The 57,671-nt window shown below is 70.8% G+C and carries 38 protein-coding genes and 3 pseudogenes (1 of these 41 running past the window's edge); 21 read left to right on the top strand and 20 right to left on the bottom strand.

What is annotated here, in order from left to right; genetic code table 11:
• Nucleotides 1-819: the 5' portion of a carbohydrate ABC transporter permease gene (locus GPJ59_RS00640; RefSeq protein ID WP_219664145.1), read on the bottom strand. Its footprint begins 171 nt before the window's first position; the window shows 819 of its 990 coding nt (coding positions 1-819); it begins with the start codon at nt 817-819; its stop codon lies off the left edge, out of view.
• Nucleotides 812-2,104 (bottom strand): extracellular solute-binding protein, encoded by a 1,293-nt coding sequence (locus tag GPJ59_RS00635; protein WP_219664144.1) that lies wholly within the window; start codon nt 2,102-2,104, stop codon nt 812-814. The genes GPJ59_RS00640 and GPJ59_RS00635 overlap by 8 nt, the downstream gene beginning before the upstream one ends.
• Nucleotides 2,105-2,343: 239 nt before the next feature.
• On the opposite strand from GPJ59_RS00635, the gene GPJ59_RS00630 reads away from it, so the two are divergent.
• Genes GPJ59_RS00630 through GPJ59_RS00620 form a run of 3 tightly spaced genes read left to right on the top strand, consistent with a single transcriptional unit; the run spans nt 2,344 to nt 7,070 of the window.
• Nucleotides 2,344-3,357: a LacI family DNA-binding transcriptional regulator gene (locus tag GPJ59_RS00630; RefSeq protein WP_219664143.1), complete on the top strand. Its 1,014-nt coding sequence runs from the start codon at nt 2,344-2,346 to the stop codon at nt 3,355-3,357.
• Nucleotides 3,358-3,366: 9 nt separating this feature from the next.
• Nucleotides 3,367-5,586, top strand: coding sequence for a glycoside hydrolase family 3 N-terminal domain-containing protein (locus GPJ59_RS00625; RefSeq protein ID WP_219664142.1), 2,220 nt, complete (start codon nt 3,367-3,369; stop codon nt 5,584-5,586).
• Nucleotides 5,587-5,591: 5 nt separating this feature from the next.
• Complete coding sequence (locus GPJ59_RS00620) at nt 5,592-7,070, top strand: glycoside hydrolase family 43 protein (protein ID WP_258023646.1); 1,479 nt, start codon at nt 5,592-5,594, stop codon at nt 7,068-7,070.
• 31 nt (nt 7,071-7,101) lie between these two features.
• Here the strand turns inward: GPJ59_RS00620 and GPJ59_RS00615 are convergent, their stop codons facing one another.
• Nucleotides 7,102-8,133 (bottom strand): LacI family DNA-binding transcriptional regulator, encoded by a 1,032-nt coding sequence (locus tag GPJ59_RS00615; protein WP_219664140.1) that lies wholly within the window; start codon nt 8,131-8,133, stop codon nt 7,102-7,104.
• A gap of 272 nt (nt 8,134-8,405) precedes the next feature.
• Here GPJ59_RS00615 and GPJ59_RS00610 point away from each other — a divergent pair, with 272 nt between their 5' ends.
• Nucleotides 8,406-9,380, top strand: a complete 975-nt coding sequence (locus GPJ59_RS00610; protein ID WP_219664139.1) for a glycoside hydrolase family 6 protein — start codon at nt 8,406-8,408, stop codon at nt 9,378-9,380.
• Nucleotides 9,381-9,701: 321 nt separating this feature from the next.
• Nucleotides 9,702-11,144 carry an endo-1,4-beta-xylanase gene (locus tag GPJ59_RS00605; protein WP_219664138.1) on the top strand — a complete coding sequence of 481 codons (1,443 nt, stop codon included), beginning with the start codon at nt 9,702-9,704 and terminating at the stop codon, nt 11,142-11,144.
• Nucleotides 11,145-11,260: 116 nt separating this feature from the next.
• Here the strand turns inward: GPJ59_RS00605 and GPJ59_RS00600 are convergent, their stop codons facing one another.
• Nucleotides 11,261-13,732, bottom strand: a complete 2,472-nt coding sequence (locus tag GPJ59_RS00600) for a glycoside hydrolase family 9 protein (RefSeq protein ID WP_219664137.1) — start codon at nt 13,730-13,732, stop codon at nt 11,261-11,263.
• Nucleotides 13,733-14,181: 449 nt separating this feature from the next.
• Nucleotides 14,182-14,955, bottom strand: coding sequence for an L-ribulose-5-phosphate 4-epimerase AraD (gene araD / locus GPJ59_RS00595; protein ID WP_374200758.1), 774 nt, complete (start codon nt 14,953-14,955; stop codon nt 14,182-14,184).
• Nucleotides 14,956-15,176: 221 nt separating this feature from the next.
• Between araD and GPJ59_RS00590 the strand changes: the two genes are divergently transcribed.
• On the top strand, nt 15,177-16,253 hold the full coding sequence (locus tag GPJ59_RS00590) for a LacI family DNA-binding transcriptional regulator (RefSeq protein ID WP_374200757.1): 1,077 nt from the start codon (nt 15,177-15,179) through the stop codon (nt 16,251-16,253).
• Between the two features lie 229 nt (nt 16,254-16,482).
• Here the strand turns inward: GPJ59_RS00590 and yjfF are convergent, their stop codons facing one another.
• The 4 genes from yjfF to GPJ59_RS00570 form a co-directional block, all read right to left on the bottom strand.
• Nucleotides 16,483-17,505, bottom strand: coding sequence for a galactofuranose ABC transporter, permease protein YjfF (gene yjfF / locus GPJ59_RS00585; RefSeq protein ID WP_219664134.1), 1,023 nt, complete (start codon nt 17,503-17,505; stop codon nt 16,483-16,485).
• On the bottom strand, nt 17,502-18,602 hold the full coding sequence (locus GPJ59_RS00580; protein ID WP_219664133.1) for an ABC transporter permease: 1,101 nt from the start codon (nt 18,600-18,602) through the stop codon (nt 17,502-17,504). Before GPJ59_RS00580 ends, yjfF begins: the two co-directional genes overlap by 4 nt.
• Entirely contained in the window at nt 18,599-20,158 is a 1,560-nt protein-coding gene (locus tag GPJ59_RS00575; RefSeq protein WP_219664132.1) for a sugar ABC transporter ATP-binding protein, read from the bottom strand. Before GPJ59_RS00575 ends, GPJ59_RS00580 begins: the two co-directional genes overlap by 4 nt.
• A gap of 95 nt (nt 20,159-20,253) precedes the next feature.
• Entirely contained in the window at nt 20,254-21,255 is a 1,002-nt protein-coding gene (locus tag GPJ59_RS00570; RefSeq protein WP_219664131.1) for an ABC transporter substrate-binding protein, read from the bottom strand.
• A 444-nt stretch (nt 21,256-21,699) separates the two neighbouring features.
• On the opposite strand from GPJ59_RS00570, the gene araB reads away from it, so the two are divergent.
• Together araB and araA are read left to right on the top strand one after the other, a co-directional pair.
• Nucleotides 21,700-23,394 (top strand): ribulokinase, encoded by a 1,695-nt coding sequence (araB, locus tag GPJ59_RS00565; RefSeq protein ID WP_219664130.1) that lies wholly within the window; start codon nt 21,700-21,702, stop codon nt 23,392-23,394.
• A gap of 81 nt (nt 23,395-23,475) precedes the next feature.
• Nucleotides 23,476-24,987: an L-arabinose isomerase gene (araA, locus tag GPJ59_RS00560; RefSeq protein ID WP_219664129.1), complete on the top strand. Its 1,512-nt coding sequence runs from the start codon at nt 23,476-23,478 to the stop codon at nt 24,985-24,987.
• An 80-nt stretch (nt 24,988-25,067) separates the two neighbouring features.
• On the opposite strand, the gene GPJ59_RS00555 is transcribed toward araA, so the two are convergent.
• The gene (locus GPJ59_RS00555) at nt 25,068-27,992 is read right to left on the bottom strand and encodes a glycoside hydrolase family 48 protein (protein WP_219664128.1); all 2,925 of its coding nucleotides are present in this window, start codon (nt 27,990-27,992) and stop codon (nt 25,068-25,070) included.
• Between the two features lie 537 nt (nt 27,993-28,529).
• Here GPJ59_RS00555 and GPJ59_RS00550 point away from each other — a divergent pair.
• Entirely contained in the window at nt 28,530-30,266 is a 1,737-nt protein-coding gene (locus GPJ59_RS00550) for a glycoside hydrolase family 6 protein (protein ID WP_219664127.1), read from the top strand.
• Nucleotides 30,267-30,382: 116 nt separating this feature from the next.
• On the opposite strand, the gene GPJ59_RS00545 is transcribed toward GPJ59_RS00550, so the two are convergent.
• Nucleotides 30,383-31,447: a LacI family DNA-binding transcriptional regulator gene (locus GPJ59_RS00545; RefSeq protein WP_219664168.1), complete on the bottom strand. Its 1,065-nt coding sequence runs from the start codon at nt 31,445-31,447 to the stop codon at nt 30,383-30,385.
• A gap of 403 nt (nt 31,448-31,850) precedes the next feature.
• On the opposite strand from GPJ59_RS00545, the gene GPJ59_RS00540 reads away from it, so the two are divergent.
• The 4 genes from GPJ59_RS00540 (at nt 31,851) to GPJ59_RS00525 (ending at nt 36,878) form a co-directional block, all read left to right on the top strand.
• Nucleotides 31,851-33,212, top strand: a complete 1,362-nt coding sequence (locus tag GPJ59_RS00540; RefSeq protein WP_219664126.1) for an ABC transporter substrate-binding protein — start codon at nt 31,851-31,853, stop codon at nt 33,210-33,212.
• Between the two features lie 111 nt (nt 33,213-33,323).
• Nucleotides 33,324-34,376 carry a carbohydrate ABC transporter permease gene (locus GPJ59_RS00535; protein ID WP_219664125.1) on the top strand — a complete coding sequence of 351 codons (1,053 nt, stop codon included), beginning with the start codon at nt 33,324-33,326 and terminating at the stop codon, nt 34,374-34,376.
• Nucleotides 34,377-34,380: 4 nt separating this feature from the next.
• Nucleotides 34,381-35,277: a carbohydrate ABC transporter permease gene (locus GPJ59_RS00530; RefSeq protein ID WP_219664124.1), complete on the top strand. Its 897-nt coding sequence runs from the start codon at nt 34,381-34,383 to the stop codon at nt 35,275-35,277.
• 158 nt (nt 35,278-35,435) lie between these two features.
• Nucleotides 35,436-36,878, top strand: a complete 1,443-nt coding sequence (locus GPJ59_RS00525) for a GH1 family beta-glucosidase (protein WP_219664123.1) — start codon at nt 35,436-35,438, stop codon at nt 36,876-36,878.
• 218 nt (nt 36,879-37,096) lie between these two features.
• Here GPJ59_RS00525 and GPJ59_RS00520 read toward each other — a convergent pair whose 3' ends face one another.
• Nucleotides 37,097-38,317: an ROK family protein gene (locus GPJ59_RS00520; protein WP_219664122.1), complete on the bottom strand. Its 1,221-nt coding sequence runs from the start codon at nt 38,315-38,317 to the stop codon at nt 37,097-37,099.
• Between the two features lie 13 nt (nt 38,318-38,330).
• Nucleotides 38,331-39,761 carry a xylulokinase gene (gene xylB, locus GPJ59_RS00515; RefSeq protein WP_219664121.1) on the bottom strand — a complete coding sequence of 477 codons (1,431 nt, stop codon included), beginning with the start codon at nt 39,759-39,761 and terminating at the stop codon, nt 38,331-38,333.
• 91 nt (nt 39,762-39,852) lie between these two features.
• On the opposite strand from xylB, the gene xylA reads away from it, so the two are divergent.
• Nucleotides 39,853-41,025: a xylose isomerase gene (xylA, locus tag GPJ59_RS00510; RefSeq protein WP_219664120.1), complete on the top strand. Its 1,173-nt coding sequence runs from the start codon at nt 39,853-39,855 to the stop codon at nt 41,023-41,025.
• A 404-nt stretch (nt 41,026-41,429) separates the two neighbouring features.
• Here the strand turns inward: xylA and GPJ59_RS00505 are convergent, their stop codons facing one another.
• The 4 genes from GPJ59_RS00505 to GPJ59_RS00490 all read right to left on the bottom strand — a co-directional run bounded on the left by GPJ59_RS00505 (nt 41,430) and on the right by GPJ59_RS00490 (nt 46,558).
• On the bottom strand, nt 41,430-42,578 hold the full coding sequence (locus GPJ59_RS00505; protein WP_258023644.1) for an RNA-guided endonuclease InsQ/TnpB family protein: 1,149 nt from the start codon (nt 42,576-42,578) through the stop codon (nt 41,430-41,432).
• Nucleotides 42,579-42,654: 76 nt separating this feature from the next.
• Entirely contained in the window at nt 42,655-43,638 is a 984-nt protein-coding gene (locus GPJ59_RS00500; protein WP_219664118.1) for an acetylxylan esterase, read from the bottom strand.
• A 250-nt stretch (nt 43,639-43,888) separates the two neighbouring features.
• Complete coding sequence (locus GPJ59_RS00495; protein ID WP_219664117.1) at nt 43,889-44,968, bottom strand: aldose epimerase family protein; 1,080 nt, start codon at nt 44,966-44,968, stop codon at nt 43,889-43,891.
• Between the two features lie 600 nt (nt 44,969-45,568).
• Nucleotides 45,569-46,558: a LacI family DNA-binding transcriptional regulator gene (locus GPJ59_RS00490; protein ID WP_219664167.1), complete on the bottom strand. Its 990-nt coding sequence runs from the start codon at nt 46,556-46,558 to the stop codon at nt 45,569-45,571.
• Nucleotides 46,559-47,050: 492 nt separating this feature from the next.
• Between GPJ59_RS00490 and chvE the strand changes: the two genes are divergently transcribed.
• The 6 genes from chvE to GPJ59_RS00460 all read left to right on the top strand — a co-directional run bounded on the left by chvE (nt 47,051) and on the right by GPJ59_RS00460 (nt 53,614).
• Nucleotides 47,051-48,145 (top strand): multiple monosaccharide ABC transporter substrate-binding protein, encoded by a 1,095-nt coding sequence (gene chvE, locus GPJ59_RS00485; protein WP_219664116.1) that lies wholly within the window; start codon nt 47,051-47,053, stop codon nt 48,143-48,145.
• A gap of 111 nt (nt 48,146-48,256) precedes the next feature.
• The gene (mmsA, locus tag GPJ59_RS00480) at nt 48,257-49,804 is read left to right on the top strand and encodes a multiple monosaccharide ABC transporter ATP-binding protein (RefSeq protein WP_219664115.1); all 1,548 of its coding nucleotides are present in this window, start codon (nt 48,257-48,259) and stop codon (nt 49,802-49,804) included.
• 3 nt (nt 49,805-49,807) lie between these two features.
• Complete coding sequence (gene mmsB / locus GPJ59_RS00475) at nt 49,808-51,043, top strand: multiple monosaccharide ABC transporter permease (protein WP_258023643.1); 1,236 nt, start codon at nt 49,808-49,810, stop codon at nt 51,041-51,043.
• A gap of 270 nt (nt 51,044-51,313) precedes the next feature.
• Nucleotides 51,314-52,219: an expansin EXLX1 family cellulose-binding protein gene (locus tag GPJ59_RS00470; RefSeq protein WP_258023642.1), complete on the top strand. Its 906-nt coding sequence runs from the start codon at nt 51,314-51,316 to the stop codon at nt 52,217-52,219.
• Nucleotides 52,220-52,247: 28 nt separating this feature from the next.
• Nucleotides 52,248-52,820 carry a SigE family RNA polymerase sigma factor gene (locus tag GPJ59_RS00465; RefSeq protein ID WP_219664113.1) on the top strand — a complete coding sequence of 191 codons (573 nt, stop codon included), beginning with the start codon at nt 52,248-52,250 and terminating at the stop codon, nt 52,818-52,820.
• A complete protein-coding gene (locus tag GPJ59_RS00460) occupies nt 52,817-53,614 on the top strand; it encodes a hypothetical protein (protein ID WP_219664112.1) in 798 nt (265 codons plus the stop codon). Before GPJ59_RS00465 ends, GPJ59_RS00460 begins: the two co-directional genes overlap by 4 nt.
• 78 nt (nt 53,615-53,692) lie before the next feature.
• Here GPJ59_RS00460 and GPJ59_RS00455 read toward each other — a convergent pair.
• A pseudogene (locus GPJ59_RS00455) lies at nt 53,693-54,514 on the bottom strand (sensor histidine kinase); the annotation flags it as partial.
• Between GPJ59_RS00455 and GPJ59_RS00450 the strand changes: the two are divergent.
• Nucleotides 54,502-54,852: pseudogene (locus GPJ59_RS00450) on the top strand (DUF418 domain-containing protein); the annotation flags it as partial. The pseudogenes GPJ59_RS00455 and GPJ59_RS00450 overlap by 13 nt on opposite strands.
• 190 nt (nt 54,853-55,042) lie before the next feature.
• On the opposite strand, the gene GPJ59_RS00445 reads toward GPJ59_RS00450, so the two are convergent.
• Both GPJ59_RS00445 and GPJ59_RS00440 read right to left on the bottom strand, forming a co-directional pair.
• Nucleotides 55,043-55,408: a hypothetical protein gene (locus GPJ59_RS00445; RefSeq protein ID WP_219664111.1), complete on the bottom strand. Its 366-nt coding sequence runs from the start codon at nt 55,406-55,408 to the stop codon at nt 55,043-55,045.
• A gap of 120 nt (nt 55,409-55,528) precedes the next feature.
• Nucleotides 55,529-57,671: pseudogene (locus tag GPJ59_RS00440) on the bottom strand (ALF repeat-containing protein); the annotation flags it as partial.

The raw sequence follows: 57,671 nt of genomic DNA, 5'->3' as shown, positions 1-57,671 counted from the left end.
CTCGGAGGAGTGGTTGGGCCCGCCCGCGGTCATGACCCAGACGAGGTCGAAGAGCTGGATGGCCCCGATGACCGAAAGGAAGACACTGATCCTGATCGTCGGGCCGAGCAGCGGCAGCGTCACGTGCCGGAAGCGCTGCCAGACGCCGGCGCCGTCGATGGAGGCGGCCTCGAGGAGCTCGCCGGGGATGCTCTGCAGTCCGGCGAGGAAGAGCATCATGTGGAAGCCGAAGTACTTCCAGGTCATGACCACGAACAGGGTCGGCATGACCGTCGAGGGATCGGAGAGCCACTTCCCCCGCAGCCCCTCCAGGCCGAGGGCGCCGGCGAGATGGTCGGCCATGCCGGCACCAGGAAGGAAGATCATCGTGAAGAGGACCGCCGTGACCACCTCGGACAGGATGTACGGCGCGAAGAACAGCATCCGGTAGACGGCCCGGCCGCGCAGCCTCTGGTTGAGCAGGACCGCGGTGAACAGCGCGAACGGCAACTGCACGGTGATCGACAGGGTGATCAGGTACAGCCCGTGCCCCAGATCGCCGAGGAAGACCTGATCGTCGAACAGCTTGGTGTAGTTCTCGATGCCCACGAAGTCGTCCATGGGGCCGGTCCCGCTCCACTTGAAGAAGCCGGTGTAGACGGCGACGGCGATCGGGGCGAGGACGAAGACGAGGAAGAGGACCAGAGCCGGGACGAGGAACCAGGCGACCGACGCCCAGCTGCGCAACCCGCGCAGCAGCGAGCGTGCCGGGGCGGGCGGAGCCACCGGCAGGGCGTCCTGCGTCCGCTCCTCGGTCAGCGTGGACACGGAGCTAGGCACCCTTCGCAGCCTCGGTGATCGACTTGGTGACCTGCTCGGGCGTCTTCTTGCCGGCGATGAGGTCGGCGACGCTGTCGTTGATCTCCTGGCCGACCGCCGGCGGGTAGGCCTGGTCGAGGTAGAGCTGGAAGCCCGTCGCCTTGACCAGGCTGTCGGCCACCGCCTTCCTGTTGGCGTCGGTGAGCTGGCTCTCCGCGCCCTTGACCACCGGCAGGTAGCCGTTGGAGGCCAGCAGCTTGGACTCGTTCTCCAGGACGAAGAACTTCAGGAACTCCAGCGCCTCCTTCGGCGCGCCCTTGCGCAGCGCGAAGCCACCGCCACCGCCGAACACGTCGGTGGCCCGGCCGACGCCGCCGTCGACCGTCGGGAAGGGGAAGAAGCCCAGGTCCGCTCCGAGGTCGGCGCCCGCGTCCTTCTGGACCGAGGGCCCCCACTGCCCCATCAGCTCCATGGCGGCCTTGCCGTTGCCCATGGTCGCGGCCTGGCCGCCGGGGGTGGCGTAGCCGGCACCGAGGAAGCCCGTCTGGAACGGCTGGAGGTCGACCAGCTCCTTGAGGTGGGTGCCCGCCTGGACGAAGCCGGCGCCGGTGAAGTCCTTGGTGGTCGCGGCCTGCTGCAGCGCGGGGAGGCCTGCGACGCGCATCGCGAGGTAGGCCCAGTAGTAGTGGCCCGGCCATTTCTCCTTGCCGGCGAGGGCGATCGGAGTGACGCCCGCCGCCTTGAGCTTCTTGACGTCTTCGAGGAGCTCGGCCCAGGTGGCCGGCGGAGCGGTGATTCCTGCCTCGGCGAAGAGCTTCTTGTTGTACCAGAAGCCGACCATGCCGACGTCGTAGGGCACCCCGTAGGTCCGGCCCTCGAACTGATAGGCCTGCAGCGAGACCGGGGTGAGGTCGGAGGACCAGCCGAACGCGTCCGTGAGGTCCTCGACCAGCCCCGCGTCGACCTGCTGCCGCAGCACGCCGCCGCCCCAGGTCTGGAAGACGTCGGGGAGCTTGCCCGACGAAGTGGTGGCCGTCAGCTTGGACTTGAACGCCTCGTTCTCCAACGAGGTCGTCTTGATCGTGATGTTCGGGTGGGCGGCCGTGAACGCCGAGGAGATCTGCGGGAAGAGGGACTTGCCCGGTTCCGTCGTGGCGATGTTCCACCACGCGAAGGTCACCTCGCCGTCGGCCGCCGGCCCCTGGCCGGAGTCCCCGCTGCCGCAGGCCGCGGTCAGCGAGAGGGACAGAGCGGTCAGGCCCGAGAGCGCCAGGAAGCTTCGTCGACTCGGGGGTGTGCTGGCCATGGGACCTCCGGGGTGGGGAATACCGGTTCGACTTCGAAAATGTTTCGTAACATTCTCGAATTCGTGCTGCCACAAACTAGGAACATGGGGCCCACCGGTCAAGCCTTCTCACCGAATTTCCGTCGGCAGCAGCCCTGTTGGAGGCTTGACAACCAGGTCACACCGACCGGAAACTCTTCGAAAGTTTGCGATATGTGTCGCCAGCCGCCGGCCCAAGGCGTCCGCGCAGAGGAGCGAAGTTGAGCGAGCAGCGTCCGACCCTGGCCGTCATCGCCGCGGAGGCAGGGGTCTCCCAGGCCACCGTGTCCAAGGTGATCAACGGTCGCTCCGATGTCGCACCCGCGACACGCGAACGGATCGAGACCCTGCTGCGATCTCACAACTACCTGCGCCCCGGCCGGCAGGGCAGGGCCCGCAGGTCGGGCCTGGTCGACTTGATCATCGGCGGTCTGGACAGCGCGTGGGCGGTGGAGATACTGCGCGGCGTCGAGGCCGAGTGCGCCCGGCGGAGCGTCGGCACCGTCGTGTCGCTCGTCCCGCCGGGCGAGGCCACGCCGTCGAGCTGGGCCGCACTGCCGGTCCTGCACCACAGCGACGGCGTCATCCTCGTCACCGCCTCGGTCACCCAGGCCCAGCGCGCCCAGGTCGAACAGGCCGGCGTGGCGCTGGTCGTCATCGACCCGATCGACCTGCCGGGCAACGGTGTGCCGAGCATCGGCGCGACCAACTGGGCGGGCGGCCTCGCCGCCACCGAGCACCTGCTGGAGCTGGGGCACCGCCGGATCGCCACGATCGGCGGGCGCAAGGAGATGCTCTGCAGCCAGGCCCGCATCGACGGGTACCGGGCCGCGCTGGAGCGGGCCGGGATCGAGGTCGACCGCGACCTGATCCGGTTCGGCGACTTCCAGCACGAGGGCGGCTTCCGGCGCGCCCGGGAACTGCTCGCCCTCCCCGAGCCGCCGACCGCCGTCTTCGCCGGTAGCGACCAGCAGGCGATGGGCGTCTACGAAGCCGCCCGGCAGGGCGGGCTGAGCATCCCGCACGACCTCAGCGTGGTCGGTTTCGACGACCTGCCGATGTGCGAATGGCTGTCACCGCCGCTGACCACCGTGCGCCAGCCGCTGGAGGAGATGGGCCGGCTCGCCGCCCGCACGCTCTTCCAGCTCCTGGACGGCCAGCCCCTGGTCAGCCCCCGGATGGAGCTCTCGACCGAGCTCAAGGTCCGGCTCTCCACCGCCCCGCCCCGTCTCTAGGAGAACTCCTTGACCGAGCCCTGGCGTGACCCCCTCCTGCCCGTGTCCACACGGGTCGCCGATCTGCTGGAACGGATGACGCTGGACGAGAAGGCGGGTCAGCTCGCCGGCTTCTGGGCGCTGCCCTCGGATCCGGGGACACCGGTCGCGCCGATGGAGGACGATTCCGGCGAGTCCGCGCCCGGCCTCGACGACATCGTCGCCCACGGGCTCGGCCAGCTCACCCGGGTGTTCGGCACCGCTCCGATCACCGCGGAAGCCGGGATGGAGCGGCTCGCCTCGCTCCAGCGGCAGGTGACCGGATCCGGCCGGTTCGGGATCCCGGCGGTCGCTCACGAGGAGTGCCTGACCGGGTTCATGACGTCGGGGGCGACGGTCTTCCCCGGGCCGCTGGCCTGGGGCGCGTCCTTCGATCCCGGGCTCGTGCGCCGCATGGCCGCCGCCATCGGCACGGGGATGCGGCGGGTCGGCGTCCACCAAGGGCTGGCTCCGGTGCTCGACGTGGTCCGCGACTACCGGTGGGGCCGGACCGAGGAATGCATCGGCGAGGATCCCTACCTCGTCGGAGCGATCGGCACCGCCTACGTGCAGGGCTTGGAGGGCGCCGGGATCGTGGCGACGCTCAAGCACTTCGCCGGGTACTCGGCCTCACGCGGCGGCCGGAACATGGCCCCCGTCTCCTCGGGGCCGCGCGAATTCAGGGACGTGCTGGTCGAGCCTTTCGTACGGGCACTGCGCGAGGGAGGCGCCCGGTCGGTGATGAACAGTTACACCGACGTGGACGGCGTCCCGGTGGCAGCCGACGAACGGCTGCTGACCGAACTGCTCAGGGGTGAGCTCGGTTTCGGCGGTGTGGTCGTCGCCGACTACTACGCCGTCTCCTTCCTTCAGACCCGGCACGGGGTCACCGGATCGCGCGGCGCGGCCGGCGCCCTGGCGCTGACCGCCGGAATCGATGTCGAGCTGCCCACGGCCCGCTGCTACGGCGAGCCGCTGACCGAACTCGTGCGGTCGGGAAGCCTGTCCGAGGAGTTCATCGACCGGGCCGCGGAACGGGTCCTGCTGCAGAAGGCCGAGCTCGGCCTGCTCGACCCCGGCTGGGAACCCGTCGAGCCCGGGCCGGTCGACCTCGACCCGCCGGAGAACCGGGCACTGGCCAGGCTCCTGGCCGAACGGTCCACCGTGCTGCTCGCCAACGACGGCACCCTGCCGCTGCGGCCGTGCCGTGTCGCGATCAGCGGGCCGTACGCCGACGACCCCCGGTCCTTCCTCGGCTGCTATTCCTTCCCCAACCACGTCGCGCTGCCCGGCGACCTCGGGCTGGAGATCCCGACGCTCGGCGAGGCGCTCACCGCTGCCGGGTTCACGGTCACCGAGGACGATCCGGACGTGAACGTGCTGGTGCTCGGGGACCGGGCCGGCATGTTCGGCCGGGGCACCTCCGGGGAGGGCTGCGACGCCGAGACCCTCGACCTGCCCGGCGACCAGGCCTCACTCGCCTCCGCCGTTCTGGACTCCGGGGTGCCGACCGTCCTGGTCCTCGTCTCCGGACGGCCCTACGCGCTCGGCACGCTGGCCGAACGCGCATCGGCCGTGGTGCAGGTGTTCTTCCCCGGCGAGGAGGGCGGGACGGCGCTGGCCCGGATCATCAGCGGGGCCGCCGAACCGTCCGGGCGGCTGCCCGTCTCCATCCCCCGCCAGGTCGGCGGACAGCCAGGCACCTACCTGCACGCCAGGCTCGGCGGGCACACCGACTGGAGCTCGGCGGACCCGACCCCGCTGTTCCCCTTCGGACACGGGCTGAGCTGGACCAGCTTCACCTGCTCGGAGCTCTCGGTGGATCCCGTCGCCGCGACGGACGGGGCCGTCGCCGTTTCGGTCACCGTACGCAACGTCGGCGAGGTGGCCGGGACCGAGGTGGTCCAGCTGTACCTCTCCGACCCCGTGGCGTCCGTCGTCCGGCCGCAGCGGTGGCTCGCCGGATTCGCCAGGGTCGAACTGCGGCCGGGAGCGGCCGCCCGGATCACTTTCGCCGTCCATGCCGACCGGACCTCCTTCACCGGGCTCGACCTGCGCAGGAGAGTGGAGCCCGGGGAGATCGGCGTGGCCGTCGGACGGTCCAGCGGCGATCTTCCGCTCCAGGGCTCCTTCACCCTGGAGGGCCCCGTACGTCACCCGGGGGCCGACCGGGTGCTGTCCGTGCCGGTCGAGATCGTCCCGGTTCCATGACCACGTTGTTCGATGATCCCGTCTTCGGTGATCCCGTGCTGCCCGGGTTCCGGCCCGACCCGTCCGTCTGCCGAGTGGGCGCGGACTACTACCTGGTGACGTCCAGCTTCGAATGGTTCCCGGGCCTTCCCGTGTTCCACAGCCGCGATCTCGTGAACTGGCGGCGCATCGGCTCCGCCCTCGACCGGCCGTCCCAGCTCGACCTCGACGGGTGCGAGCCCTCACGGGGGCTGTTCGCACCGACGATCCGGCACCATGACGGGGTCTTCCATCTCGTCTGCACGCTGATGGACGGCCCCGGCCATTTCGTCGTCACGGCGACCGACCCGGCGGGGCCGTGGTCGGAGCCGCACTGGCTGGACGGCGAGGGCTTCGACCCGTCGCTGTTCTTCGACGACGGGCCGGACGACAGCGGCGACGGCGACGGCCGGGCCTGGTTCACCGCCGCCCGCGTGGTGGACGAGGACGCCGGCCTCACCGAGATCTGGATGCGCGAGTACCTTCCCCGCGAACGACGGCTCACGGGACCGGAGCACGTCCTGTGGTCGGGGAGCCACCCCGGCGCCCGATGGTCGGAAGCCCCGCACCTCTACAAGATCGACGGCACCTATCTTCTGCTCACCGCCGAGGGTGGCACCGATGTGGACCACACCGTGGTGGCCGCCCGCGCCGACCACGTGACCGGCCCGTACGTGGGCGCCCCCGGCAACCCGGTGCTGCCACCCGCCAAGGGCCCGGTCACCTGCACCGGTCACGCCGACCTCGTCCAGACCCCGTACGGCGACTGGCGGGCCGTCCTCCTGGGCGTCCGCCCGGGCTCCGCCCTCGGCCGCGAGACCTTCCTCAGCCGGATCACCTGGGACGAGGGCTGGCCGGTCTTCTCCCCCGTCGTCCACACCGACCTTCGCCGCCCCCTCCACGACGGCTTCACCACCCTCTCCGCCGACTGGAGCACCCTGCGCACCCCACCCGCGCGGTTCTGGACCACCGGCGACGGACTGCGCCTCCAGCTCCGCCCCGAACGCCTCGGTGAACGCACCACCCCGTCCCTCCTGGCCCGCCCCCAGGAACAGCCCGACTGCGACGTCTCCACCGAACTGCACTTCACCCCCGCCGCACCGCACGAACAGGCCGGCCTCGCCGTGGTCCTCGACGACGACACCCATCTCCTCTTCCTCCGTACGACGGAAGGACTCAGCCTCCGCCGCGGGCCCGAGGTCCTGGCCGGCATTCCCCTCCCCCCGGGCCCCGTTCGCCTGGGGGTTCGCATCCGGGGCTTCAGCCACACCTTCGCCCACGCGGCACCCGACGGCACGTGGAAGGATCTGCCCACCGTAGAAGCCACCTTCCTGACCCCGCTGTTCACCAGCATCCAGCTCGGCCTCTACGCCACCTCCAACGGCCGCCCCTCCGCCGGCCAAGCGCACTTCACGTGGTTCGCCGTCACGTACCCGAGCCGACGGGAACCGCCGGGACGCCGGTGATCCCGCGAACGTCCCGGGTCCCGCCCGCCGATCAGGCCTGCACGGGCAGATCGGGGGCGGACTCGCGCACGGTCAGGCGGGTCGGGAGGATCAGCGGGCTGGGGCGGTGTCCTTCGATGGCACCGACCAGCATCCGGGCCATCTCCTGCCCCAGCGCCCGCACCGGCTGATGGACCGTGGTCAGCGGCGGGCTGGTGTGCCGGGCGCTCGCCAGGTCGTCGAAGCCGATCACCGCGACGTCCTCGGGCACCCGGAGCCCCCGTTCCCGCAAGGTGCGCAGAGCGCCGATGGCCATCGCGTCGGAGGCCGCGAACACCGCATCGGGGTCGGGGTGCGCCCGGAGCAGTCGCTCCATCGCTGCGGCGCCGCCGTCCTCGGTGAACTGTCCGGGCTCGACCCCGAGCAGCGGCAGGCCGGACAGGGTCAGACCGTCGGTGAACCCCTGCTCCCGCGCGACGGAGGCCCTGGCATCCACCTGTCCGGTGATCATGACGGGCCGTCGGCGGCCCGTGCGCGCGAAGTGCTCGGCGGCCAGCCGGGCACCGCCCCGGTTGTCGGCGTCCACGTACCATGTGGGCTCCCCGGTGAGCGGGAGTCCGCCGAAGACGACGGGGAGGCCGGCCTCCTGGCACAGGCGTCCCAGGAGATCGTCGCCGCGCAGCGCCATCAGCATGACGCCGTCGGCCCGGCGGGAGCGCAGCAACCGCTCGAACCTCTCCCGGCCGCGCGGGGTGTTGGCCAGCAGCAGGATCAGTTCGAGGTCGGTCTGCTCCAGCGCGGCGCTGACGCCGACGACGACCTCCGCGAAGAACGGGTCGGCGAACAGGCCCGGCTCGTCGCTGGAGACTGCCAGCACCACCGCTCCGACCTTGCGGGTCGCCAGGGCCTGCGCGGCCGGATTGGGCACGAAACCCAGCTCGCGCACGGCCCGTTGGACCGCCTCCCGCTTGGCGCGGCTTACGTGCGGGGCGTTGTTGATCACACGGGAGGCCGCCGTGCGCGACACACCGGCTCGTGCGGCCACCTCGTCGAGAGTCGGCATGCGCTTGGGCGACGGCTCCATGCGAGAACTGCTCCTCGTGCTCACGCGGACGGCGGAACAGCGGCCATGATTCCACGCACGGCACCGACTTCGGACCTGCGCACGGGTGTCGTCCTTGGTCTCGATTCGGTAGCGCTTCCAACCTGTCGCGCCATAACGGCGACGACGGCAGTTTCGCGTTCAACCTCTTGACACGCCCTGGCGACGAACCCAATCATCCCATCAGCGCGGTCCGACCCGTCCCAGAACTGGAAGCGCTTCCAACAACTTCCCCACCTCTCGGAGGAAGAATCATGCGCAAGTCCGTCCGAGCCGCATCGGCCCTGCTGGCCGGTGTCCTCACCACCGGCCTCGCCCTGATCGACGCCGGCCCCGCATACGCCGCCGACCCGACCACCATGACCAGCGGCTTCTACACCGACCCCGACAACTCCGCCCTGCGGTGGGCCAACGCGAACCCGGGCGACGGGCGGGCGGCGGCGATCCGGACGTCCATCGCCCACACCCCGGCAGCCCGCTGGTTCGGCAACTGGAGCGGCGACATCGGCACCGCCGTCGGCGCCTACGTCGGCCGCGCGGACTCCCACGACAAGCTGCCGATCCTGGTCGCGTACAACATCCCCGACCGGGACATCTGCGCCGGTCACTCCGGCGGCGGCGCCGGGAGCCGCGCCGCGTACGACGCCTGGATCGCCGCCTTCGCCAGTGGCATCGGCAACCGCCCGGCCGTCGTCGTCCTCGAACCCGACGCGCTCGGCCACGAAAGCTGCATGACGGCCGATCAGATCGCCGAGCGCAACGCCATGCTGAAGAACGCCATCGCCCAGTTCAAGGCCAAGGCACCCAATACCTGGGTCTACCTCGACGCCGGGAACCCCGGCTGGATCGATGCCCCGACCATGGCGCGCCAGCTTGCCGCCGCCGGTGTCAGCGGGGCACGCGGCTTCGTGCTCAACGTCTCCAACTACTTCACCACCGACCAGAACACGTCCTACGGCAACGCGGTCAACTCCGCTCTCGGCTCCTACGGCTACACCAAGCCGTTCGTCGTCGACACCAGCCGCAACGGCAACGGCTCCAACGGCCAGTGGTGCAACCCCGCGGGCCGCCGGATCGGTACTCCGAGCCGGCGCGGCGCAGGCGGCGCCGAGATGCTGCTGTGGATCAAGATCCCCGGCGAGTCCGACGGCAACTGCGGCGCCGGGGCCGGCTCCTCGGCCGGGCAGTTCCTGCCCGAGGTCGCCTACAAGATGATCTACGGCTACTGACCGAGGTGCAGAGTCTCGGCTGATCAATGAGTCATCGCCTTCGAAATATTTCGATGGCGATGACTCAATAGAAAGCGGCCACCGGGCTACCCCAGAGGGACACATTCCCGAAATCCTTTCGAAACTCTTGACTTGTTTCGGCGGGGTTTCCAGACTGAGGCCCGAGGTGGTCCGCCTTTCTGTGTCCGGGCGCCAAGGTGCCGGCCTTTGATTTTTCACGTCCCGGTGGTGAGCGTCCTTTGTCCATGGACGCGGGCGTCGTTCACGCGGATTCACCCTTCCGCGCTCCAATTCCGTTGTTTCTGTCCTGGAGGCTCTTTTATGGGCTCACATTCCATTCCACCGACCACCGTCCGCCGGAGGATCGGTGGTCTTTACGCGGCCCTGGTCGTCGCCGTCGTCGGTTCGGCCGCCGCGCTGGTGGCGCCGCTGACGTCACACGCCGCCGAGAGCACGCTCGGTGGCGCGGCGGCGCAGAGCGGCCGGTACTTCGGCGCCGCCATCGCATCGGGCAGGCTGGGCGACTCGGCGTACACGACGATCGCGGGCCGCGAGTTCAACTCGGTGACGCCCGAGAACGAGATGAAGATCGACGCCACCGAGCCCCAACAGGGTCAGTTCAACTTCGCCGCCGGTGACCGCGTCTACAACTGGGCGGTGCAGAACGGCAAGCAGGTACGCGGCCACACCCTGGCCTGGCACTCCCAGCAGCCGGGCTGGATGCAGAACCTCAGCGGCAGCACGCTGCGCCAGGCGATGACCAACCACATCAACGGCGTGATGGCCCACTACAAGGGCAGGATCGGCCAGTGGGACGTGGTGAACGAGGCCTTCGCCGACGGCAGTTCGGGAGCCCGGCGCGACTCCAACCTGCAGCGCACCGGCAACGACTGGATCGAGGTCGCCTTCCGCACCGCGCGCGCCGCCGACCCGGCCGCCAAGCTCTGCTACAACGACTACAACATCGAGAACTGGACCTGGGCCAAGACCCAGGCCGTGTACGCCATGGTCCGGGACTTCAAGCAGCGCGGCGTGCCGATCGACTGCGTCGGCTTCCAGTCCCACTTCAACAACGACAGCCCCTACAACAGCAACTTCCGCACCACCCTGCAGAGCTTCGCCGCCCTCGGCGTCGACGTGGCCGTCACCGAACTCGACATCCAGGGCGCGTCGGCCACGACCTACGCCAACGTGACCAACGACTGCCTGGCCGTCCCGCGCTGCCTCGGCATCACCGTCTGGGGTGTGCGCGACACCGACTCCTGGCGATCGGAGCAGTCGCCGCTGCTGTTCGACGGCAACGGCAACAAGAAGCCCGCCTACACCTCCGTGCTGGGCGCACTCAACGCCGGCTCCTCGACTCCCACTCCGACCCCCTCGCCCGGTTCCGGCCAGATCAAGGGCGTCGGTTCGGGCCGCTGCCTGGACGTGCCCGGTGCCAGTACCACCGACGGCACCCAGCTCAACCTGTGGGACTGCAACAACCGCACCAACCAGCAGTGGTCGTACACGGCGAGCGGCGAGCTCAGGGTCTACGGCAACAAGTGCCTGGACGCCGCCGGCACCGGCAACGGCGTCAAGGTCCAGATCTACAGCTGCTGGGGCGGCGACAACCAGAAATGGCGCCTCAACTCCGACGGATCCATCGTCGGGGTGCAGTCCGGCCTCTGCCTCGACGCCACCGGCTACGGCACCGCCAACGGCACCCTGATCCAGCTCTACTCCTGCTCGAACGGCAGTAACCAGCGCTGGACCCGTACCTGAACCACTGAGGACCCACGTACCGCTCGCCCAGCGCCGTCGCCCTGATCGGCCGGAGCGGTCCCGTACGCGCCCTGCCCGCCGCACTCGATCGGCGGCGGGCAGGGCGTGAGGGTCGTTCAGGAGCAGAGTGCACCGCCCAGCGTGTAGCGCGTCGGGATCGCGTTGGTACCCGAGTACGTCGCCTGGAAGCCGAAGCTCGCGCTGCCGCCGGGCGCCAGCGTGCCGTTCCACCCGGCGTCCCGGGCGGTGACCGTGTTGCCCGACTGGCTCACGACGGCGTTCCAGGCGTTGCCGATCCGCTGATCACCCGCGAAGCTCCAGCCGAGGGTCCAGCCGGAGATCGCCGAGGTTCCGGTGTTCCGCACGGTCACCGTCGCCGTGAAGCCGTTGCCCCAGGCGTTGTCGATCCGGTACGCCACCGTGCACGAAGCCGCCGGCGCGTCGTCGTCCGCCTCCGTCGCCGTGAACGTCGCGGGCTGCACGCCGGGGCCACCGGCCGTGAAGGTCGCACTGCCCGGCAACGCGTCCGCATCCTGCGCGGCGGAGACCGCAACCCGCTGCGCCGTCGCCCAGTTGGCCGGGGTGAACACCAGCGTCGCGGCCGCCGACAGGTCCTCGTCACCGGAGGTCCGGGCCACCGTCACCGTCACGTTCTGCCCGGGCGCGGCCGACAGCCGCACGTCCACCGGAGCCGAAGCGTCCTCCGGGACCGTCACGGCCGCCGGTGCCACCTGGACCACGGGCACCGCCGGGGCGCTGCGCCGCTCAGCCGCAAAGGCCGCCAGCCAGGCCAGCGAGGCGTTCCAGTTGATGGCCACCTCGTTCGTGGAGTAGGAGCCGATGTCGTCCACGTAGCACCCCGCCGGAGCGCAGCCCGTGAGCTTCTCCCTGGCCACCGGGTCCTCCAGTCCCGCGTTCGGCCCGCCCGCGAAGGAACCGGCCGGCGGGTGCGGCAGCGAGGCCTCGTTCTGGTGCGCCCAGAACCGGTGGTGCTGGTTCTCGGAATGGCGATCGCCGTAGCCGGTGACGTAGGAGAGGTCGAGCGCATTGCGGCCCAGCAGGTAGTCCAAGGACTCCAGCGCTCCGGCCCGGTAGCGCTGCTGACCGGTCAGCTCGTACGCCACGGCCAGCACCATCGCGTTGTTGGTGACGGAACTGTTGGAGCCCCACACGTACCCGGTGGCGGGGAGCGGCACCGCATAGCCCTGTCCGGCCATGACGGACAGGTGGCCGTCGGCGGCCGCGGTCAGCAGGCCGCGCAGCCGGGCCATGTCGTCGGCGGGCAGGGTCACGCCGGGGACGGTGGCGAGGGTGATGCGACCGAGCGTCGCGGTTCCGCCCCACCAGAACGCGTCGACGGGCTTGGTGTGGTGCGCAGAGGAGGTGACGGCGTCCCGGTACGGTGACTCACCGGTGGTGGCCAGGAGTTCCGCCGCTGCCCAGTAGAACTCGTCGGAGACGTCGGCGTCCTCGTACGCACCGCCGCCGGTGTTGTCGGTCGCCGGCGCGAGCACGTCCGGGTTGGCCTTGGCGGCCGTCCAGGCGCGGCGGGCCGCGTCCAGGCAGCGCGCTGCGAACGCGGCGTCGTACGGCGCGTACACCCGGGCGCACTGCGCGGCCGCGGCGGCCAGGTTCAGCGTCGCGGCGGTCGACGGCTTGTGCAACTCACGCTGTTCGGAGTCGAGTTCGGGCCGGGTGGGGAGGGCGGTCCAGTTGGCGTCGTGCATCTTGTGGAAGGCCATCCCGGCCATCGGCCTCCCGGCCGGGACCTGCATCCGCAGCAGGAACTCCAGCTCCCAGCGGGCCTCGTCCAGCACGTCCGGCGTCCCGTTGCCACGCTCCGGCACGCGCAGCGTCGCGTCCCCGAGGGCCGCATCCCCGCCCGAACGGTGGGCCCGCTCGAAGGAGTTGACCATTTCCCAGGCGGATATGCCGCCGTTGACCACGTACTTGCCGTGGTCGCCCGCGTCGTACCAGCCGCCACGCACGTCCAGTCGGTAGTCGCACACCCCGACCTGGCAGGGGACGCTGCTGTCGCCCTTGTTGGGGGCCACGCCCAGGTGCCCGGCGGGGCGGGCGTAGGCAGTGCCGCCCGCCAGGGCGGCGTCGATCGCAATGCCGCTGCGCTGCTGATAGAAGAACGACATGCTGTCGGCGCGTAATCCGTCGTACAGCGCGGCGGAGATGTCGAAGGGGTGGCTGGTCCGACCGTCGACGACCAGGGTGAAGCCGGTGCCGTTGCCTGTGTACGCGCCGAAGTCCACCAGGTGCGTGGACTGGCCGGACGCCTGGTCGGCGCCGTGCACCGTGGTGGTGCCCGAGGCGGCCACCGCGCCCGAGGTGTCGCGCAGTTGCCAGGCGAGCGGGGCGGTCGCGGAGCTGACCACGGTGGCACGCTTGGGGCCGTCGGGCAGGTAGCCGAGCTGGTTGACCCGGACGGGTGTGCCGGCAGCGGCTGCGACGGTGGCGGCAGCCGCGACCGGAGCGGTCAGGGCAGTCGTGGGCAGGACGCCGACGGCCAGCGCCAGGCCGGCGAGCACGGCGGCCGCGCGACGTGGCACGCCGCGGGCAGAGGTGACAGGAGGCACGGGTGGAGCCTTCCTTGGTGGGCGGGACACGGGTGGGAGCGCTCCCAATCAAAGCCAGCCGTCGGACGGCCCGTCAAGTACCGCGGTTCTGGGGACAGTTGGCGGACTCGTCCCCGGGCAGGTCGACCTGGACGTCGCTGGACCACCGGCTCGAGTCGTGCACCACGTGGACGCGGCACCGTCCGGTACGGCGTCGGCCGTCGCGCTGACGGACGCGGGCAGGTTGCGCCGGCAGCTGCGGGGCTTCGGCGCCGGCCAGGCGGCCGGCTTGCGGACGAGGTCGCGCCCCGGCGGGCGTGCCGGCCGTCCGCCTCACCGCGGAGAACCCCCGGGCGCCGCCCCTCCCGCGCGGGCTTCACGGCGCCACAGCGCGATGCGTGCTCGACGGCCGCCGGACCGCAGTGGCCTCCGACGGCACGACTCATGTGCCGGTTCGGCGGTGCGCGGCCTCAGACGCCCCGGGCGTGAGGGACGTTGCCGTAATAGGCGTCCGGTCCGTGCTTGCGGGTGAAGTGCCGCTCCAGCAGATGCCTCGGCGGCTCGGAGGTGTCCCCGAGGCGGGAGCCCAGCGCCAGCGTGTGCAGCGCCATCTCCGCCACGGCCTCGCAGACGATGGCGTTCTCCAGCGCAGCCTTCGCGGTGGCGCCCCAGGTGAAGGGGCCGTGTCGTGAGACGAGCGCTCCGGGGACCTCGTCGGCCCGACGGGGGTCGCCGTCCAGCCGGGCGACGATCACCTGTCCGGTGTTGTACTCGTAGTCCTGCGCGCACTGCTCGGCGGTGAGGTCCGCCGTCACGGGGACCGGCCCGTTGAAGGTGTCCGCGTGTGTCGTACCGAGCACGGGGATCGGGCGGCGCGCCTGGGCGAAGGCGACCGCATGCGCCGAGTGCGTGTGGGTGACACCACCGATGGAGGGGAAGGCCCGGTAGAGGCACCGATGGGTTTCGGTGTCGGTGGACGGCCTGAGGTGCCCGTCGACGACCCGCCCGTCCTCCAGCGCCACCGCCACCAGGTCCTCCTCGGTGAGGTCGGCGTAGGAGACCCCGGACGGCTTGATGACGAAGACGCCGGCGTCTCGATCCACTCCGCTGACGTTTCCCCAGGTGAGGGTGGCCAGGCCGGCTTCCGGGATGCGCAGGTTGGCCGCGAGCACCTCGCGGCGGAGGTCCTTGAGGCTGCTCTCACTCACTACGTTCTCTCCGTCTCTGCGACACAGGCGGCACATGGGCGGCGGTTTCCTGCAGCGCGGTCCGGCAGGCTCCCCGTAAAATTGTGAGCGCTAACAAGCACAGATCTCAAGAGCTACGACACAGTTTCCCGCCCACACCTTGCGGTCAACGCTGCATAATGTGAACGCCAACATCGATACCTGGTCGACAATCTCCCGGTCGGTCCGAGACGTGTGCGGGCCGCGGCCGGTTCGATACCTTGAGGGAAGGCCGCTCGATGAGGAAAGGAAGAGAGTTGACCCAGCTCCCAGACGTCTCGCGCGCGCCCACGATGACGGACGTCGCGCGCGTCGCCGGCGTGTCCCATCAGACCGTTTCACGGGTGCTCAGCGACCACCCGAACGTCAGCGCCAAGACCCGGGCCGCGGTGACGCAGGTCATCGAGCAGCTGGGGTACCGCCGCAACTCGGCGGCCCGGGCCCTGGCCACTCGCCGGACCCACACACTGGGCGTCATCGCGGTGAACACCACTCTGCACGGGCCCGCCAGCACCGTGGCGGGAGTTCAGGAGGCGGCTCGGGACCGGGGCTATCTGACGTCCGCCGTCACGCTCCGGACGGCCACGCAGACGGCCCTCGCCGAGGCCATGCAGCACCTCGCCGGGTGGGGCGTGGAGGGGATCGTCGCCGTCACTCCCCAACGCGCCGCGGTGAGGGCCCTGGCGGCATTGGAAGCACCGTGCCCGGTGGTCACCGTGGAAGGCGGCCACACCCTGGACCTGCCGGGGGTGTCGCTGGACCAGAACCTCGGCGCTCGCCTGATCACGGAACATCTCCTCGCCTCGGGCCACGCCACCGTGTGGCACGTCGCAGGCCCTCCCGACTGGCTCGAGAGCGAGGCCCGCACACAGGGGTGGGAGGAAGCGCTGCGCGATGCCGGCGCCGAGGTGCCACCCCTGCTGCGCGGCGACTGGAGTCCGCTGTCGGGATACCAGGCAGGCCAGCAGCTCGCGGGGCGGGTACGGGCGTCACGAGGGCAGGGAGCGGGCCTCACCGCGGTGTTCGTCGCCAACGACCAGATGGCCCTCGGTGTCCTGAGGGCCTTGCGGGAAGCGGGCCTGCGCACGCCGGAGGACGTAGCGGTGGCCGGCTTCGACGACATCCCCGAGGCGGAGTTCTTCCCACCCCCGCTGACGACGATCCGTCAGGACTTCGCCTCGCTCGGCCGCGACAGCATCGGCTTGCTCCTGGACCACATCGAAGGCCGGACCGACGAGTCGACACACCTGGTGGTGGCGCCCGAGCTCATCGTGCGCGCCAGTACGGCCCGCAGGATCGCTCCACCCGGCGAATGACCCCCACCGCCCGGGGCGGCGGACAGAACCGGCCCGCCCTCTCAGGCGGTGACCGTGGCGAAGCTGTGGATCGTGGTCGACCGGTACAGCTCGCCCGGGCGCAGGAGGACCATCGGGCAGTCGGGGCGGCTCGGGGAGTCCGGGAAGGGCCGGGCGTCCAGTCGCAGGGGGCGGCCCGTCCGCGGACAGCACGCGAGCGCGGACGGGCTGACGGGCTGCGGAGCCGGAGTCAGTCGGCGGCGGGGCGGCGGCCGCTCATCAGACGTTGCAGCACGATGAACACGAGCAGCAGGGCGCCGATGACGATCCGGGTCCACCAGGAGCTGAGCGTGCCCTGGAAGTTGACGACCGTCTGGATCATGCCGAGGACGAGGACGCCGAGGGCGGTGCCCAGGACGAAGCCGGAGCCTCCGGTCAGCAGCGTGCCGCCGATCACGGTGGCGGCGATCGCGTCGAGTTCCATGCCCATGGCGTGAAGGGCGTAGCCGGAGAGCATGTAGAAGGTCAGCAGGACGCCGCCGAGTGCGGAGCACAGGCCGCTGACGGCGTATACGGCGATCTTGGTGGAGCCCACCGGAAGGCCCATCAGGCGTGCGGAGGACTCGTTCCCGCCCAGCGCGTACACGTTGCGGCCGAAGCGCGTGTGGTGCAGCACGACGAAGGCGGTCACCAGCACGGCCAGGGCGATGACCACCGGGATCGAGACGAACAGTCCCCCCGGGCCGTACAGCCGGGTCTGCGCGATTCCCGCCGTGGTGGGGTCGCTGATCGTGATGGATTCGGTGCTGATCGTGTAGCAGAGCCCGCGGGCGAGGAACATGCCGGCCAGGGTGACGATGAACGGCTGGATCTCGAAGGTGTGGATGATCCAGCCCATGAGCGTCCCGCTCGCGGCGCCGACCAGCAGGACCAGCGGAATGACGGCGGCCAGGGGCCAGCCGTGCGACTCGACCAGCCAGGCGGTGAGCGTGGTCGACAGGGCCACCATGGAGCCGACGGACAGATCGATGCCGCCGGTGAGGATGACGAAGGTCGCCCCGACCGCGACGACCAGGAGGAATCCGTTGTCGATCAGCAGGTTCAGCACGACTTGCGCGGAGAGGAAGCCCTCGTAGCGCACCGATCCGACGCCGAACATGACGAGCAGCAGGACGGCCGTGACGATCAGTGGGATACGGGTGCGGGTGCGCGGGGACACCGTCGCGAAGGGGCGGGTGAGCCCAGCGGCGGCGCTCGCGGTGCCGGTACTCATGCGCGTACCTCCTGCTGCTGCGGGGCGGTGCCCGCCGTGGTGTGGGATCGGGGAGTGGTCGTCCTGCGGCGGCGCAGGACCTTCGCCCGGAAGACCGGGGACTGCACGAGGCAGACGACGATGACGACGAAGGCCTTGAAGACGAGGGTGGTCTCGGGTGGGACGCCGAGGCTGTAGACGGTGGTGGACAGGGTCTGGATGATCAGTGCGCCCAGGACGGTGCCGCCGAGGGAGAAGCGTCCTCCGGTCAGGGCGGTGCCGCCGACGACGACGGCGAGGATCGCGTCGAGTTCGATCCACAGGCCGGCGTTGTTGCCGTCGGCGCTGGAGACGTTGGAGCTGATCATCAGCCCGGCGACGGCGGCACACAGCGCGCTGAAGACGTAGACCAGGGCGAGCAGCCCGCCGGCGCGGATGCCGACCAGGCGGCTGGCGGAGGGGTTGCCGCCTACGGACTCGATCAGCATGCCGAGCGCGCTGCGACGGGTGACGAAGCCGGTGAACGCGACGAGGGCGGTGGCCAGGAGGACGGCGAACGGGAAGGTCAGCCAGTAGCCGCCGCCGATCATCTTGTAGGGGGCGCTGGTCACCGTGACGATCTGGCCGCCGGTGATCAGCTGGGCGACGCCGCGGCCCGCGACCATGAGGATCAAGGTGGCCACGATGGGCTGCACCCCCAGCCCGGACACCAGGAAGCCGTTGGCGAGGCCCAGTACGAGGGCGACGCCGAGCGCGAGGGCGACCGCCGTGAGCATGGTGGCGACACTGCCGGGATGCGCGGCGGTGGAGATGTGCCCACAGGCGAGGGCGCCGGCGATGGCGACGGTGGAACCCACCGAGAGGTCGATGCCGCGGGTGGCGATGACGAGGGTCATGCCGAGCGCCACGAGGGTGAGGGGCGCGCCGAACTGGAGGATGTCGATGAGGCTGCCGTAGAGGTGGCCGTCGCGTACGCGGACGGAGAAGAAGTCGTGGTGGAACGCGAGGTTGCCGAGGAGCAGCGCGAGCAGGATGAGCGCGGGCCACAGCAGGCGGTGGCCGGCCAGGCGTCTCCCGATTCCGCCGACCGCCTCGGACTTGGCAGGCTGGGTGGTCATGAGTCCGCTCCGGTGGCGATGGTCGTGAGGAGGCGTTCGGGCGTGACGGTGTCGTCGTTCGTGAGGGTGGCCACCATGCGGTGGTCGCGGAGCACGGCGATACGGTGGCTCAGGCGCAGGACCTCTTCGAGTTCCGCCGAGATGAACAGCACGGCTGTGCCTTCGCCCGCCAGGCGGGCCACGAGTTTCTGGATCTCCGCCTTGGCCCCGATGTCGATGCCCCGGGTGGGTTCGTCGAGGATCAGGAGCCGCGGTGCGGTCAGCAGCCAACGCGCGAGGAGGACCTTCTGCTGGTTGCCTCCGCTGAGGTGGCGTACCTGCGCTTCGGGGTCGCCGGGGCGGATGTCCAGGGCCTGGATCCAGTGCCGTGCCAGTTCGTCCTGTTTCGTGCGGGACAGCGGCCTGGTCCAGCCACGGGCGGCCTGCAGAGCCAGGACGATGTTCTCGCGGACCGTGAGCTCGCCCACCAGCCCCTCGGACTTGCGGTTCTCGGAGCAGAACGCGATGCCCCGGGCGATGGCGTGGCGGGGGGTGCGCAGGAGTACCTTCCTGCCCTCGATACTCACTTCTCCGGCGTCCGCGCTGTCCGCGCCGAACAGGAGGCGCGCCACTTCGGTGCGGCCCGAGCCGAGGAGGCCGGCCAGTCCGATGACCTCGCCGGCATGGATGTCGAGGTCGTACGGTTCGACCGAGCCCGTGCGGGTCAGCCGTCGCGCCTGGAGGAACGGCTCGCTGGTCGCCCGCTGCGCGGCTTCCTCGTGGGCACGGACGGACAGCTGGTCGAGGGTGGCCAGTTCTCCGCCGATCATGCGCTGTACGAGCGTCACCGGAGTGAGTTCGCCGATGGGGTACTCGCCTTCCAGGCGGCCGTTGCGCAGGATGGTGACGCGGTCGCAGAGATCGAACACCTGGTCGAGGAAGTGCGTGACGAACAGGATGGCCACACCGCGGTCCCGCAGGCGCCGCACCAGGGTGAAGAGCTGGGCGACCTCCTCGCGGTCCAGGCTGGAGGTCGGTTCGTCCAGTACGAGCACCTTCGCCGAGACGTCCACCGCCCGGACGATGGCGACCAGTTGCTGCACGGCCAGGGAGTGCGAACCGAGCAGACTCGTGACGTCCAGGCCGAGGTCCAGTTCCGTCAGCAGCTCTGCCGCCCGCTGCCGCATCGCGGACCAGTGGATGAGACCGAACCGGCGCGGTTCGCGCCCGATGAGGACGTTCTCGGCGACCGAGATGTTCGGGCAGAGGTTGACCTCCTGGTAGACGGTGCTGACTCCGGCCTGCTGCGCCTGGAGGGGGTCCGCGAACACGTGGGGCCGGCCGTCGACGAGGATGGTGCCGCCGTCGGCGGGGTGGACACCGGTGAGCACCTTGATCAAGGTGGACTTCCCGGCGCCGTTCTCGCCCATCAGGGCGTGCACCTCACCGGGGAAGAGCCGAAGGGCGACTCCGTCGAGGGCGAGCACGCCCGGGAACTGCTTGCGGATGCCCTGGGCTTCCAGGACCGGCTGCGGGTCGCCGGAGTCCGTGGGCCGCGGGGTGGGCGGGGTTGCCATCCGCCCTCCTCTCATGGGTGGGGTGGTGGAGCGGGCTCGGGACGGTGGAGGAGGGGAGCCGGGGCAGGCCTCCTCCCGCACCGGAACCTGCTGTTTCAGTAGTTCCGGGACGGCAGCGCGGCCGCGGCCTTGTCCTGCGGGAAGACACCCTCCTGAGTCTCGACACGAGGCGGCACGCTCTCCCCTGCCGCGACCTTCTTGGTCAGCTCCATCAGCTGGTCGCCGAGCAGCGGGTTGCACTCCACCACGACGTTGATCTTGCCCTCGGTCATCGCGACGAAGGCGTCCTTGATCCCGTCCACCGAGATCACCTTGATGTCCGTCCCGGGCTTCTTGCCGGACTCCTCGATGGCCTGGATGGCGCCGAGGGCCATGTCGTCGTTGTGGGCGTAGAGGACGTCGATGTCCTTCTGGGACTTCAGGAACGCCTGCATGACCTCCTTGCCCTTGGCGCGGGTGAAGTCGCCCGACTGCGAGGCCACGATCTTGAACTTGCCGTCGGCGCGGATGACGTCGGCGAAGCCGGCCTTGCGGTCGTTGGCGGGTGCGGAGCCCGTGGTGCCCTGGAGTTCGACGATGTTGACCGGGCCCTGCTCGTTCGCGTACGCGCTGGTCAGCCACTCGCCCGCGGACTTGCCCTCCTTGACGAAGTCCGAGCCCAGGAAGGTCTTGTAGAGGGAGGTGTCCTTGCTGTCCACGGCACGGTCGGTGAGGATGACCGGGATGCCGGCGTCCTTGGCCTCCTTCAGCACCGGGTCCCAGCCGGACTCCACGACCGGCGAGAAGGCGATGACGTCGACCTTCTGCTGGATGAAGGTGCGGATCGCCTTGATCTGGTTCTCCTGCTTCTGCTGCGCGTCGGAGAACTTGAGGGTGATTCCGGCCTTCTTCGCCGCCTCCTGGACGGACTTGGTGTTGGCGGTGCGCCAACCGCTCTCCGCGCCGACCTGGGCGAAGCCGAGCGTGATCGTCTTGCCGGATCCCGCCTTGGCTCCCGAGGAGGAGCCGGCGGCCGGACCCTCGGTCGAGCAGGCGGTCAGCGACGAGGAGGCGAGAAGGGCGGCGGCGGTGAGGGCGAGAGCTGCTCTGCGAGCCATGTCGAGTGTCCTTTCAGGGTGCACGGAAGAGGCGCCGCACGGTCGGGGCCGGGCCTTGCCCGCCAGGAGCCCCAGGAGTGGTGCCGATGCTCGACGGCCGGGGCGGCCGGCGTCGCGGCCGGCGTCGGCCGGCGTCGGGGTCGGAAGTCGGCAGTCGGAGATCAAGTCAAGAAGGCGGCGCTGTCGCATTGTGAGCGCTAACAAGCCACGTTCTCAACCCCCTTGCTTGCGTTACCTGTCCGTTACTGCACCGTGAAGGCCGCCGCACCGATGGGGCTCGCACATGACCCGCTCAAACCTCTTGCGTATCGACATTGTTAGCGCTCACACTGCGGTGGACCACCCGACCGACCGTCAGGATCGCGGGCGGCAACTCCGCCTGCCGGCCGCCTGCCGGGCCGCCGGCCGCCTGCCGCCCCCACGGCTCCTTCGAAAGGCACTCTGTTGACGTCACCTCATCCCCTCGCGCCCACCCCGCATTCCGAGGAATCGGAGCAGTACACGGTCGGCGTCGACTTCGGCACGCTGTCGGGCCGCGCCGTGGTGGTGCGGGTCCGCGACGGGCAGGAGCTGGCCGCGGCGGTCCACGCCTACCGGCACGGCGTCATCGACCGGCACCTGCCGCACGGCGGTGCGCAACTGCCTCCGGACTGGGCCCTGCAACACCCCCAGGACTGGCGGGACGTACTGTGTCACGCCGTCCCGGAGGCCGTGGCGGCGGCCGGGGTCGATCCTGCCACGGTGATCGGTATCGCCACCGACTTCACCGCCTGCACCGTCCTGCCCACGCTGGCCGACGGGACTCCTCTCTCCGAGACCGAGCTCGCCGGACGGCCGCACGCGTGGCCCAAACTGTGGAAGCACCACGCGGCCCAGCCACAGGCCGACCGCATCAACGAACTCGCCCACGCCCGCGGGGAAAAATGGATCACCCGCTACGGCGGCCGGATCTCCGCGGAGTGGCAGTTCGCGAAGGCCCTCCAGGTCCTGGAGGAGGATCCGCTCGTCTACGAAACCTGCGCGCGGTGGATCGAGGCCGCCGACTGGATCGTCTGGCAGCTCACCGGAACCGAGTCCCGCAACGCCTGCACCGCCGGATACAAGGGCATCCACCAGGACGGCGCCTATCCGAGCGAGGAGTACCTGGCCGCGCTGAACCCCCGGTTCGCCGACTTCGCCCGCACCCGCCTCGAATTCCCCCTGTCCGCGCTGGGCTCACGCGTGGGCTCGCTCAGTACCGGGGCGGCAGCTTGGACGGGGCTGCGCCCCGGCATCGCCGTGGCCGCGGGCAACGTCGACGCCCATGTCACCGCAGCGGCGGCCCAGGCCGTCGAGGACGGTCAACTGCTCGCCATCATGGGCACCTCCACCTGCCACGTCGTGAACGCTCCCGTCCTCGCCGATGTCCCCGGCATCTGCGGTGTCGTCCACGGCGGGATCGTCGAGGGAACCTACGGCTACGAGGCCGGCCAGAGCGCGGTCGGCGACCTCTTCGCCTGGGTGCTGGACCAAGGCGTGCCCTCGGACTACCTGGCCGAGGCCGCCGGCCGCGGCGAGGACCTGCACACCCTGCTGACCCGGAAAGCCGCCCTGCAGCCGGTCGGCGGCCACGGACTGGTCGCCCTCGACTGGCTGAACGGCAACCGTTCCGTCCTCGTCGACCACCACCTCTCCGGAGTCGTCGTGGGGCTCACCCTCGCGACACGCCCCGAGGACGTCTACCGTGCGCTGCTCGAAGCCACCGCGTTCGGCACCCGTATCGTCGTGGAGGCCTTGGAGGCGGGCGGCATACCGGTGCACGAGTTCATCGTCGCCGGCGGACTGGCCAAGAACGAACTGCTGATGCAGATCTACTCCGACGTGCTGCGCCGCCCCGTCTCCCTCGCCGCGTCCGACCAGGGCCCCGCCCTCGGGTCGGCCATCCACGCCGCCGTAGCTGCCGGCGCGCACACCGACGTGCGCACGGCCACCGCCGCCATGGGCCGCCGACGGCCTGCCGTCTACGCACCCGACGCCTCCCGGGCCGACGCCTACGACGCCCTCTTCGCCGAGTACCGGCTCCTGCACGACCACTTCGGGACCGGCGGCCTGCTGCACCGCCTGAGGAACATCCGCGACACGGCCCACCACGCGGGCTGACCCCGCCCCGCTTTCGTCCCCGTTTCCCCACCAGCCCGCCGCCCTCACCACCGTTGGGGGACGTCACCTACAGGAGTCCATGTGCCCAGCCGAACGTCCCCCGCCCAGGAGATCTGGTTCCTCACCGGCAGCCAGGGCCTGTACGGGGAGGAGACGCTGCAGCAGGTCGCCGAACAGTCACGGCAGATCGCCACCGCCCTGGCCGACGCTTCCGGCATTCCCGCGCGCGTGGCGTGGAAGCCGGTACTGACGGACGCCGACGCCATCCGCCGGATCTGCCTCGACGCCAACGGCGACGACCGGTGCATCGGGCTCATCGCCTGGATGCACACCTTCTCGCCGGCCAAGATGTGGATCGCCGGCCTGGACGCGCTGCGCAAGCCCTTGTTGCATCTCCACACCCAGTCGAACGTGGCCCTGCCCTGGGACACCATCGACATGGATTTCATGAACCTCAACCAAGCCGCCCACGGAGACCGCGAGTTCGGGCACGTCCAGGCCCGTCTCGGCGTACGCCGCAAGACCGTGGCCGGCCACGTCACCGACCCGGCGACGACCGCACGCGTCGCGACCTGGGCGCGGGCGGCCGCCGCACGATCCGAACTGGCCACCCTCAGGGTCGCCCGCTTCGGCGACAACATGCGCGACGTGGCCGTCACCGAGGGCGACAAGGTCGAGGCCCAGCTGCGCTTCGGCGTCTCCGTCAACACCTACGGCGTCAACGACCTGGTGGAGGTCGTCGACGGCGCGGACGAGACCGAGGTGACGTCCCTCGTCAAGGAGTACGGGGACCTGTACCGGCTGGCGCCGGAACTGCGGCCGGGAGGCGACCGGCACGACGCGCTGCGTTACGCGGCCCGCATCGAAGCCGGCCTGCGCACCTTCCTCGAAGCGGGCGGCTTCGGGGCCTTCACCACCAACTTCGAGGACCTGGGCGGACTGCGCCAGCTGCCCGGCATCGCGGTCCAGCGGCTCATGGCCCAGGGATACGGCTTCGGAGGAGAGGGCGACTGGAAGACCGCCGTCCTGCTGCGGGCCCTCAAGGTCGCCGCCGCCGGCCTCCCGGGCGGCACCTCCTTCATGGAGGACTACACCTACGACCTGACACCCGGCAACGAGCTCATCCTCGGCGCGCACATGCTCGAAGTCTGTCCCACCATCGCGGCCGCCAGGCCCAGCTGCGAGATCCATCCCCTCGGCATCGGCGGGCGGGAGGACCCGGTGCGCCTGGTGTTCGACGCCGCCCCCGGTCCGGCCGTGGTGGTGGGCCTCGCCGACCTCGGCGACCGCTTCCGCCTGGTCGCCAACGACATCGACGTGGTGGCACCCCCCCACCCGCTGCCCGCCCTGCCCGTCGCCCGCGCCGTCTGGCGGCCCCGCCCCGACCTGCGGACCTCCACCGAATCCTGGCTGACGGCCGGAGGACCGCACCACACCGTCCTCAGCACCGCCCTCACCTCCGACCACCTCGACGACCTGGCGGAGATGCTCCGCCTGGAACTCACCCTCATCGACGAGACCACCACCCCGAAGCAGTTCCGGCGCGATCTCCGTTGGAGCCAGGCGTACTACCGGCTGGCGCTGGGACTCTGAAGCGCTCGGAGGCCGGGCAGGTCCTCGCGGACTGCCCGGCCTCGTCGTACGCGGAGCTGTTCTCCGGGCGGGGCGGGCTGTTACTCCAGCAGCTCCGCGTACGAGCCCATGGCCAGGGCGATGTCCGCCTGGGCCCAGAACCGGTGGTACGAGAAGACGGGCGCGGCGCCGCCCGCGAGGTAGGCCTCGACCTTCGGCCAGGCCGGGTCGTCCTCGTAGAAGCCACGGATCGAGGCGAAGGTGGACGAGGAGTTCACCGTGTCGCCGTTCGGCATCCTGCCGGTCCACGCGCCGGGCACGTACACCGGGTCGTCGAACCGGTTGTAGTCGGTCCGCGTCTCCTGGACGCTGACGCCCAGCGGGTCCCGGTGGTGGGCCCACATGCCGTCGAGGAGGGCCTTGGCGACCCGCTTGGCCTCGGCGTTGCCGGACTTCGCGGCGTAGTAGGTCAGGGTCTTGGCGTAGGCGGCGGCCACGCCCACGTCGTCGGTGTAGTCGGCGACGGTGACGTGCAGGCCCGTGTTGGCGCCAGGAGCCGACGGGTTCCAGGTGTCGGGGGCACCGGACCACGTGAGGGTGGAGGGGATGCGGTACGTGCCGTCGGGGTTGATCGTCGTCTTCGACAGGGCCCAGCCGACCCACTTGTCGAGCAGCGTCTTGGCCCCGGCGTCACCCGTCTGCTGGTAAAGCTCGGCGACCCGCTCCATGGACCAGGCCTGGAAGCCGAACCACTGGTTGGACGGCGGGTCGTGGTAGACCGGCTTCTCGTCGTAGAAGAGGCCGTGGAAGGTGGGGGTGCCGGCCGGGGGCTGTGCGTAGCGTCCCTGCCAGCTGTTGGTGGCGCCGCCCGCGATGGCGCCCTCGTCGGACTGGAGCCACCGGTAGAACTCCAGCTGCCGGTCGAGGCTGGTCGCCCAGTCCGCGGCGCCGGTCGGCGACTTGGGCTTCAGCGGGGCGTACTCGCTGAGCGCGTAGGCGGCGAGGGGGTTCTGGTAACCGCTGTGCGCGTGGCTGGAGCCGATCCGCCAGGACCAGCCGGCCGAGGTATCGGCGGCGCCGCCCCAGGCGTAGTACCAGGACATCAGGTAGTGCGCGCTGTCCTTGCCGGTGCCGGCGGGGCAGACGGTCGGGCCGACACAGTTGCCGGCCTTCTTGAAGTACTTGTCGAACATGGAGTACCGCAGGTAGTCGCCCATCCTGGCCGCCTTGGAGACGGTCGCGGTGACCTCGGTCCCCTTGCCCTGCTCCTTGGCCCAGACGTCGGCCCAGTAGGCGGCCTGGATGGCACGCGCGTCGGCGTCCGGGGCGTTGGTGAACCTCCACTGCTTGGCGTAGGAGGAGTCCCCTGTGAAGAGGTCGAGGTAGCCGTTCCTGCCGCCGTAGGTGAAGTTGTCGCAGGTGGGGTGCGGAACGGTCTCCCAGACCGATTCCTGGGGCCCGCGCTGGAAGGTGTTGATGTACGAAGGTCCGGTCGCGGTCGGTCCGGCGGAGCACTTTCCGGGCTCGTTGCCGTAGCCGTAGACGTTGTCGACGTCCTGGAGCCAGTGCATGCCGTAGATGTCGTCCGTGCCGTACGCGCTCTTCAGCTCGCCGGCGATCGGGTCCGCACCGGCGGCGACTCCCCCGTCGAGCCTGGCCGGGTACTGCGAGGGAAGGTCGTGCTCGGGGGCGTAGGTGGCGGGCTTGGAGGCGTTGTACGAGCCGGTCGTCGGCTGGTCGGCATGGGTGGGGATCATGAACTGCTCCATGGTCTCCCACGCGCCGTTGAACTTGGTCCAGTCCCCGGTGATCTTCCCGTACATGGCCTGCAGCCAGATCAGGTAGCTGTACGCCTCCGAGGTCGTCTCGTGCCCGTGGTCCGGGGCTTCCACGATCAGCGTCTCGACGGAGTGGTACGGGATGCCCTCGGGCGAGAAGTAGCCGTTCGCCGGGTTGGTGATCTTCCCGTGGAGGTCGAGGAAGCGGGCGTCGTACGTCGAGTCGGCGGCCAGCTCGGTGACCGTCACCTCGGCCCTCGCGTGGCCCGGGGCGGTCGCGGTGAAGACGGCGGAGCCGCTGCCGGTGGACCCGGCGGTGACCGTCACCTTCTGGGCGGTGTTCCAGTTCGCCGGGGTGAAGGTGAGCGAGGCGGGCGTCGCGGTGAGGTCGGTGTTGCCCGAAGTGCGGGCCACGCCCACCGTGACGTTCGCGGTCGGCTGCTTGGACAGCTTCAGGTCGAAGGTACCGGTCTCCCCCCGGCGTACGGAGAGCTGTGCGGGGGCGGCGACGAGCGCGGGGCCGGCGGCGACGGTGATGCCGACGGGGGCCGATTCGGCGGAGGCGCCGAGGCTGTCGTAGGCCTTGGCGTAGAGGGAGTGGGAGCCGGCGGCGAGGCCGGCGGCATCCAGGGTGAAGGGCGCCGTGGTGTCCGTGCCCAGGAGCGTGGTGTCGCTGTAGAACTCGACCTTGGCGACGGTGGCTCCGTCGGCCGCCGCGGCGGTGGCGGCGAGCGGGACGGGGGTGCCCGCCGTGTAGACGGCGCCTGCGGTGGGGCTGGTCAGGACGGCGATCGGGGGCTGGTGGGCTCCGGTGCACGGGGTGCCGTTGACGGCGAAAGAGGTGGGGGCGGCGTTGGTCCCGCTGTACGAGAACTGGGCGCCGGTGGTGACGGCCGCGCCGGCGGCGACGGTCTTGTTCCAGTCCGGGGCCACGACGCGGACGCTCTTGCCGGACTGGGTCCAGGTGCCGTTCCAGCCGTTGGTCAGCTGCTGGTCGCCGGAGTGGTCGTAGGTCAGGGTCCAGCCGTCGAGTGCGGTCGCGGACCGGTTGGTGAGGGTGAGCTCGGCGGTGAAGCCCGAGCCCCAGTCGTTGGTCTTGTGGTCGACGCTGCACTGCACGGCCGCGGCCGCGGCGGTGGTGGCGCCGACGGCCGGGAGACCGAGGGGGAGGGACAGCGAGACGGCCACGGCCGATGCGTTCAGCAGCCTGCGTCGGACGTGCGGTCCGGGTGGGGGATGTGCCGACATGCGGATGGTTCTCCTCGCGGCTCTGGGAGACGGGGACGGAAGAACGACTGCGCACGAGCTCCGACCAGTGGGAGCGCTCCCACTGTGCAGAGGTGGCGTGACGGCGTCAAGACGCGTGAAGAGCCGGGGGCAATCCGCGAGGAATTTACTCAACCCCTCTTTCCCTTGGCACGAGTTGGCGCTACGGTCTGGCCCCAACCAGTGGGAGCGGTTCCATCAGTCGGCGCGCCGTGCGGGCGCAACTGCTGCTGCAAGGACCCGCTCGTTCCCGTCGCCGCACTTGTCGGTGCTGCTCGGCAGCGCAGCGCCGACGTGCGGGGCGGCGGTCCCTGCCGGCATCAGCCCCGAGGCCGCCGACATGCACAGGGTGGAGGCCCTGCATACGACCGGGACCCGCAGCCTCCCTCCGGTCCCCGGTCCGGCCGCAACGGCCCGAGCCGGCTCACCGGTTCCCCCGCCCGGCACAACGGCACTCATCGCATTGGGCACCGGGTTGCGCGACCGCCGCGCACCCTCGACCGAGAGGCATCCCACGACATGAGCCGCAGCATCCCCCGCACCGCGTTATTGGCAGCCCTGAGTCTCGTCACGGCCGCCGGCGCCACCGCCACCGTCTTCGGTACGTCCGCCGGCGCCGCCGCCGCGGGCTGCAAGGTCGAGTACCAGATCACCAACCAGTGGAACACCGGGTTCGGTGCGAACGTGATCGTCACCAACACCGGTGACCCGGTCGCCTCCTGGACCCTGGAGTGGTCCTACGCGAACGGCCAGCAGGTCACCCAGGGCTGGAACGCCACCATCAGCCAGTCCGGGGCCGCGGTGACCGCGAAGAGCATGTCCTACAACGGGTCGCTGGCCACGGGCGGTTCGACGTCCTTCGGCTTCAACGGTTCGCACACCGGCACGAACTCCGTCCCCACGGTGTTCAAGCTCAACGGCGTCACGTGCAACGGCGCCACCGACCCGACCACGCCCCCGACCACTCCCCCGACGACGCCGCCCACCACCCCTCCGGCGCCGGGCGGCAAGGCCGACAACCCCTACGCCGGCGCCAAGGTGTACGTGAACCCGGAGTGGTCCGCCCATGCCGCCGCCGAACCGGGGGGCAGCAGGGTGTCCAACCAGCCCACCGGCATCTGGCTCGACCGCATCGCCCTGGTCAACGGCACGAGCACCACGATGGGCCTGCGCGACCACCTGGACGCGGCCCTGACGCAGAAGGGCAGCGGCGAACTCGTCGTCCAGCTGGTGATCTACAACCTGCCCGGCCGGGACTGCTCCGCGCTCGCCTCCAACGGCGAACTGGGCCCGACCGAGATCGACAAGTACAAGACGCAGTACATCGACCCGATCGCCGCGATCCTCGCCGACCCCAAGTACGCGGGACTGCGGATCGTCACGGCCGTCGAGATCGACTCGCTGCCGAACCTGGTCACCAACGTCTCCGGGCGCCCGACGGCCACCGCCAACTGCGATGTGATGAAGACCAACGGCAACTACGTCAAGGGGGTCGGCTACGCCCTGAACAAGCTGGGTTCGATCGCCAACGTCTACAACTACGTCGACGCGGGCCACCACGGCTGGCTCGGCTGGGACGACAACTTCGGCGCCTCCGCGGAGATGTTCAGGCAAGCGGCCACGGCCGAGGGCTCCACGCTCTCCAACGTGCACGGCTTCATCGTGAACACGGCCAACTACAGCGCCCTCAAGGAGGACCACTTCAAGATCGAGGACTCCGTGAACGGCACCCCCGTACGCCAGTCGAAGTGGGTCGACTGGAACCGCTACACGGACGAGTTGTCGTACGCCCAGGCCATGCGGACCAGGCTGGTGTCACTGGGCTTCGACGCGAACATCGGCATGCTGATCGACACCTCCCGCAACGGCTGGGGCGGCGCGGCCCGGCCCACCGGGCCCGGCGCGCCGACCAGCGTGGACACGTACGTCAACGGCGGCCGCTACGACCGGCGCATCCACCTCGGCAACTGGTGCAACCAGGCCGGTGCCGGCCTCGGCGAGCGGCCGCAGGCCGCCCCGGCCGCGGGCATCGACGCCTACGTGTGGATGAAGCCGCCGGGTGAGTCGGACGGGGCCAGCAAGGAGATCCCGAACAACGAGGGCAAGGGTTTCGACCGGATGTGCGACCCCACCTACACGGGCAACGTACGCAACGGCAACAGCATGTCGGGCTCGCTCCCGGACGCGCCGCTCGCCGGACAGTGGTTCTCCGCCCAGTTCCAGGAGCTCATGAAGAACGCCTACCCGGCACTGTGACACACCGCCGGTGAAGGACCCGGAGCCGTACGGAACCGTCTGGATTCCGTACGGCTCCGGGCCGTACCGCACTCAGGTCTCAGCAGCACTCGGAGTCGGCTCGGGCCGCTCCCCGCTCAGGAGGAATCCCGCACGATCAGCTCCGTGGGAAGGACCCGCCGCTGCTCCTCGCCCGCCGCAGGGCCGGCTCCGGGATCCTCCGCGACCTTCTGGAGCAGCAGCCGGGTCATCGTGCGGCCCATCTCCTCGATCGGCTGGCGCACGCTCGTCAGGGGCGGGTCCATCAGACGGGCCACCGCGGAGTCGTCCACCCCTACGAGGGCGACGTCCTCGGGGATCCGCCGGCCGGCCTCCCGCAGCACCCCGCGCGCCCCGGCCGCCATCACGTCGGAGGCGGCGAAGACCGCGTCCAGGCCGGGTGCGCGCTCCAGGAGCTCGTGCATCGCCCGCCGGCCGCCCTCCTCGGTGAAGTCCGCGGTAGCGACCAGCGACTCGTCGGGCGCGATGCCGGCCTCGGCGAGTCCCGCGCGGTAGCCGCCCAGCCGCGCGCGGGCCACGTACATGTCCAGCGGGCCGCTGATGGTGGCGATCCGGCTCCGGCCCCGCCCCGCGAGGTGGGCCACGGCCGCCCGGCCGGCGCCGATGTTGTCGGAGTCGACGTAGGCGACGGGTTCGGCCTCGGAGCGGCGGCCGTTCATGACGACAGGCAGCCCCAGCTCCGCGATCCGGTCGGGCAGCGGGTCGTCCCCGTGGACGGATGCCAGCAGCACGCCGTCGACCCGCTGGGCGGCCAGGTAGTGCTCGAAGCGCTGCCGCTCCGCCTCGGTGCGGACGAGGGTGAGCAGCAGCTGTTTGTCCGCCTCGGCGAGTTCGGCGCTGACCCCGCGGATCAGATCGAGGAAGTACGGCTCCGAGAACACCCTGGCCTCGGTCTCCGGGATCACGAGGGCCACCGCGCCGGTCCGGCTGCCGGCCAGGGCCCTGGCCGCCTGGTTGGGCACGTACCCCAGCTCGGCGACGGCGCGGGCGACCGCATCCCTGGCCTGCTCGCTCACCCTCGGTGAGCCGTTGATCACCCGCGACACCGTGCCCCGGCCGACGCCGGCCAGGGCCGCGACCTCCTCCAGGGTGGGCCTGCCGTTCCGCCGTCCGCTCACGACCCTCGAACTCCCCTCGTGCATCGCACTCCGCGCCGCCCCGGCCGGCTGGTCCGGTGAATCGGGCAAGATGATGGACCCACCGCGTCGCGCGGCACACGTTACGCCGAAGAACCCGGTGGGAGCGCTCCCACACTACGCGTTATTCCGTGGACACGCACACGCCCGCGTTCACCCCCGACGAGCTGCACCCGAGAAGTGGCGGCAAGCGCGCGCCGGAAACCCCTGCGTAATGAATTCGTGTTCATCTCTTGACACCCACACCCGTCAGGCAGCAACCTTCCGGCAACGACGTGGGAGCGCTCCCATCCAAGGGTGCGACAACGGCTTTCACATCAAGGTCCGGGCGGGCCCCTGGCCGAGCCGCGAACAGCCCGCCGGTCCCCCATGGCGCACGACGAGCAGCACCTTGGACGAGGAGAGTGGAATGCGGACTTCCAGCAGCAGACGCGGACGCGGACGCCGCACCGTGATCAACGTGGTCGCCGCGGTCGCCGTCGTGTCGACCGGCGCGGCCCTGCTGACCGGCTGCGGCGGTGACGGCGACAACGGCAAGGGCGACGGCGCGGCCGGCGGCAAGCAGATCACGCTGCGGATCGGTACCTTCGGTTCCTTCGGCTACGACGACGCGACCGGGGCCAAGCTCTACGCCGAGTACGAGAAGACCCACCCGAACATCAAGATCGAAGAGTCGAACGTCGCGGACGCCCAGAAGTACTGGGACACGCTCAAGCTGCGCCTCTCCCGCAACAGCGGTCTCGCGGACATCCAGGCCCTGGAGGTGGGGTACATCGCCGAGGCGACCAGCCCCGCGATGGCGGACAAGTGGGCCGACCTGGGCAAGACGGGTGGCGCGGACCTCGGCGCGTTCCTCGACTGGAAGGTCAAGCAGGCCACCACGGCCGACGGCAAGGTCATCGGCCTCGGCACGGACATCGGCCCGATGGCCATCTGCTACAACAAGGACCTCTTCGCCCAGGCCAAGCTGCCGACCGATCGCGCCGAGGTCTCCGCGCTCTGGGCGGGCGACTGGTCGAAGTTCATGGCGGCCGGTGAGACGTACAAGAAGAACGCCCCGGCCGGGACCGCCTTCCACGACTCCGCCGGCGGCCTGTTCAACGCCGTGATCTCCAGCGAGGCCGTCCAGTACGCCAACACCAAGGGCGAGCTGGACTACGAGAACAGCCCGGGCGTGAAGAAGGCCTGGGACACCGCCGTCGCGGCAGCGAAGGGCGAACTGACCGCCAAGCTGCGCCAGTTCGACGAGAAGGGCACCTGGAACGCGGCCTTCAAGAACTCGAAGTTCGCCACCGTCGCCTGCCCCAGCTGGATGACGGGCATCATCAAGGACCAGGCGGGCCCGGAGAACCGGGGGAAGTGGGACATCGCCGCTCCGCCCGTCGCCGGGAACTGGGGCGGCTCCTTCCTCGCCGTGCCGAAGTCGGGCAAGCACGCCAAGGAGGCGGCCGAGCTCGCCGCGTGGCTCACCGCCCCGGCCCAGCACGCCAAGGTCTTCGCGGTGAACGGCAACATCCCCTCCTCCAAGGACACGCTCGCCTCCCCGGCGGTTCAGGACGCCAAGATGCCGTACTTCGGCGACACCCCGATCGGCAAGATCTACTCGCAGGCCGCGGCCGGCGTCACGCCCGCCCCGATCAGCCGCTGGGACGGCCAGGTGAAGACCTTCCTCACCGACAACGGCATCCTCGACATCGAGCAGCGCGGCACCGACCCGGCGAAGGCCTGGGAGAACGTCAGGAAGCTGGTCAACGACAAGATCGACCGGTAACCGGGGAGTGTGACGGCCCGCCGCCACCCGCTGCCTCCCGCGGGTGAGGCGGGCCGTCGATCGTCCGCACCACCGCATCACTGCACGCATCGACCTGGAAGGAAGCCCCCCGTGGCCACCTCCGTACGGGCGACGGGCGGCGGCTCCGCGCCGCCCGCCGCACAAGCCCCGGGCTCCAGCGCCGGCCCCGGCTCCCACAGCCAGCGGCCCGCCGGCCGGAGCGGTTGGCGCAGCACGCTCTACCGCCTCGACCTCAAGGCGGCCCCGTACGTCTTCATCGCTCCCTTCTTCCTCACCTTCGCGGCCTTCGGCCTCTTTCCCCTGATCTACACGGGCTGGCTCTCGCTCCACCGGGTCGAACTCGGGGGTAGCGCGCAGTGGAGGGGGCTGGGGAACTACAGCGCGCTGGCGACCAGCGAGTTCTTCTGGAACGCTCTCGCCAACACCTTCACCATCGGGGTGATCTCGACCGTCCCCCAGCTGCTGATGGCGCTCTGCCTGGCTCATCTGCTCAACTACAAACTCCGCGGCCGGGGCTTCTTCCGGGTGGCCGTCCTCGCCCCGTACGCCACCTCCATCGCGGCCGCGACGCTCGTCTTCGCCCAGCTCTTCAACACCGACTACGGTCTGATCAACACGGCGCTCGGCTGGCTGGGCTTCGACCCGGTCGCCTGGGAGTCCTCCAAGTGGCCCGCGCAGATCGCGATTTCGGTGATCGTGACGTGGCGCTGGACGGGCTACAACGCGCTCATCTACCTGGCGGCGATGCAGGCCGTACCGCAGGACCTCTACGAGGCCGCAGCGCTGGACGGGGCGTCGCGACTGCGGCAGTTCCTCAGCGTCACCATCCCCTCCATCCGGCCGACGATCCTCTTCACCGTCGTCGTCTCCACCATCGGCGCCACCCAGCTCTTCGGCGAGCCGATGCTCTTCGGCGGCAGCATCGGCATCAGCGGCGGCAGTGGGAACCAGTTCCAGACCCTGAGCCTGCTCATGTACGAGAAGGGCTGGGTCACCGGCGCGCTGGGCCAGGCCTCCGCCATCGCCTGGGTCATGCTCCTGCTCCTCCTGATCATCGGCGGGATCCAGGCCCTGGTCTCCCGCTCGAACCGCGGCCGCGGCCGCGGCCGCAGCCGCAATGAACGCACGAAGGCGGGGAGCTGACCTCATGGCCCGCACACTCGACACGACGCCCCGCGCCGCGGCGCCGCGCGCCAGGCGGCTCCGCCCGTCGGCCGGCCGTCAGCACCACGCGGGACCGCTGACCTACGTCCTGCTCGGCCTGGCCGCCCTCGTCTCCCTCTTCCCGCTGTACTGGAACCTCGTCGCCGCCTCCCATTCGGGCGAGCGCGTGGTCGAGGCCCCGGCCCCGCTCCTGCCCGGCCCCCGGCTCCTCGACAACCTCTCCTTCGCCTGGAACCAGGTCGACATGGGCGAGGCGCTGGTCAACACGACGATCGTGGCCGGGCTGGTGTCCCTGTCCACCGTCCTGTTCTCCACCCTGGCCGGCTTCGCCTTCGCCAAGCTGCCCTTCAAGGGCCGCGGCGCCCTGCTGGCGCTCGTGGTGGCCACCATGACGATTCCGCCGCAGCTCAGCGTGATCCCGCTTTACCGGATCATCACCGACCTCGGCTGGGTCGACCAGCTCCAGTCGGTCGTCCTGCCCTCGCTGGTCGCCGCTTTCGGCGTGTTCTTCATGCGCCAGTACCTCATCGAGGCACTCCCCGCAGAACTCGTGGAGGCGGCCAGGATGGACGGGGCGCACAGCCTGCGCATCATCTGGCACGTGGTGTTCCCCGTAGCACGGCCCGCGATGGCGGTCCTCGGCATGCTCGTCTTCGTCCAGGCCTGGAACGACTTCTTCTGGCCCTTCATCGCACTGACCCCCGACGGCAACCCCACTCTCCAGGTCGCCCTGGCCGGCCTCGGCGCGGGCCACCACACCGTCGACCAGGCCGTCGTACTGACCGGCGCACTCATATCCACACTGCCGCTGCTCCTGGTCTTCGCCGTACTCGGCAAGCACGTCGTGGGCGGCATCACCGCCGGCGCCGTCAAGAACTGACGCGCCGCTCGTCGAGCCACGGCCGACCCGGCCGGTCTGTTCGCGCCCCGCCTTCCGGCACCGTGTCCTTGCGGTGCGGGCTTCGTCCGGCACGACTCCATCCGGCACCCCTCTGTCCGGCACCCCTCTGTCCGAACCTGCGTTGGGAGCGCTCTCCTATGACCGCGTCCGAGACCCGGCCACTCACCGCCACCCGCACCTTCCCGCCCGACTTCCTGTGGGGCACGGCCACGGCCGCGTACCAGATCGAGGGCGCCGCCCGCGAGGACGGCCGGACCCCGTCCATCTGGGACACCTTCTCGCACACGCCCGGCAAGGTCTTCGAGGGCCATACCGGGGACGTGGCGGTGGACCACTACCACCGGTATTCCGAGGACGTCCGGCTCATGTCCGAACTCGGCCTGAACGCCTACCGGTTCTCCGTCTCCTGGTCACGCGTGCAGCCGACGGGCCGGGGACCCGCCGTCCAGAAGGGCCTGGACTTCTACCGACGGCTCGTCGACGAACTGCTCGCTGCCGGCATCGCCCCCGCCCTGACCCTCTACCACTGGGATCTGCCCCAGGAACTGGAGGACGCGGGAGGCTGGCCGGAACGCTCGACCGCCGAGCGGTTCGCCGAGTACGCGACCCTCGTCGCCGAGGCCCTCGGAGACCGGGTGGGGCGCTGGATCACGCTCAACGAGCCCTGGTGCAGCGCGTTCCTCGGCTACGGCTCCGGCGTCCACGCCCCGGGCCGCACCGATCCGGTCGCCGCCCTCCGTGCCGCCCACCACCTCAACCTCGGCCACGGCCTCGCCGTCCGGGCGCTGCGGTCCGCCCTGCCCGCAGACGCTCAGCTCGCGGTCTCCCTCAACCTCCACGAGGTCCGCCCGCTGAGCCCTTCGGCCGAGGACCGGGAAGCGGCGCGCCGCATCGACGCCGTGGGCAACCGGATCTGGCTGGGCCCGATGCTGGAGGGCGCCTACCCCGAGGACCTCCTCGCCGACACCGCGCACCTGACCGACTGGGCCTTCGTCAGGGACGGCGACACCGCGGCGATCCAGCAACGGCTGGACCTGCTGGCCGTCAACTACTACACGCCGACGGTGGTTTCGCACGTCGCGAAGGGCGCGGCACGGCCGCAGGACGACGGCCACGGCAACAGCGAGCACTCCCCCTGGCCGGGCGCGGACGAGGTCGCCTTCCACCGCGCCCCGGGCGAACGCACCGCGATGGGCTGGCCGGTCGACCCGAGCGCGCTCTACGACCTGCTCACCCGCACCACCGCCCGGTATCCGGGCCTGCCGCTCGTCATCAGCGAGAACGGCGCCGCGTACGAGGACGAGATCGGGCAGGACGGCACGGTCCACGACCCGCAGCGCGCCGCCTACGTCCACGCGCACCTCGACGCCGTGCACCGGGCGATCACGGACGGGGCGGACGTGCGCGGCTACTTCCTGTGGTCGCTGCTCGACAACTTCGAGTGGGCGTACGGCTACGCCAAACGGTTCGGCGCCGTCCACGTCGACTACGACACCCTGCAGCGCACCCCCAAATCGAGCGCGCGCTGGTACTCCCGCGTGGCCCGGACGGGAGAGCTGCACGCTCCCGGCGACGCGTAGCCCGGGGCTCGCGTCTAGGGCCTGTCGTCAAATTCCCGTCGTCGCCCGAAGGGCGGCCCCGCGGCGTCTGGTGCGTGCTCTCGGCGTGCCGGGCGGAAGCCCTCGTACTGGACCGTACTTGGGGTTTCGTCCGGTGCGGCGAGAGTGCGTGCCTGGGGGCACCTCCCAGCGGTAGCTGGGGGAGCGTCGCGGGGCAGACGGGAATTTGACGACAGGCCCTAGCGCTGTGGCCGGACGGGCAGGCGGGTGGGGTCGGCGATGATCTGCTGGACGGTCGACCATGCCGCGCCCAGTACCGGTCCGCGGCGCCCCAGGGCTGAGGGCCGTACCGCCTCCGGGGTCCAGGGCCGGACGGTGACCCGGGCGGCGAGTTCGGCGCGCATCGGCGGGAGGAGCCGGTCGGCGAGTTCGGCGTAGGCGCCGCCCAGAACGAGGCCGTCCGGGTCGACGAGGTTCACCGCCGAGGCGAGGGCGAGGCCCAGGGCCCGGCCGGCACGGTCCAGGGCGCGCAGGGTCGCCGCGTCCCCGGCGGCTGCCCGCTCGGCCAGCAGGGTCACCGGGTCGCCGGCGCCTGACAGCCCGGCCTCGCGCAGTACGGCCGCTTCGCCCGCGTACTGCTCCAGGCAGCCGCGTGCCCCGCAGGGACACGGTGCGCCCTCCGGGTGGACGGGCAGGTGGCCGAGTTCGCCCGCGAAACCGCGGGCGCCCCGGAACAGCTGCCCGCCGATGACCAGTGCGGCGCCGATTCCGGCCTCGGCGGAGACGTGGACGAAGGTCTCGGCGGGGTCTCCCTGCTGCCGCAGCTCGGCGAGCGCCCCGAGGTTGGCCTCGTTCTCCGGCTCGGGCACGGTGGCGGGGTCGGGCCAGTGGTCGGCGGGTCGGACGGCCTGCCAGCCGAGGTTGGGGGCGTTCGCGACCAGTCCGCCCGGGGCGTTCGGCACCACCCCCGGCACGGCCAGGACGCGGCCTTCGACACGCAGGCCGAGTGCGGCGGCCTCGGACTCCGCGTCGGCGCCCAGCGCGGCGGCCTCCGCGAGTACCTGCCCGGCCGGCCTGCCCGCGTTGGCGCGCTCCACCCGACGCCACACGCGGGGTTCACCGCGCAGGTCCACGATGCACGCGGCGAGATGGGTGACGCCGATCTCCAGGCCGAGGCCGGCGGGACCCCGGTCGTTCAGGGCCAGTGCCCGCCCGGGGCGGCCGACGCGTCCGCTGGGCGGGGCTGCCGTCTCGGTCAGCGCGCCGCGGCCGATGAGCTCGTCGACCAGGGAGGAGACGGCCGGCCTGGTCAGGCCCGTGTGTCCGGCGACGTCCGCCCGGGAGAGCGGGCCGTGCGCGGCGACCGCGCCGGTCACCGCCGCGAGGTTCTTCCGGCGCATCCCCTGCTGCGAGGCGGGCGCGGTCTCCCCACTCCCGCCCGCCCTGCCGATCACGGTCATCGACCCGGCCTTCCTATCGTCCTTCCGGCGGCACCTCCTGCAAGGCCCGCGCCCGCCGCAGCGTACTGGTGATCCGTTCGAGCGTGTCGTCGTCCCGGGGTACGGGCTCCAGTACCCGGCCCTCGGCGGTCCGCCAGCGCCGGGCGACAGCGTCGGCGGGCTCACCGGTGAGCAGTGCGGCGGCCTGGGCGGCTGCGCCGAGCGCGACCAGTTCCCGGGCCGCGGGCACCTGGACCGCTCGGCCGGACAGTCGCAGGACGGTCCGCTGCCAGGCCGCGCCGCGGGCTCCGCCGCCGATCAGCAGCAGTGGTTCGTCGGGGGCAGGGTTCTCGCCTCCGGCGCGCAGTACGTCGTCCAGGGCCGCGAGCAGGGCGTGGGCGGCGCCGTCGTAGGCGGCCTGGAGCAGCTGCCCCGGTGTGGTGTCGTGGCGCAGACCATGGACCAGGCCGGAAGCGCCCGGGAGGTCCGGGGTGCGCTCGCCGTCCAGGTAGGGAAGCACCACCACCGTGCCGCCTCCTTCGACGTCCTCGCGGTCGCGGCCGACGAGGGCGGCGAAGCGGTCGACGGCGAGGGCGCAATTGAGCGTGCAGGCGAGCGGCAGCCAGCCGCCGAGGGCATCGGCGAAGCCGGCCACGGTTCCGGTCGGGTCGGCGGGCCGCGTCCGGCCGACGGCGTAGACGGTGCCGGAGGTACCGAGGCTCAGCACCGGACGTCCGGGGGTCAGGCCCAGCCCGAGGGCGGCGGCCATGTTGTCCCCGGTCCCGGTGGCCACCAGCGCGCCCTCGCGCAGTGGCATCCCGCCACGGACGAGGCCCGCCCGGGCGCCCGGCGGGAGGACCTGCGGCAGCAGCCCGGGGTCGAGACCGATCCGGGCGAGGACGTCCTGGTCGTAGCCGTCCGGGCCCCACCAGCCGGTTCCCGAGGCGTCACCGCGGTCCGTCACCGCCTCACCGGTCAGCCGCTCCGTCAGGAAGTCGTGGGGAAGCCGGACCGCGGTGACGCGGTCGGCGGCGGCAGGCTCGTTCGCGCGCAGCCAGGCCCACTTGGCGGAGGTGAAGGCGGCCGTCGGGACGCTGCCGGTGCGGCGGGCGAGCTCTGCCGCGCCGAAGGCGGCTGCGAGTCCGGTGGCCTGCGGGGCGGAGCGGACGTCGTTCCACAGCAGTGCCGGGCGCACCGGCCGGCCGGCCGTGTCGAGGGTGACCAGGCCGTGCTGCTGGCCGGCGATCGAGCAGGCGGCGGCGCGATCCGCCCAGCCGGTGCCTGCCACGGCCTCGGCGAGTGCCCGCCACCACTGTTCGGGGTCGCTCTCGCGTCCGGCGCCCGCGCTGACGGCGTGCGCGGCGCGGCCCTCGCCCAGGACGGCGCCGGTTTCCAGGTCGACGGCGAGGGCCTTGGTGGACTGGGTCGAGCTGTCGACACCGATCACGACACGCTGAGCAGCCATGCGTTCCTCCGGTGGGGTTCCTTCTGGCGTCTCGGCATACTAATTTGTTTTTCGCCATTACAAATAGACCTCGGCCCGATCCGGAGCGCCCATGACCAGCGACCCGCTCGTCCCCTCCCCCGCGCACAGGTTCACCTTCGGCCTGTGGACCGTCGGCTGGCAGGGGCGGGACCCCTTCGGCGACGCCACCCGACCCGCCCTCGACCCGGTCGAGACCGTGGAGCGGCTGGCCGGGCTCGGCGCCTACGGCGTCACGTTCCACGACGACGACCTGATCCCCTTCGCCGCCGGCGACGCCGCCCGCGAGCAGGCGGTCAAGCGCTTCCGGACCGCACTCGACACGGCCGGGCTGAAGGTGCCGATGGCCACCACCAACCTCTTCACCCACCCGGTGTTCAAGGACGGCGCCTTCACCGCCAACGACCGGGACGTACGCCGGTACGCGCTGCGCAAGACGATCCGCAACATCGACCTGGCCGTGGAACTCGGCGCCTCGGTCTACGTCGCCTGGGGCGGCCGCGAGGGCGCCGAGTCGGGCGCGGCCAAGGACGTGCGCACCGCCCTCGACCGGTTGAAGGAGGCCTTCGACCTGCTGGGCGAGTACGTCGACAGCCAGGGCTACGACCTGCGCTTCGCGATCGAGCCCAAGCCGAACGAGCCGCGCGGCGACATCCTCCTGCCCACCATCGGCCACGCCCTGGCGTTCATCAATGAGTTGGAGCACCCCGACCGGGTCGGCCTCAACCCGGAGGTCGGCCACGAGCAGATGGCCGGGCTGAACTTCCCGCACGGCATCGCCCAGGCCCTGTGGCACGGCAAGCTGTTCCACATCGACCTCAACGGGCAGAGCGGCATCAAGTACGACCAGGACCTGCGCTTCGGCGCGGGCGACCTGCGCCAGGCCTTCTGGCTGGTCGACCTGCTGGAGTCGGCCGGCTACGACGGCCCCCGTCACTTCGACTTCAAGCCGCCGCGCACCGAGGATTCCGCCGGGGTCTGGGCCTCGGCGGCCGCCTGCATGCGCAACTACCTGCTTCTGGCGGAGCGTTCCCGCGCCTTCCGGTCCGATCCGGAGGTCCAGGCCGCGCTCGCCGCCTCCCGGCTGCCCAAACTCGCCCTCCCCACCGCCGAGGACGGCCTGGCCGGTCTCCTGGCCGACAGGTCCGCCTTCGACGAGTTCGACGTCGATGCCGCCGCCCGCCGCGGCATGGCCTTCGAGCAACTCGACCAGCTCGCCCTCGAACACCTCCTCGGCGCCCGCTGAGCCGGTGTGCCCGTGAGCCGGGCCGTGGCGTTCCACGGCCCGGCTCCGCACGAGGAATCCGCCGGCAGGCCGTCCCCTTCGTCCGTGGGGGCCTGTCGGGCGGCGCGCCGCTCGAAGCCCCCGATGTCGTGGCTCCGGGGAGCCGAGGCCGAACCGGCTCGGGGAGAGACCGCGGTGACGCCCGGGCGCAGCAGCCAGGAGCCTTCGGTGGACGTCATCGTGCGGGCTCCTCCGCCTGCGCGCGGTGCGCGGCGATCAGACCCTGATACCAGTATTGACGCTCTCCCCCGTCAACGGGGGAGATTCCCACCGTGCCGCCGCTGTTTCCAGCACGTGCGTAGTGGTTCCTGCTTCATCACCCGCTGCCCGGCGTGCCGGGTCTTGTGCGGGCTCCACGAGGCGTTTTATGTGTCCGGGCGTCCCTCGGCCACGATGCGCCGTCCTTCACGGCGGATGTTGAGTTCGGCGTTCTCGTCCCGGTCGTGGACGGCTCCACAGGAGCACGTCCACTTCCGGATCTTGAGTCCTTCCAGTCCCTTCGGTCCCTCGATCTTGCCGCAGGCGGAGCACAGTTGGGTGGACGGGAAGTACTGGCCCACCTTGGCGAAGTCGCGCCCGTACCGGTGGCACTTGGTTTCCAGAGTGCGGGCGAACATGCCCAGCGACTGATCGTGGGCGGACTTGGCGCGCTCGCCTTTGGCCATGCCCTTCACGTTCAGGTCCTCCAGATACACGGCTTGGCTCTCGCGCGTGATCTGGGTGGTTTCCTGCTCTATGAAGTCGCGGCGCTGGTCCGCGATCCTGGCATGTACCTTGGCAACGGCCAGCTTGGCCTTCCGCCGGTTGTTCGAGCCCTTCACGCAGCGCGACAGTTTGCGCTGTGCGCGGCGCAGCTTCTTCTCCTGGCGGCGGAAGAACTTCGGAGAGGCGATCTTCCGGCCCCGCAGGACGGCGTAGGTGGACAGACCGAGGTCGATGCCGGTTTCGGTATCGTCCAGGTCCAGTTCGGGCAGCGGCTTGCCCTCGGTCTCCACCACCAACGAGGCGAAGTACCTTCCCGAGGCATCCTTGATCACCGTCACGGACGACGGGCCGGACGGCAGGCTGCGGGACCAGCGCACCTTGACGTCGCCGATCTTCGGCAGACGCAGCATGCCGTCCTCGGTGACGGTGAAGCGGGAGTTGGTGGTGAAGCGGATGGACTGCCGGCTGGTCTTCTTCTTGAACTTCGGCGGCCCCATCTTCGGCCCCTTGCGGGTGCCCTTCTTCGAGGCGAAGAAGTTGGAGTACGCGGTCTGCAGGTCCCGAAGGGACTGCTGGAGCACCACGGCCGAGGCATCGTCCAGCCAGTGCCGGTCTTCTGCCTTCTTGGCCTCGGTGATGAACCGCTTCGACAACTCCGCAGCAGTCGGGCGCTTGGCGCCCTGCTTGTAGGCGTCCTGGCGGGCACGCAGTGCGTCATTCCAGACGACGCGGGCGCACCCGAACGCCTTCGCCAGCATGATCCGTTGCGGGGCGCTCGGGTACAGCCGGAACTGATACCTGAGCTTCATGACGATCACCATACATACTTGGCCGGACGGGCGGGCCGCCCTCGCGCGGTCTGCCCGGTTCGGTGGTACAACGCGGTCAGAGCTCCGGTGCCAGACCGCGCTCGCGCAGCCAGGCCAGTTGGACGGGTGGGTTGGAGCCGCAGCCGCCGCCGTGGTCGCCGAACGGCCACACGGTCATGCTGCGGTCCTCGCCCGCGTACTGATTGAAGGCGGCGTAGACCGTGGAGGGCGGGCAGACCGGGTCCATCAGGCCCACGCTGAACAGCGTCGGCGCGGTGGCCCGCCGGGCGAAGTGGACGCCGTCGAAGTGGGCGAGGGTGGCGAACGCCGGCTCCACGCGGTGGCGGCTGTGCCAGCGCAGGTACTTGGCGATCTCCTGGTACGGACCGTCGTCGCAGATCGCGGCGGCGTGGCGGAAGTGGCACAGGAACGGGACGTCCGGCATGGCCGCCGCCACGCGGTCCCCGGCGAGACCGGCGACGGCGAGCGCCAGACCGCCGCCCTGGCTGGCTCCGGTCACCACGATCCGACGGCCGTCGAGTCCGGGCAGCTCCGCGACCGCGTCCACGGCTCGCACGCAGTCGGTGACCAACCGCCGGTAGTAGTAGTTGTCGGGAGAGTCGATGCCGCGGGTCATGAATCCCTCGACCCACTGCGTGCCGTCACCCACGCCCCGGTCCGGGGTGTCGTGGCCCTGGCCCCGGCTGTCGACGACGAGTTGGGCGTAACCTGCGGCGGACCAGAACAGGTGGTCGGTGGGCAGTCCTCGACCGCCGCTGTAGCCCATGTAGGTGACGACGACCGGCAGCCGTCCGGTCGTGTTGCGCGGGCGCAGCAGCCAGGCGGCCACCGGCTCGCCGTTCCAGCCGGGGAAGCGCACGTCGTCGACCTCGACGGTGCTCAGCAGGTGCTGGGCGGTGACCCGTTCCACCTTGATCGCCGCGTCGTGCGACCGGGCTTCGGCAAGGGTCCGCCGCCAGAAGGCGTCGAAGTCGGCTGGTTCGGGCAACTCCGGTCGGTAGCCGACAAGTTCATCCACGTCGAGGTCTGTGAGCGGCATGAGGCTTCCTCCTCCTCGGAGCGGTGACGAGGTAGCGGAGCGCGGCGGCTCAAGGGCGCTTTGCCCCGCAGGTACGGGCACAGGTGTGGGGTGGGGTGGCGGCCCGCCCCCCGGACGGGCCGCCGGTCTCGCGGGTGCGGGCCTCGGCCGGGCCGGCGCTCGCCGAGTACGACCACGTGCGCTTCGGCCGCCGGGGCACGGCCTGTCCGCGTCCGTCACCGCGACGACCCGGAACTTCCCCGGGCGGGCGTCAGCGGTCGAGGGCAGCCTTCCCTTCCTCGACCGAGAAGCGGTACGCCGTCGTCGAGCGGTACTCCTCCCCCGGGCGCAGGTAGGTGGAGGGATACTCGGGCCGGTTGGGCGAGTCCGGAAAGCGCTGGGTCTCCAGAGCGATGCCCGCGTACGCGACGTACGGGCGACCGGAGCGGCCGGTCAGCGAGCCGTCGAAGTGGTTTCCGGTGTAGACCTGGAGCCCCGGCTCCGTGGTCAGGCATTCGACGCGGCGGCCGCTGGCAGGGTGGCTCAGGACGGCGGCCCGCCTGAGCCCGGTGCCGTCGAGCACCCAGTTGTGGTCGAAGCCATCGCCGGCCCGGCGGATCTGCGGGTGTTCCTCGGTGATGCGGGCACCGATCGTCCGGGCCTCGCGGAGGTCGAACGGCGTGCCGCTGACGGACTCGGCCGGACCGAGCGGTATCAGTTCTGCGTCCACGGGGATGTAACGGGCGGCCTCGACACGCAGCAGGTGGCCGAGCACTGTCCCAGAGCCCTCGCCGGCCAGGTTGACGTACATGTGGTTGGTGAGGTTGACGACCGTCGGGGCGTCCGTGGTCGCGCGGTAAGTGAGGGAGAGTTCGCCGTCGGGGCCGAGCAGGTAGGTGACCTCGGCCGTGAGGGCGCCCGGGAATCCCTGGTCGCCGTCGGGGCTGTCCATGCGGAAACGGACACCGGCCCGCCTGCCCACGCGGACCGGCACGCCGTCCCAGAGGCGAGTGGCGAAGCCGTCCGGTCCGCCGTGCAGGGTGTGGCCGCCCTGCTGGGTCGCCAGCCGGTGTGTCGTGCCGCCCAGGGGCAGCGTTCCGCCGGCGATTCGATTGGCGTAGCGGCCGACCGTCGCGCCGAAGTAGGCAGCCTCCCCGAACAGATCCGCCGTGCTCTCGCAGCCCAGGACGACGTTGGCACACTGCCCGTCCCGGTCCGGCGTGTACAGGGCCTGCAAGCGTGCTCCCAGACTCAGCACCTCGGCCGTCACGCCCTCCGGGGAGCCGAACGTCCAGCGGGTGATGCGCCGCCCGTCCGGGAGCACTGCGGCGTTCTCCTGGGTCACCGTCACTTCACCATGGGATACGAGTGCATCTCGCGACACGTGGCTACTCCGTTCAACGCGGCGGGGCGGGGAGCGACGCCCGTCGTACGGCGGGCGTCATCGGCTCGGCAGGGGCGACGCGGGGGCGGCGCCGCCCACGACGTGGCAGGTGGAGGTGCCCATGACGGCGAGGAGCTGGCCGTTCTCGAGGGCCCGAAGCGGCCGCTGCGGCCACGTGCACGTCGACAAGGGGGTGCTGCAGACGGGCGCGGGCGAGGTCGCTCAACCCAGGGTGCGGAGCGGCGAGGTGCTCCTCGCCCGGGTGACCGCCGTCCTGGAAGGTGCCCCGGTATCCGGCCGTGCAGGCGGTGCAGTCGGTGGCGATGCCGACGACGTACCTGTCCGAGCCCCGGACGGCAGGGATCAAGGTCACTTTTCTCATCCTTCGCACCGGAAACCGGCATTGTCTCCACCGGAGTTGAAGGGGAAAAATCTCTCGTGACGAGAGATTGTTAGCGTTAACAATCCATCCTGTCAAGGGATCGCCGGAGCCCTCGGCCGAGCGTGCCGACACGGCAGTGAGCGTGTACCGCCGGGGTGGTCAGCCTCGGTTCCGACGGTGCCGGCTCATCGGCGGACGGCGGGACCCGCGCTGCGACGCAGCACCATCTCGGGCGGAATCCGTACGTGAGCACGGGTGTGCGCGCCGCCCTCCAGCTCCTCGACGAGCAGTTCCAGGGCCCGGCGGCCGAGCTCGCCGAAGTCCTGCCGCACGGTGGTCAGGGGCGGGGTGAAGTAGGCGGCCTCGGGAATGTCGTCGAAGCCCACCACGCTGATGTCGCCCGGGATCGAGCGGCCGGCCTCGTGCAGGGCGCGCAGCAGGCCGAGCGCCATGTGGTCGTTGGCGCAGAAGACGGCGGTGACGTCGTCCAGCTCGGCGATCCGCAAGCCCGCCTGGTAGCCGGCGCGCGCACTCCAGTCGCCGGGCTCGACACGCGGCACGGGGGCTCCGGCGGCCTCCAGCGCGGCGCGCCAGCCCTCCTGGCGGTCCTGGCTCTCCCTCCACCCGGCCGGGCCGGCCAGGTGGTGCACGGTGCGGTGCCCCAGATCGAGCAGGTGCCTGGTGGCCGCTTCGGCGCCGGACCGGTTGTCCACCGAGACCATGGGAACCCGCGACTGGCTGCCCGGTCCGACCGCGACGACCGGCACGGAGCTGGAGAGCCTGGCCACCGCACTGACGGCGGAGATCTGGGGCGCGATCACGACCACGCCTTCCACGCCCTGGTCGCGCAGTCGGTCGACAGCCTCCTGGACCGAGCGGCCGTCCAGGGAGTGCAGACTGGTCACGCTGACGAAGTACCCCGCACTGCGCGCAGCCTGCTCGATGCCGTGGAGCATCGAGGCGGGACCGTACAGGGTCGATTCGAAGCTGACCACGCCGAGAGTTTGCGAGCGGCGGGTGACCAGGGCGCGGGCAGCGGAGTTGGGCCGGTAGTCCAGCTCCCGGATGGCGGCGAGCACCCGCTCCCGGGTGCCGGGCCGCACATGCGGGGCGCCGTTGAGCACCCGGGACACCGTCTGGTGGGACACGCCGGCCAATTTCGCCACGTCCGCCATCACAGGATGGCGCCGCTCGGTCCCGGCACTGTCGTTTCCCACGCGCACTTCCCTCCTCGACTCCGGCCACGGTACGCCACCGACCGCCGACGAAGGCTGCGTGAGCGTCGACGGACGAGCGGACGCGGCGGAAGTACCCCGACAGCCGCCGCCAAGGCGTGCGGCTCAGGACCGGGATCCCGAGCACTCGCGGACCAACGCCTCACCCGAAGCCACAGATGCCGCTCGTGGTCGCGTACCGGCCGTGCCCGATGTGCAGGTGCCCGCCGAGGAGGCATCGGCCTGCGCCGTCGTTGACCCGACGGTGATCCGAACAGACCCTTGACGGCGCACTTGTGAGCGTTAACACTCAGGTATCGCCAGGCCGGAGCCGCTGCGACCCCTGACTTCACACAGCGCGAGAAGACGAATCCCGGGCCGGCCCCGCTCGACCGCTTCCGGTCGCCCAGCCGGGTCGCACTGTGCCGGTCGCGGAACATCACTGGAGGAACTGTGCGGAAGCTTTCAGCCGGCCTTGTCACGGTGGGTCTCACGCTGTCGCTGGCAGCCTGCGGCCAGAGCGCCAACGGAGCGGGCGATGGCACTACCAAGGCCGACGCCAAAGGGGGCCTCGTCGGCATCGCGATGCCGACCAAGTCGTCGGAGCGCTGGATCAACGACGGCAACAACATGGTCAAGGAGTTCCAGGCCAAGGGCTACAAGACCGACCTCCAGTACGGCGACAACGTCGTGGAGAACCAGGTCGCCCAGGTGGAGAACATGATCACCAAGGGGGCCAAGCTGCTGGTGATCGCCGCCATCGACGGTTCCTCGCTCACCAACGTGCTGCAGAAGGCCGCCGACGCGCACATCCCGGTCATCTCCTACGACCGGCTGATCCTCGGCACGAAGAACGTCGACTACTACGCGACCTTCGACAACTACAAGGTCGGCGTCCTCCAGGGCAGTTACATCGTCGACAAGCTCGGCCTCAAGGACGGCAAGGGCCCGTTCAACATCGAGCTCTTCGCCGGCTCACCGGACGACAACAACACCAAGTACTTCTTCAACGGCGCGATGAGCGTCCTGGGGCCGTACGTCGACGACAAGAAGCTGGTCGTGCAGAGCGGCCAGACCTCCGTCAACCAGATCGCCACCCTGCGCTGGGACGGCGGTCTCGCCCAGTCCCGGATGGACAACCTGCTGAGCAAGTCGTACACCGCCGCCCGCGTCGACGCGGTGCTCTCGCCGTACGACGGCATCTCGATCGGCATCATCTCCTCGCTCAAGGGCGTCGGCTACGGCACCGGCCGGCCACTGCCCGTCGTCACGGGCCAGGACGGCGAGCTGGCCTCGGTGAAGTCGATCATCGCGGGCGAGCAGACCCAGACCGTCTACAAGGACACCCGCCAACTGGCCAAGGCCGCCGTCCAGATGGGCGACGCACTGCTGACCGGCGGCAAGCCCGAGGTCAACGACACCAGTCAGTACGACAACGGCGTCAAGACCGTACCCGCGCAGCTGCTCCAGCCGGTCAGCGTCGACAAGGAGAACTACCGGAAGATCCTGGTGGACAGCGGCCAGTACACCGCGGACCAGCTCAAGTAGCCCACGGAGCCCACGGAGCCCGGCCAACGGGTCCGGCGACGCCGAACCGGCGGCGCGGCGCCCGGGAGACCGCCCGGCACCGCGCCGCCCCGACGATACGGAAGCACAACCATGGCCCGACCCGTTCTCGAGATGCGGTCGATCAGCAAGACGTTTCCCGGTGTCAAGGCCCTCTCCGAGGTCAACCTGACCGTCGGCACCGGGGAGGTGCACGCCGTCTGCGGTGAGAACGGCGCCGGCAAGTCCACCCTGATGAAGGTGCTCAGCGGGGTCCACCCGCACGGCAGCTACGAGGGCGAGATCTACTTCGAGGGCGAACCCTGCCGGTTCCGGGACATCCGGGCCAGCGAGCAGCGCGGCATCGTCATCATCCACCAGGAACTCGCGCTGGTGCCCTACCTGTCCGTCGCCGAGAACATCTTCCTCGGCAACGAGCACGCCACCCGGGGTGTCATCAGCTGGCACCGGACGCTGACCCACGCCGCCGCACTGATCCGGCAGGTCGGACTCGACGAGAGCCCGCACACCAGGATCGCCGATCTCGGCGTGGGCAAACAGCAGTTGGTCGAGATCGCCAAGGCACTCGCCAAGAAGGTCAAGCTGCTCATCCTGGACGAGCCGACCGCTGCCCTGAACGACGAGGACAGCCGCAAGCTGCTCGACCTGATCCTCGAACTCAAGGCCCAGGGCATCTCCTGCATCCTCATCTCGCACAAGCTGAACGAGATCGCCCGGGTCGCCGATTCCGTCACCGTCCTGCGCGACGGGCGGACCATCGAGACCATCGCGATCGGTCCCGACGGCATCTCCGAGGAGCGGATCATCCGCGGCATGGTCGGCCGCGACCTGGAACACCGCTACCCCGAACGCGCCCCGCAGATCGGCGAGGTCGCCTTCGAAATCGATGGCTGGAGCGTCCAGCACCCGATCGACCACCGGCGCAGGGTGGTCGACGGCGCCTCACTGAACGTCCGTCGCGGCGAGATCGTCGGCGTCGCCGGTCTCATGGGCGCCGGGCGCACCGAGCTGGCCATGAGCGTCTTCGGCCGCTCGTACGGACGGTGGACCGGCGGCCGGGTGCGGCTGCACGGCCGGGAGATCCGTACCCGGACGGTGCCGGAGGCGATCGGGCACGGCATCGCGTACGTGACCGAGGACCGCAAGCAACTCGGCCTCAACCTGGGCGACGACATCAGCCGGAACATCTCGCTGAGCGCCCTGGGCAAGGTGGCCCGGCGGGGCTGGGTCGACCGGCACGAGGAGGCGCGGATCGCCGAATCGTTCCGGCGGACGATGAGCATCAAGGCCCCCTCGGTGTTCGCGGAGACCGGCAAGCTCAGCGGCGGCAACCAGCAGAAGGTCGTCCTCAGCAAGTGGATCTTCGCCGAGCCGGAGGTGCTGATCCTCGACGAACCCACCCGGGGCATCGACATCGGCGCCAAGGCGGAGATCTACACCGTCGTCGCCGAACTCGCGGCCCAGGGCAAGGCGGTACTCGTCATCTCCTCCGAGCTCCCCGAACTCCTGGGCCTATGCGACCGGATCTACACCATGGCCGAAGGCCGGATCACCGGTGAGGTGCCCCGCGCCGACGCCACCCAGGAATCCCTCATGCGGCTCATGACCATGAGCGCGGCATACCCCGACAAGCAGGTGTGAGGCATGGCCCAGATCGAGACCACCCCCAAGACCGCGCCCAGCACCCCGGAAACCGCCCGACGATCGTCGGCCGGTGCCGTACTGGCCCGGGCGCTGCGCGGCAACCTGCGCCAGTACGGGATGCTGGTCGCGCTGGCGCTGATCGTCCTGCTGTTCCAGTTCTGGACGGACGGCATCCTGCTCCAGCCGCTCAACATCACCAATCTGATCCAGCAGAACGGCTACATCCTCATCCTGGCCATCGGCATGATGATCGTCATCATCGCCGGGCACATCGACCTGTCGGTCGGGTCGCTCGCCGCCTTCGTCGGGGCGGCCGCGGCGGTGATGATGGTCGAGCACAGGATGCCGTGGCCCGTGGCGCTGGTGGCCGCGCTGCTGATCGGGGCTCTCGCCGGAGCCTGGCAGGGGTTCTGGATCGCCTATCTCGGGATCCCCTCGTTCATCGTCACGCTGGCCGGCATGCTGCTGTTCCGGGGTGGGACCCAGATCCTCCTGCAGGGCCAGTCGGTGGCGCCGTTCCCCAAGGGCTTCCAGAACATCAGCAGCGGCTTCCTCCCCGCGGTCGGCCCGCACACCGACTACCACAACCTCACGCTGCTGCTGGGCCTGTCGGTGCTGGCCGTAGCGATCCTGCAGGAGGTGCGCGGACGGCGGCGGGCCGCCTCGTACGGACTGGAACCGCTCCCGGCCGGGCTGTTCCTGGTGAAGCTCGGCGCGATCACCGCGTCCGTGGTGGCCTTCACCCTGCTGCTGGCCAGCTACCACGGGGTGCCGATCGTCCTGCTGATCCTCGGCGTCCTGCTGGTCGGCTTCGGATACGTGATGCGCAACTCGATCCTCGGCCGGCACACCTACGCCATCGGCGGCAACGAGGCGGCGGCGCGGCTGTCCGGGGTGAAGAGCAAGCGGGTCGTCTTCCTCGCCTTCGTGAACATGGGCGTCCTGGCGGCCCTGGCCGGGCTGGTCTTCGCCGCGCGGCTCAACGCCGGTACGCCGCAGGCCGGCATCAACTTCGAGCTGGAGGCGATCGCCGCCGCGTTCATCGGCGGCGCCTCCGCGAGCGGCGGTGTGGGCACCGTCCTCGGTGCGCTCACCGGCGGTCTGGTGCTGGGCGTGCTGAACAACGGCATGTCGCTGGTCGGCGTGGGTACCGACTACCAGCAGGTGATCAAGGGCCTGGTACTGCTGGCGGCCGTCGGCTTCGACGTCTACAACAAGCGCAAGGCCGGAGCCTGACCTCGCCCCTCCTGAGCGGCGGCCTGGATCAGCCGCCCGCGCGAACATCGAGTCCAGCCCCGCGGAACCGCACGCGCCCGCCGGCTTCCGTCGGCTTCCGTCGGCTTCCGTCGGCTTCCGTCGGCTTCCGTCGGCTTCCGTCGGCTTCCGTCGGCAACCTTTTCGCATCCTGCGGCGACCAGGCAGTGCACCTCGACTCGAATCTTCGAACGGACGGACATGCAGACTGCACGGCAGGCCGCGCGGCAGCGCAGGCGTAGACACAGGCTGATGAGGGGAACGGCGGTGATGCTGACCGCCGCCGGCGCCCTCTTCTGCCTGGTGACGACCATGCTCCCCGGCCCCGAGGAGGAGGCCGAGGCCCGGGCCGGGGCCGGCATGGCCGCCCCCGCCGCCACCCTGGCGGGAGCCACGCCCTCGGCCCTGACGGCCCCCGCGCCCCCGGCGGACGGCGCGCATGCCACGGCAACCCCGACGGCGGCCGTCGGGGCGACCACCGCGGCGACGTCACGGCCTGCGGCGAAGGAAACCCCACCGGCGTCGTCCACCCCGGCACCGTCGGCAGGACGCATCCAGCCTGGGACCACCTACAAGGGCGTCGCCACCGCCTACGCCGCCGGTGACGGCAACGGCGCCTGTCTGTTCGGCCCGAGCGACGACCTCATGATCGCGGCGATGAACACCACCGACTACGAGTCGTCCAGGGCGTGCGGCGCGTACGTACGCGTACGCGCCGCGAGCGGCGCCTCGATCACCGTCCGGATCACCAACGAATGCCCACTGCCCTGCGCACCCGGACAACTCGACCTCAGCGAACAGGCCTTCGCGAAACTGGCCGATCCCGAGCTCGGCCGTATCCCGATCACCTGGAGCCTGCTGAGCCCCCACACGTCCGGCACGCTCTCCATCCGGTACAAGACCGGCTCCAGCCCCCACTGGTGCGGCATCCAGGTGATCGACCACCGGAATCCGGTCGCACGGCTGGAGGTACGCACCACCAAGGGCTGGCAAAGACTGCCCCGTACCGACTACAACTACTTCCTCTCCGCCGACGGCAGCGGGTGCGGCAGCACGATGAGGATCACCGACATCTACGGAGAACAGCTGACGGTCGACGGGACCGCGCTGCTGCCGAACGTCGCACAACCGACCCGGGTCCAGTTCGCCCCGCACTGAAACCGCACCCTGATACGCTGCCGGCTGGATGTTAACGCACACATTTGCGGAAGGGGCGACCGAAAGCGTGGTCCTCGATGACACGTCCGCGGAGTTCCACGACTTCTTCGAACGCCACTACGCCGAACTCGCCCGGTTCGCCCATCTCCTGACGGGCGAGACGGACGGTGCCGACGATCTGGCCGCGGACGCCCTGATCGCACTGTGGCAGCGCTGGGACCGGTTGCGCCAGGCCGAGCACCCCCTCGCCTACGCCCGCGGCGTGGTCGCCAACCTGGCACGGTCACGGATCCGCAGCGCGGTTCGCGAGCGCCGCCGGATCGCCCTGTTCTGGTCGCGCGGTGCGGATCCGTCGGACGGTCCCGACGTGGCCGCCGTTGTGGACGTGCGTACGGCTCTCGCCCGGTTGCCGTTCCGGAAGCGGGCATGCGTGGTCCTGCGGCACGCCTTCGACCTGTCGGAGAAGGACACCGCTCTGGCGCTCGGAATATCGGTCGGTACGGTGAAGAGCCAGACCTCGAAGGGGATGGCCGAACTGGAACGGACGCTGGGCAGCACAGGAGCGGCCGGGGAACTGCTGGCGGGGAGGAGGAACCGTTGAACGAGGAGCTCACCGAGCGGCTGCGCACAGCCGCCGAGGCCCACCAGCCCGACCGCGCCCGGATCCTGGCACGCGTGGAACGCGGCATGTCCGGCGCCCCCGACCGCCACCGCGAGCCGTCCGGCGCGAGGCCCTGGCCCAGGGTGGCGCTCGCCTCCCTCGCCGCGGCCGGCATCCTGGCGGGCGGTGGTTTCGCCGTCGCCGCCATCGTCCAGTCCCCGCCGGCCCGGCCGGACGTCCCGGCCACGCCTGCCGCGCCGTCCGCGCCCGGGACTCCCGACCCGACGCCGTCGGCGCCCACCACCGGCGGCCCGACCGCGCCGGACCGCTCGTCCTCGACGAGCCCCAGCCCGGAGGCGTCAGGGGGCACGGGCCCGGCCCGGCCCGGCAGCGCGCACGTCCAGGACGGGCCTCTGTGGTCGGCCGGCTCCTTGGACGCGGGCAGCAACACCTACTGGGCGCAGAGCAACATCACCCTCAGGACCACTCAGCCGCTCACCGCACTCACCGTGGAACTGCGCATCACGCAGACGGGGGGAGTGCAGAGCACCGGCAGCTGGAGGACGCTGCCCGCCGACGACTTCACCGTCACCGTGCAGCATGAAGGCGGAGCCCTGGTCTACCGCTGGATCCTCAAGCCGGGCCGTACGGTCCCGGCCGGACAGCACGTCTTCGCCGGCCAGTACAACCACGCCGCCGGCGCGCGCGAGGCCAAGCACGACGGGTACCGCGTCGACGCAACCGGTCCGCGCGGCGCCCTCTCGGTCTGGGGCGGCTTCACCCCGCCGCGATGAGGCCATGCCCGTAGCAGGTCGACGCCGCCGAGGTCCCGGTCGAGTGGGTTGTGTTCAGGCGGGCCGGGTGGGTTGTGTTCAGGCGGGCCGGGTGGGGGCTCGTAGTTCGATCCTGTATCCGCTCTGTGGGGTGGGTTCGGCGGTGAGGGTACCGTCGAGCAGTTCGGCGCGTTCCTTGAGGCCGATGAGGCCGTGCCGGGCGCTGGGCAGGGCGACGGTCGGCCTGGTGGGGGCGGCGTTGGTGACGGTGACGCCCAAGTGGTGCGCGTCGTGCCACAGGCGTACGTCGGCGCGGGCGCCGGGGGCGTGCTTGCGCACGTTGGTGAGGGCTTCTTGGACCGTGCGGTAGACGGTGCGCTGGGCGGTGGTGCTGATGCCGGGAGGGAGCTCGCCGGTCAGGGTGGTCTCGATGCCGCTGTTGGCGATGAGCTGCTGGAGGTCGGCGAGGGTGGGCTGGGGGGTGAGTTCGGTTGCCTTGCCGCCGGAGGCGCGCAGCAGGGTGACCATGTGGCGGAGTTCGTCGAGGGTGTTCGCGCTGAGGGTGCGGGCGGCCTCGCGGGCGTCGGGGTCCTTGGCGGCGACCTGGAGGGCTCCGGCCTGGACGGCGATGAGGCTGACCTGGTGGGAGACGACGTCGTGCATCTCGCGGGCCAGCTGGGCCCGTTCACGGGCGAGGACGGTCTGGGCGTACAGGACGCGTTCGTGTTCCCGGGCCTCTTCGACCTCGACGAGCTGGCGGGCCACGTCACGCCTGGCCTGCACGAGTTGGCCGAACAGGACGGGAGCGACGGCCGTGGCCAGCGTGTAGACGAACTGGACGAGCGTCCAGGTCCGGTCGCCGGTGAGCGTGTGGGACAGGGGCCAGGCGAGCGTGTCCGCGGCCGCGTTCAGCAGGGCACAGCGGCACCACCTTCGACATCATCGCCAGCGTGGGCGTCGCCATCCTCGTGATCGTGGGCGCGACGGTGCTGATGGACCGCCTGCCGCGCCTGCGCCGGCCGGCGAAGCCGGTCATCGCCGTGGGCACCATGTCCCTGACGGCCTACGTCGGCCACTTCCTCGTACAGTCCGCGGTGGGCATACCGGCCGGTGAAAGCACCCAGGTGTCCTGGGTTCCCGTGCTCACGCTCATCCTCGGGGCGATCGTGTTCGCCGCCGCCTGGTCCCGCTCCTTCCACCGCGGACCGCTGGAGGCGCTGCTCAACGCCGCCACCAAGCCGGCAAAGTACATCCGATGAGGCCGGGCCGGGGCGGGCGGCCTTCATGACATGCGGCGGGGCACCCTTGACCGTCATCAAGCAGTACATCGAGAACCAGCAGCGCCCCCTCTGACCGTCACCACGGAGGCGCAGCGCCCTCCGGCACTTCGCGCCTCCGGCCCGAGGATGGCCTTCACCCCCGCCCTGAAGGGCGGAGCACTGGCCAAGATCAGGTGGCGAGGACGAAGGCCGGCAGAAGCATGGCGGAGACGGTCACGCACATGAAGACCACATGGCGGACCGGGACCACGCGGCCGCCGTCCTGGGGTGCCGGGTGCTCTCCGCCGGATCGGAGGTGGTCGCGCAGGAGCCTGCCCGACGGGATGGCGCCGATGGTGAAGCCGACCCAGGTGAAGGAGTACATGACCATCATCTGGCGGGCGTTCCACGGTACGGCTCCCACGGCGCCCATTGCCGTCATGACCAGCAGGAACACCACGGAAAGACCGGCCGCGACGGCGGTCGGTCTGCGCATCCCGAGGCAGCGGTGGACGCCGAGACACAGGACGCAGGTGGCGAACACGGCTATGGCCACCAGCCAGCCGAGGGGGATGCGGGTGAGGATGTCGGGTCCCTTCGGGTCGGGCCAGGGGGCTGACAGCGTACGTCGTCCCCTGGCCCGAACGCGTTTCAGGCTGCCGTCACCGTCTGCCCGTCAGCCGAAGAGCGAGGACAGGGTGGAGGTGACCGGCGAGATCAGGTCGTGGCCGAACTGTGTGATCTTCGTGGCGACCGGAGCCACGACCTTCTCTCCGACCTTCGACAGCGAACCGATCCACTGGGACTGGCCGAAGGTCAGGACCCCCAGGGCGGTGCTGCCGGCGGAGGCCCAGAACTCGCTGCTGTTCCAGCCGTAGCCGATGCCCGTGAGAATCGTGCTGACCCCGGACACCGCCATGGAGGCGATGCCCAGGCCGAAGGCCAGGGGCTCCAGGACGATCGCGGCCGGCGGGAAGAGCAGGCCCCCCAGACCCGCCAGGGCGCTGGCGAACCCCAGACCGGTGCTGAGCCAGCTCGTGGCGTTGGCCCACCACTTGACGTCCTTGTACCAGGGGGTGCCACCGCCTTGCACGGTGTCGTTGTCAGGCGTGTCGGCCGGGGACTTGCCGGCCTCCTTCGCCGCCTGGGCCTCCGCAGCTGCCTGCCGGGCCGCCGCGGCCACCTCCTGCGCGTGCTTCTCGGCAGCGATCTGATGGGCCTGGCTCGCCGCCTGGGCCGCCGTCTGGGCGTCCTGTCCGGCCTGGGTGGCCGACGCGTGGGCGGAAGCGGCGGACGCCTGGGCCGCGTTGGCCGACGCGGCAGCGCTGCGCGCCGACTCGAAGGCACGGTTGGCCGAGTAGTTCGCCGAGCGGGCGGCGGTACGGGCCGTGGCCGCCGCCTGGCTCGCCCGGTCGGCGGCGGCCTGCGCGTCCTTGGCGGACCGGTCGGCCACGTCGGCGTTCGTCTTCGCCTGCTGCGCGGACGTCGCGGCCTGCGCCGCCCAGTCCTTGGCCTTGTTCGCCCACTCCACGGCCTCCGTGGCCGCGTTGCGGGCGACGGCCGCCGCCTGCTGGGCGCGGGCGGCGTCCTCCTGGGCCTTCTGCGCGATCTTCGCGGCAGCGGCGATGGCTCCCTGGACGGCGGCGATGTGGCTGGCCGAGTCGGCGTCGAGCTGGGCCGTCTTGTACTGCACCGAGCCGATGAAGTTCCGGCGCATCCAGGTCGGGCCCTCCATCGCCGCCTGGGCGTGCGCCCGGGTGTAGGGGCCGGCCTTGTCCGAGGAGAGCAGGGCGGCGGTGGCGACGGCGTCGTCCTCGCGCTGGGCCGCCTCGCCAGTGACGGTGAGGAACTGGTACAGGGCCTCCGGGGTGCCGGCGTTCAGCGCGTCGTTGGCCGCCTTGGTGACGGCCGTGCCCGGGTTGGCGGCCAGGGCGCGCGTCACCGCGACGCGGGCTTCCATCGCGGAAGCCTGGACGAGTCCGCCGTCGAGGAACTTGCCGGCGGCGTCCGGGTCGCTGCTCTCCAGGGCCCTGGCCGCGGCGTATCCGATGTCCGGCGGCAGGGTCCGTGCGAGGTAGAGGCTGGTCTCGCGGTCGTCCTGGCGCTGCGCGAGGTGGCGGTCGGTGTCGATCCAGACGTGGATGTCGGAGTCGGCGCCGGACAGCGCGAACCGGGCGGCCTCGTGCGACCAGGTGCCGTGGGAGCCACCCATGACGGCGACGGCCGCCTTGCGGCCCAGTGCCGTCGCCTGGGCGGTGTTGCCCGCCTTCAGGGCGGTCTCGGCCTGGGCGATGAGGTCCTTGGTGGCCTGGGCGGCCTGCTCGGCCTGGGTGCGCTTCTCGGCGTAGGCGGCCCGCTCGTTCTGCTCGATCTGGGCGAGCAGGCGCACCTCCTGGATCGCGCGCTGGGTGTCCTGGTCGAGACGCTGCCACTCCGCCTCGCGGGCGGCCTTCTCCACCTCGACGGCCTTGGCGACCGCTGCGGTGGCGGTGTTCGCGGCCTTGGTCGCCTCGTTGGCGAACTCGGTGGACTTCTTCGCGTACTCCACGGCCTGGCCGGCGTACTGCGCCGCCCACTCGGCCGCCGCGGCGGCGTTGTCCGCGTGGCCGGCGGCGCTGTTGGCCGCGTCCCGGGCGGTACGGGCCGCAGCCGCGGCCGAGTTGGCCAGGGCCTGGGCGGTCCCCGCCGCGTTGGTGGCGATGGTGGCGTTGGTGCTGGCGATCTGCGCCTGGCGCTTGGCTTCTGCGGCCTCGGCCTGCGCCGCGCCGGCCGCTTCGGCGGCGGCGGCCGAGGCGTTGGCGGCGGCCGCGGCGTTACGG

The organism is Streptomyces bambusae, from assembly GCF_019400985.1.
Lineage (GTDB): Bacteria > Actinomycetota > Actinomycetes > Streptomycetales > Streptomycetaceae > Streptomyces > Streptomyces bambusae_A.
Note: the sequence above shows the minus strand (reverse complement) of the source record. Positions and strands in the feature narration are given on the sequence as shown.

Coding starts and splice junctions, on each gene's coding strand:
- GPJ59_RS00635 (WP_219664144.1), bottom strand. CDS start 2,104: ATGGCCAGCACACCCCCGAGTCGACGAAGCTTCCTGGCGCTCTCGGGC.
- GPJ59_RS00615 (WP_219664140.1), bottom strand. CDS start 8,133: ATGGAGCCGTCGCCCAAGCGCATGCCGACTCTCGACGAGGTGGCCGCA.
- GPJ59_RS00610 (WP_219664139.1), top strand. CDS start 8,406: ATGCGCAAGTCCGTCCGAGCCGCATCGGCCCTGCTGGCCGGTGTCCTC.
- GPJ59_RS00605 (WP_219664138.1), top strand. CDS start 9,702: ATGGGCTCACATTCCATTCCACCGACCACCGTCCGCCGGAGGATCGGT.
- araD (WP_374200758.1), bottom strand. CDS start 14,955: ATGTGCCGCCTGTGTCGCAGAGACGGAGAGAACGTAGTGAGTGAGAGC.
- GPJ59_RS00590 (WP_374200757.1), top strand. CDS start 15,177: ATGAGGAAAGGAAGAGAGTTGACCCAGCTCCCAGACGTCTCGCGCGCG.
- yjfF (WP_219664134.1), bottom strand. CDS start 17,505: ATGAGTACCGGCACCGCGAGCGCCGCCGCTGGGCTCACCCGCCCCTTC.
- GPJ59_RS00580 (WP_219664133.1), bottom strand. CDS start 18,602: ATGACCACCCAGCCTGCCAAGTCCGAGGCGGTCGGCGGAATCGGGAGA.
- GPJ59_RS00575 (WP_219664132.1), bottom strand. CDS start 20,158: ATGGCAACCCCGCCCACCCCGCGGCCCACGGACTCCGGCGACCCGCAG.
- GPJ59_RS00570 (WP_219664131.1), bottom strand. CDS start 21,255: ATGGCTCGCAGAGCAGCTCTCGCCCTCACCGCCGCCGCCCTTCTCGCC.
- GPJ59_RS00555 (WP_219664128.1), bottom strand. CDS start 27,992: ATGTCGGCACATCCCCCACCCGGACCGCACGTCCGACGCAGGCTGCTG.
- GPJ59_RS00550 (WP_219664127.1), top strand. CDS start 28,530: ATGAGCCGCAGCATCCCCCGCACCGCGTTATTGGCAGCCCTGAGTCTC.
- GPJ59_RS00545 (WP_219664168.1), bottom strand. CDS start 31,447: ATGCACGAGGGGAGTTCGAGGGTCGTGAGCGGACGGCGGAACGGCAGG.
- GPJ59_RS00540 (WP_219664126.1), top strand. CDS start 31,851: ATGCGGACTTCCAGCAGCAGACGCGGACGCGGACGCCGCACCGTGATC.
- GPJ59_RS00530 (WP_219664124.1), top strand. CDS start 34,381: ATGGCCCGCACACTCGACACGACGCCCCGCGCCGCGGCGCCGCGCGCC.
- GPJ59_RS00525 (WP_219664123.1), top strand. CDS start 35,436: ATGACCGCGTCCGAGACCCGGCCACTCACCGCCACCCGCACCTTCCCG.
- GPJ59_RS00520 (WP_219664122.1), bottom strand. CDS start 38,317: ATGACCGTGATCGGCAGGGCGGGCGGGAGTGGGGAGACCGCGCCCGCC.
- xylB (WP_219664121.1), bottom strand. CDS start 39,761: ATGGCTGCTCAGCGTGTCGTGATCGGTGTCGACAGCTCGACCCAGTCC.
- xylA (WP_219664120.1), top strand. CDS start 39,853: ATGACCAGCGACCCGCTCGTCCCCTCCCCCGCGCACAGGTTCACCTTC.
- GPJ59_RS00505 (WP_258023644.1), bottom strand. CDS start 42,578: ATGAAGCTCAGGTATCAGTTCCGGCTGTACCCGAGCGCCCCGCAACGG.
- GPJ59_RS00500 (WP_219664118.1), bottom strand. CDS start 43,638: ATGCCGCTCACAGACCTCGACGTGGATGAACTTGTCGGCTACCGACCG.
- GPJ59_RS00490 (WP_219664167.1), bottom strand. CDS start 46,558: ATGGCGGACGTGGCGAAATTGGCCGGCGTGTCCCACCAGACGGTGTCC.
- mmsA (WP_219664115.1), top strand. CDS start 48,257: ATGGCCCGACCCGTTCTCGAGATGCGGTCGATCAGCAAGACGTTTCCC.
- mmsB (WP_258023643.1), top strand. CDS start 49,808: ATGGCCCAGATCGAGACCACCCCCAAGACCGCGCCCAGCACCCCGGAA.
- GPJ59_RS00470 (WP_258023642.1), top strand. CDS start 51,314: ATGAGGGGAACGGCGGTGATGCTGACCGCCGCCGGCGCCCTCTTCTGC.
- GPJ59_RS00465 (WP_219664113.1), top strand. CDS start 52,248: ATGTTAACGCACACATTTGCGGAAGGGGCGACCGAAAGCGTGGTCCTC.